Origin of the sequence: Mesorhizobium salmacidum (SeqCode), assembly GCF_037179605.1 — a bacterium.
Taxonomy (GTDB): Bacteria; Pseudomonadota; Alphaproteobacteria; order Rhizobiales; family Rhizobiaceae; genus Mesorhizobium; species Mesorhizobium salmacidum.
The window spans coordinates 1-40584 of sequence record NZ_JAPYKS010000036.1; the positions used below are offsets into that span (position 1 = coordinate 1).

Genomic DNA, 40584 nt, shown 5'->3' on the forward strand with positions numbered 1-40584 from the left:
CAGCCGATGTAGCAGATCTTGTCGAAAGGGGCGTCCGGATTGACCTTGGCGACCGCGATCTCGGGCAGCACCGTGAAGTTGGAGAAGGTCGAGCAGCCCATATAATGGAAGAGCTTGTCCTTGCCGATCGAGAAGCGCGAGGTGCCATCAGGCATCAAGCCCTGTCCCTGGGTGGCACGGATAGCGGTGCACAGATTGGTCTTGCGCGACAGGCAGGACGGACACTGCCGGCATTCCGGCGTGTAGAGCGGGATGACGTGGTCGCCCTTCTTGACCGAGGTGACGCCCTTGCCGACATCGACCACGACGCCGGCGCCTTCATGGCCGAGAATGGCCGGGAAGATGCCTTCGGGGTCGGCGCCTGACAGCGTGAACTCGTCGGTGTGGCAGATGCCGGTCGCCTTGATTTCGACCAGCACCTCGCCATCGCGCGGTCCCTCGAGGTCGACCTCCATGATCTCAAGCGGCTTTCCGGCGGCGACAGCGACTGCGGCGCGGGTTTTCATTCTTTCTTCTCCCCGAAATTCGTTTGCAAGGCGTGGCCTCGCTTGTGATTGGAAATGACTAGGCGGCGACCTTGGCCGGTCCGGCCGGGAACACGCCCGACATGACGGTGAAGCCCTTGATGCGCTTGACCCGATCGCACCAGCGCCGGATGGCCGGATAGTCCTGGCGGGGTATTCCGCCCTCCTCCGACAGGATGATGTAGGGAAAGCAGGCGATGTCGGCGATGGTCGGGTGGCTGGAAGAACAGATCCAGTTGCGGCCTTGCTGTTCGCCGAACCACAGATGCTCGTCGAGAATGCGAAACAGCCGATGCGCGCCCGCACGAGCGGCATCGACATCGAAATCGTAGAACAGCGCATCGTGCAGGCGGGCCGCCGATGAGGTTGCGGTGATGCCGTCGGCAAACGCCAGCCACTGGCTAACTTCACCCAGTTGGGCTGGGCTGTCCCGGGGATACCAGGTACCCGATGGATCGTATTTCGAAGCGAGGTAGACCAGGATCGCCTGAGCATCGCGCAGGATCAGCCCGTCATCATCGATGACCGGCAACTGCCCGAGCGGATTGAGCTTCAGGAACCATTCCGTTTTGTGTTCGCGGCCGGGATAGAAGTCGATCGGCACGGTTTTATAGTCGACGCCGAGGAAGCTCATCAGCAAGCGCAACTTGTAGCAATTGCCAGACAGTTCGTAGTCGTAAAGCGTGATCATCGGCAGCTCCTATATGTCCAGCACGAGGCGTGCCGATTTGGCGCGCGAGACACAGGTCAGGATCCTGGTCCCGGCCTTTCTCTCGGCATCGTTAAGGTAGACGTCCTGGTGGTCCGGCTCCCCTTCGATCACCGTCGCCATGCAAGTGCCGCAGGCGCCTTGCTCGCATGACGACGGCACATCGATGCCGTTCTCGCGCATCACCTGCATGATGGTCTTGCCGGCGGGCACCTTGAGCGTGACGCAGGAGCGCGCCAGGGCCACCTCGAAGCTGGAACTGTCGTCGATCTTGTTGGTGTTCTTGAAATATTCGAAATGCACCGCGGTGTCCGGCCAGCCCTGCTCGGCCGCTGTCCTTCGGGTAACTTCCAGCATCGGGCCGGGACCACAGACGTAAAGATGCATGCCGTTCTGGTACGGGGACAGCAGCTCACGCAGTTTGGCGCCTGTTTGCTCCGGGGAGAGCCCGAGGTGCGGCACGAGCGAACCACCGAGGTGCTGCAGGCGATCGGAGAAGGCGAGATGCTCTTTTCCTTGCGCGAAATAGTGAAGTTCGTGCGTCAATTCCTGGTTTTTCAAGGCCTGCGCCATGGCCAACAATGGTGTGATGCCGATACCGCCGGCAATGAACAGCGTCTTGATGGCATCGCGGCGCAGCGGGAAATTGTTGCGCGGCTCCGAAATCGCCAGCACGTCGCCTTCGCGAACGGTCTCGTGCATGCATTTCGAACCGCCCTTCGAATCCTTTTCCAGCTTGACGCCGATGACGAAGCTGTCGGTTTCGCCAGGTCCGTTGGTGATCGAATATTGCCGGATCTCGCCGTTCGGCATGTGGATATCGATATGAGCGCCTGGCTGGAAAGTCGGCAGAAGGCCCTTGATCGGGCGAAGCTCAAATCCGGCTATGCCGTCGGCCGCCTGCCATTTCCTCGCCACCGTGACACGCAGTGCGGCCTTGCGGCCATGCGTCACCAATTCCGGCATCTCCGCGAGTTCGGCTGACACCTTTTCGTAGATCGGCTCGATCGGCGCCGGTGCCGATTCGCTCGCAGCCTCCCCCTCCGCCTCATCGCGCAGCTTGGACAGAAGCTCATTGTGATGGCGCAGGATGGCGATCCGCCCAGCCCCATCGGCGTCCTGATCCAGCACGCCACGAATGACCGAACGGTTGGAATCGACCGGCTGGACGAAGAAGACGCCCTGTGTCCGCGCGCTGCCGTCCACTGAGCTCAGCGCCACGGCAAAATCCTGCACGGCTTCAGCCTGGATCTCGGCGCTGTCACCGTCGATCCTGGCGCTGGGCTGGAAACGATAGGCCTTCAGTCTCTCGATGACCTTGCCGGCCGGCGCGTTGACGGGGATTCCACGCAACACGAGCAACTTGCCTTCCGGCAAGCCGGAGACGTCCGGAACCTCGCCTCGCGGCTCTTCGGACGACCAGACGAGGCCATAGCGTTCCACGGCTGGAAAGGTGCGGTTGGTGATGGTGCGGGCCGGCGCGTCGGCCGGATGTGCCGGAATATAGGTGCAGCCGGCGGTACGGTTGGAATAGCGCCAGCCATGGTACTGGCACTTCAGCTCGCGACCGTCATTGATGCCGATCGACAGCCTGACGCCACGATGCAGGCAACGGTTTTCCCAGATGTTGACGTAACCGTCATCGGCGCGCCAGACGGCAAACTCCCGGCCGAGCAACTGGCCATGGAAGACGTGACGGTACGGCAAATCATAGGCAGCGGCGATCGGATGCCACTTGTTCCTGGCTTCTTCTAACATTCATCGTCTCCAAAAATCTTGTCAGGCCGCTACTGGAATGACGCCATAGGTCACGCCCTTCTGGCTGAGCCAGCGCCGGTAGGCGATGGCCGACTTGTCGGCCCGTATCGGTGTTTCCGCGCGAGGATCGAGCGGGAGACGCTTCGGCACCTGGTTCTCAAGGATCGGCTTGTCCTGTCCGAAGATGGTCTGCTGAAATCGCTTGATCACCTTGTCTTCATTGTCCTCGTCGAGAACACACAGCAGCATGTGGGCCCGCACGTGCTCCTGGTCGACCGGTTGCAGAAAGACGGCGATGACATCGCGCCGCCTTTCATCGAGCGGGCTCGATTTATAGAGCACAGAGCAATAGGGATGCGGCACGCGATAGACATAGTCCACATCCGCGCCGCCGTCCGAGGTGGTCGAAGCCATCGGCTGGAAGAAACGGCAGCGCGTCGCCAGGATCTCGTCGCGGTCGGCGGAAATCTCGACATCGTATTCCTTGACCTCGGTGTGCGGTTCGACGCCGAGAATGTCGGTATGGACGTATGGGAAATGGCCCATGTCGAGAAAGTTCTCGATGGCGCGCGGCGCTGAAACATTCACGCCGAAAGTCGCGGCGTTGAGCTTGCGTCGATCCGCTTCCGCGTATTCCGGGATCGGAAACAGATCCTCGGGCGGCGACCCGAGCGAGGTCCAGACATAGCCATAAGCGCTCTTTGCCGGCAGCCTTTCATCGATGTCGACGACCGGCGCGCGGTCTCCCGGCCGCAAATCCGGCCGCGACCGCCACACGACAGGTTCGCCCTTCTCGCCGACGGCAAAACTGACACGCTCCTCAAGCAACACCGTCTCCTCGACGGCCAACGGAGACGTCTCGGCAATCGCGCCGATCGGATGCCAGAGATTCAGGATTACCGTATCCGTGCATTTTGCCATCGTTCTATCCTTCAGTGCGTCGGGACCGTCGTTGCCGAATCAGGATTGCGCCGGTATGGCGCCGTAGGTGACAGCCCGGTCGCGCAGCCAACGCCGGTAGTAGACCGAGACGGCGTCGGCCCGGATCGGCGTTTCAGCGCGCGGATCGAGCGGCAGGCGCTTGGGCATCTGGTTCTCCAGGATCGGTTTGTCCTGGCCGAAGATCAGCTGCATGAAGCTGCGCACGGTCGCCGCCTCCATGCCCTCCTTGAGATAACAAAGATAAGGATGGGCGATGCAATTTTCCTCGTCGACCGGCTGCACGAACAAGGTGATCACGTCGAGCCGCTCCTTCTGGATCGGGTTGCTCTTGTAGAGCGCCACCGTATAGGGCCGCATGACCTTGTAGATGTAATCGACGACAAACCCGTGCCTGGCGGTCGGCGAAGCCACCGGCTGATAGAATTTGCATTCCGTTGCCAGAACCTCGCCCTTGGCGGTGATTTCCACCTTGTAGGGCGCCACCTCGGTATGCGGCTCCTCGCCAAGCCAGCCAGTGTGGATGAAGGGGAAGTGCCCCATATCCAGAAAATTCTCGACGGCGCGCAGACCGGACACCTTGACCGCTATGGAGCCGCCACTGACCAGATGACGATCCGCCTCGTTGGCCTCCGGAATATAGATGATGTCGCGCCAGGGTGTATCGAGGCACGCCCAGACGAAGCCGTATCGCTCGGCGCACTTGAGCGGCGCTCCGGTATCCGTTCGCACAACCTCTATCTTGCGAATATCCCTGCAATCGATGGCAAGGTCGATCCCGAGCAAGCGGGTCGGGAACGGTGTATCGCCAGCCAGTGCCGCGCGATCGGCAACGATATGCCAGTCGTTCAGAAGCTCGCGGTCATTGCAACGGGTTGCCATCGGCATCCCCTCTCACTCGGCTAGCCCTTCATCATGAACCTAGCTCAGCGTTTCGAAATCAAAAAACCATAAGATTGGATATCAATCAATAAGTTTTTGTGTGGCAAAACACGATTTTTTGTTGACAGATTGCGACGATTGCACTCCGATATATGGAATTCTGAATTCGAGATATGTTGCACCTCGAGGGGCATGTGTTCGATATGGACGATATCCCAATCATGTCTTGCAAACGGCGGAGAGCCATGTCGTGAGCGGTCGCTCCCAAACGATCGCGGAAACGCTGACGCGTGCGATCATCGATCATCGACTGGTGCCGGGCTGCAAACTTGGCGAGCGCGAACTCGCCGAGATATTCGACGTCAGCCGCATCGTCGTGCGACAGGCGCTGATCCGCCTCGCCGATGACGGCTTGGCCCAGATCGAGCGCAACCGCGGCGCCTTCGTCGCCCGGCCCAGCATGCAGGAAGCGCTCGAGATCTACGACGCGCTGACCTTGGTGGAACAGGGCGTCGCCGCGCAGCTGAGCGACCGCCTCGGCCCTGCCGGCTGGGCCGAACTGCGCCACCATGTCGAACGCCAGCGCCAGGCTGTCGCTGCTGGCAACGATGCGCTGGCCGACGTGCTCGGTCAGGAATTCCATACCGTCTTCGTGCGCCTCAGCCGCAACAAGGTGATGCAGGAAATCCATGCGCAGCTTGTGCGCCGCACGACGCTGCTTCGGTCGCTCATTACCGCCGATTTCGACTATTGCAACCTGCTCGACGACCACTCGCGGGTGGTCGACCTCCTGGAGAAAGGCCGCCTGAAGCAGGCGATGGACCTCATCGACACCCACCATCGGACCGTGGTGCGCGGCTACATCATGGACCGAGAGGTGTTTCCCGAGCTGACGCCCGCCGAGGCTCTCGCACCCTATCTCGACGGCAAGGCCGATGGGGCAACAACGGCGGTTCCGCTCGCAAGGCCAGCGAAAGCACCAGGCGACGCGGCGACGCATCTACACATCCATCTTCCAAAAAAAGATCCGGCACCCGCAAGCCGGGCATCAACGAAAAAAACCAACAGAGGGTTACAATCATGAACGACGTAACAAGACGGGATTTCCTGAAATACAGCGGTGCGCTTGGCGCAGCACTTGGCGCCGGGGGATTGAGCACCGTCGCGCAAGCGCAGGAGGTGCTGAAAATCGGCGCCGTCTATGTCTCCCCGGTCGCTGAAATCGGCTGGACCAAGCAGCACAGCCTTGGCGTCGAGGCCATCAAGGCCGAGTTCGGCGACAAGGTCGAACTTACCGTCATCGACAACATCTTCATGCCGCAGGACGCCGAGCGCATTTTTCGCGAATTGGCCAGCGCCGGCAACAAGCTGATCTTCGGCACCAGCTTCTCGCACGGAACGCCGATGCAGAAAGTGGCGCCGCGATTCCCCAAGGTGGCCTTCGAACATTGCTCCGGCATTGTCCATCTCGCCAATCTCGGCACCTTCGAAGCCAAATATTACGAGGGTACTTTCGTCGCAGGGGCTGCCGGCGGCTACATGTCGAAAGCGGGCAAGATCGGCTTCATCGGGGGCTTCCCGATCCCCGACATCGTCGGCCCGGCCAATGCGCTGCTGCTTGGCGCGCAAAGCGTCAATCCGAATGCCACCTGTAACGCGATCTTCCTCAACTCCTGGTTCGATCCGGGCAAGGAAAAGGAGGCCGCCAAGACGCTGATTTCGCAAGGCTGCGACGTCATCTGCTCGATGACGGACACGGCGACCGGCGTTCAGGTCGCAGGCGAAGGCGGCGCCTGGTCGATCGGCTACGCCAGCGACATGGCGAAGTTCGGTTCGGGCAAGCAGCTGACGTCGTTCGTCCTCGACTGGACCAGCGACTATGTCGGCGCTGCCAAGGCCGTCGCTGCCGGCACCTGGAAGCCGGAGGTGCGTTGGGACGGGCTGGCGGCCGGCGTGGTCAAGATGGCGCCCTACAATGAAGGCATTCCCGCCGATTCCCGGGCCAAGCTGAAACAGCTTGAGGCCGACATCGGTAGCGGCAAGGTTCACCCCTATGCCGGCGAATTGAAGGATCAGGCCGGCAACGTCAAGGTCGCCGCCGGTTCCGTTCTGGCCGATGACGACATTCGCGGTATGAACTGGTTCGTGAAGGGGATGATCGGCAAGCTGAGCTGACCGTCCATCAAAGAGCCTTGGCGCCGAAGCTGAGAGCTTCGGCGCCAGCCGGCTTGCGCCTCGTCCAACCTCGCTTCACGCCACGGCAGGACCCGCCATGCACCCGCGTCTAAAACTATGCAACATCTGCAAACGCTATCCGGGCGTCGTCGCCAATGACGACGTTTCACTGTCGATCCAGCCCGGCGAGATCCACGCTGTGCTCGGCGAGAATGGCGCCGGCAAATCCACGCTGATGAAGATTATCTATGGTGCGGCGCAGGCCGATTCCGGCGAGATCTACAGCGATGGCAATGCGATCGTCGCCCACAACCCGGCGGTGTCGCGGGCGCTCGGTATCGAGATGGTCTACCAGCACTTCGCATTGTTTGAATCGGTCTCTGTGGTCGAGAACATTGCGCTTTCCGCAAGCAGCGGATTTCATCTTCCCTCGCTTGCCGAAAAGATCCGCGACCTCTCGCTCCGCTACGGCATGCCCATCGATCCGCATCGCCAGGTGCACGACCTGTCGGTCGGCGAGCGCCAGCGGGTCGAGATCGTTCGCTGCCTGCTGCAGGCGCCGAAACTCTTGATCCTCGACGAACCGACTTCCGTGTTGACGCCGCAGGCTGTGGTCAAGCTGTTCGAGACGCTCCGGCAATTGGCCGCCGAAGGCTGCAGCATCGTCTATATCAGCCACAAGCTCGACGAGGTGCAGGAGCTCTGCGACACCGCAACTGTGCTGCGCAACGGCAAGGTCACCGGCACCGCCCGCCCCAAGGAGACGACATCGCTGGAGCTCGCCCGCATGATGGTCGGTTCCAGGCTGCCTGAAATGCATGTCAGCCCGCCGGTCCCAAGCGACAGACCCGTGCTTGAGGTCAAGGGCCTCTCGGTCAAGGCCCGGGACCATTTCGGCGTCGACCTGAAGGACGTTTCGTTCAATGTGCATGGCGGGGAGATCGTCGGCCTCGCCGGCGTTTCCGGAAATGGCCAGGCCGAGCTGATCGCCCTGCTCAGCGGCGAACGCACCCATGAGCGCGCTGATGCGATCAGGATTCGCGGAACCGACGCCGCGCGCCTGCGCCCCCAGGAACGCCGCAAACTCGGCGTCGCCTTCGTTCCGGAAGAACGGCTCGGACGCGGTGCGGTGCCATCGCACACGCTGTGGGAGAATGCCGTGCTGACGGCGCATCGCTTCGGTACGGTGCGCAAGGGGTTGGTCGACCGACGCAAGGCGAAGGCTTTCGCCACCGGCATCATTGACAGGTTCAAGGTCAAGGCCAGCGGAGCGCAAGCGACCGCGCAAAGCCTGTCGGGTGGCAATCTGCAGAAATTCATCGTCGGACGCGAGATCGCGCTCACGCCGAAGCTGTTCCTGGTTTCGCAGCCGACCTGGGGTGTCGATGTCGGCGCATCCGCCTTCATCCGCCAGACCATCATCGATCTCAGCCGCGCCGGAGCGGCCGTGTTTGTCGTCTCCGAGGAACTCGACGAGCTGTTCGAGATCTGCGACCGCCTGCTCGTCATCTGCCAGGGGAAGGTGTCTCCGCCACTTGTCCGCACGACCGCCGACCGCGAGGAAATCGGGCTTCTGATGACCGGCCAAGGCGTGGGCGAAGGCGTATCGGCGAACAGAGGTGGCAGCGTTGCATTTCAGGATTGAACAAAGACCGGAGCCTTCCGCGCCGATGCGCGTCGCCGCGCCGGTTTTGGCGACGGCACTGACGGTCATCGTTGGCTCGATTTTCTTCGCTTCGCTCGGGCATGATCCGCTGGCCACGCTCTATGCGTTCTTCGTCGAGCCGCTCAGTTCGATGAACGGGCTGTCGGAGTGGCTGCTCAAGGCCTCGCCGCTGATCCTCATCGCTTGCGGCCTGGCGGTCGGCTTCCGCGCCAATGTCTGGAACATCGGCGCCGAGGGCCAGTTCACGATGGGTGCGATCGCCGCCAGCGGCGTCGGCCTATTCTGGCCAGATCCCGAGAGTGTGCTGCTGTTGCCTCTGATGTTCCTGGCCGGCACGGGCGCCGGCATGGCATGGGCCGCGATCCCTGCCTTCCTGCGCGCCCGCATGAACACCAACGAAATCCTCGTCACGCTGATGATGACGTACATCGCCACGCTGTTCCTGTCCTATCTCGTGCATGGACCGTGGCGCGATCCGGCCGGGTTCAATTATCCGCAGACGGCTCTTCTGCCCGCCGCGGCACTGCTGCAATCCTTTGATCCGGCCTACCGGCTCAATTCCTCGATCTTCATCACCGTCGTCGCCGTCATCGCGATGTGGCTGTTCACCGACCGCAGCTTCCTCGGTTACAAGATGTCGGTGAGCGGCGCGGCTCCCCTCGCCGCGCGCTATGCGGGATTTCGCGAGTCGGCCGCGGTCTGGATCGGCCTGCTGGCCGGCGGTGCGGCAGCCGGGATCGCGGGCATGGCGGAAGCCGCCGGACCACTCGGCCAGCTCTCGCCGCAAATATCGCCGGGCTATGGTTTTGCGGCCATCATCGTCGCCTTCATCGGACGGCTGAACGCGTTCGGCATCGTGCTCGGCGGGCTGTTGATGTCGCTGCTGTTTCTCGGCGGCGAAGGCGTGCAGATGACGTTGGGCCTGCCCTCCGCGCTGACGCGGATTTTCCAGGGCATCCTGCTGTTCTTCCTGCTCGCCGCCGACTTCTTCATTTTCTATCGCATTCGCCTGGTTCGGGAGAGAGCCTGATGGATCTGTTCATTGCCATCTTCACGGGCACCATCATTGCCGCGACCCCCTTGATCTTCGCGGCGCTCGGCGAACTCGTGGTGGAGAAATCCGGGGTTCTCAATCTCGGCATCGAAGGCATGATGCTGATGGGGGCGGCCCTTGCATTCTGGGCGGTCACGGCAGGCTTCTCCATGCCTGTCGCGATCATGGCCGGCGCGCTGGCGGGGGCCGCCGCATCCCTGCTGTTCGGCGTTCTGGCGCTGACCTTCCTGACCAACCAGTATGCCGCTGGCCTGGCGCTGGCGATCTTCGGCTCAGGGGTTTCGGCCTTCCTCGGGCGCGGTTTCGGCAGCGATCCGATCGAGGCATTGCATCGCGTCAACATACCTGTCTTGTCCGATGTGCCCGTGATCGGCCCGCTGCTGTTCCGCTTCGACCCGATGGTCTACCTCGGCTTGCTGATGTTCGTCGCCATCAGCTGGTTTCTCTACCGGACCAAAGCCGGCTTGGTTCTGCGCACGATCGGCGAGTCGCCGCAGACGTCACATGCGATCGGCTATCCGGTGATCAGGATCCGCTACATGGCCGTGCTGTTTGGCGGGCTGATGGCGGGACTGGCGGGCGCCTATCTGTCGGTCGCCTACACGCCGCTGTGGGTCGAGAACATGACCGCCGGCAAGGGCTGGATCGCGCTGGCGCTGGTGGTCTTCGCCACATGGCGGCCGCTGCGCATCCTGCTTGGCGCCTGGCTGTTCGGCGGCATGACAATCCTGCAGCTGCAGGGCCAGGCTTTGGGATTGGAAGTGCCGTCGGAGTTGCTGTCGGCCCTGCCCTACCTGGCGACCATCATCGTGTTGGTGCTCATCTCACGGAACCGCCAGATGCTGGCGCTGCACTTCCCGGCATCTCTTGCAAAGCCCTTCCGCCCGGCGAGTTGAGCCAGGTATGCTGGGTTCAAAATCTGTCTTTGCACGTCGTTGCCAACCTTTTCCGCACGCGCCAGCCAAGGTGGGGCGCGCGGGTGACAGGTCACTCGCGTCGGGCCGCACGAGACCTTCCATCGCTATCTGACACCCAAATGGGCCTTCCTGCCCACCAGCGGTGCAGGCGCGGCGATTGGCGGCGGTCGTTTCAGCCGGTCAGGCGTCGAATCCCAAGCTGAACAGGCAGGGATGGAAATCCCAATTTGTCCGGTACGTGCGAAGCTGCCGGTAGGGAGCGGCACCTGCTTCAATCCGGGCCCAGGTGTACAATGTCTTTGCGCGAATCCGCTCGTTCTCACCCCGAACGACGCTTCAAGCGAAACCGCACCTTCAGAGCAGTCGCGGGCAATCTGCGCTTCAAAGACAGTGGTCCACAGCCAGGTTCAACGACCGACATAGGGCACATTGCTGAACCGCGTGATGGGGGCCGAAAGCGAAATGGCGGCTTCCCGGCAACCGCGATATCCTTGCCAATCCCCGCATCGTGGCGAACCGTCACCGCGTGAACTTTTCCGCCCTGTCGAAGCCAGTCCGCTCTTTAGATATGGGGTGCAGGGTAATCCCGCATGCTTCGACCATCCGTCTCGATGGAATATTGGTTGCGGCGACGTGTTCGTAAAAGACGGTCGCCGCGACGGCGCGGCTGAGGCTTGATCATGCGAGCTCGTTAAATAGTGGCACGGTCGGTGCGTGGACGTCGACCGCCTTCGCGACGGTGGTAGCCAGAGGAAGATGCGTTTTCTCGCGCTCCCAGACTTGCCGAAATCGTTGGACGGTTTCGGCGGCGGTGTCGACGACAAGCTTTTCCGGCAGAAGTGCCTTGGCAGCCAGATGCCGAAGCTCATCGGTATCGAGCTCTGCCATCTTCTTCGTCCGAGAGTAATTAAGCGCAGCCGTATCCTCGCCCTTCATATAGGGAATGGTCGAGACCAGGTCGTAGGCCGGCGAGAGCGCGGCCGAGCGACGGTCCGGATAGATCAGCGACCAGTTTTTGAGGTGCATGTCGCCATTGCCGATCAGCGCGCTGAACACGAGGCGGCGAATGAACTCGGCCGCGCCACCATCGCCCGCCTCGGTGCCGATCACGCGCGCGATGTTGGCGTAACTTGCACGCTTGTACTTGTCGTCCGGGAAGACCCCGAACACCTGCGCGAAATCTTCGGTGTGGACAGGACCGTCACCGGTTCGGTCGAAGCGGCTAACAGCAAGCGCCTGCCCTCTTAATTCACCCACTCCTTCGGGAATGCCGGCGATTGCATCGAGATCGACCAGGTTGATGATGGGCACCTGCATGCCGATCATCCCGGCGATCGTCATCATCGAAAACTCGTTTTCCGGAACGCCGGCGAACTGCTGGGACGGGAGCTTCACGATCCACGATCCGCCGACGCCCTCGGCGGGAATGGTCAGGCCCCCACCCTTCCCTGCGTTCTGAAACGCGGAGAACTTGAGCTGCACACCGGCGAGCGAAAAGCGCAGCGCATTGGATTTGGCGTTCTTCGGAAGATCCTCGTCATCACCAGGAGGAAGGCCATCACCGGCCGCCGGATGGATCGAGAGTCCTCCGGGCAGGTCGAGACCCAGCACCCAGAGCAGGAAGAATTCGCGCTGCTGATTGACCCCGGCCCGCTCGGCGAGATAGCGACGCAAGCCGCCCTCCGGCAACAGGTTCGAGAAGAATGGCGGCACGACCCTTTGCGTCGGGCGGATCTTGGTGATGAGGCCGCCCAGGTCGTCCTTGAACGACAGGCTGAGCGTCGGCCGATCCAGATTATCGACGTAGTCTTCGTTGAACGCAAATATCGTGCGATCGCCCTGCAGGTGGGTTAGCGTGCCAATAGGCTCGTCGTAGAGCCGTACATCCAGAACCGAGACATCAGCCATCCGCATCTCCATCGTCCAGCGAATAGGCGGGTCGCGGCTCCGACGGAACGGGATGGGCGACCGAGTTGCGAAGGCGCTGCAGGTTCTGTGCGACGTCGTGCGAAATGGGTCCTGCTTGGGCGCTCGCCTGATAGCGCTCGAGGCGGGCGATCAACTCGCGCACGAGCTGCATCTCTTGATCGCCGAGATTCACCCGCCGCAGAAACCGAAGCGTATCCTCGATGCGATCTAGGTCGGCTGAGCTGCCGTAAAGGTGCTTCATTTTCTTGACCAGGCGCTCGGCACGGGCAAAACGCTTGTCGTTTGGCTGACCGGCATGGATATGCATGTCCGGCGCCGCTTGGGCCTTGACCAGGCCGAGCACCGCCGACACGAGCTTCTTCGGCACGAGCATGACCTCGAGATCGAGCGCCCGTGTCAGGTCTATGAAGCTGGAAAGTCCCGGCTCTATCTTACCGCTCTCGATCTGCGAGATATGGCTCTGCGTCAGCCCGGCCCGCTCGCTGAGTGCGCGTTGACTAACACCGGAGGCCTCGCGGACCTCGCGTGCTTGCGCGATCAGGTTTTCGCTCTGGTAAGCCACGATATAGAATCCGGATCAAAAGTGCCGAAGTGATCAGAATATTATATCTAGTGCGCGGCGCGTTTTCTGTCAAGCGAGCGATACAGCAAAATGATCATATCCCTATCATGATATATGGTGCTATATGGGTTTTCCGAGCTATTTTGGCCCGGCAAACTGATTCCGGCCGCCTTCAGCGACTTTCGAGACGTCAGCGCTGTCCCTTTCCTCCCGGGGAAAGTCTCCATTCCGGGGTCAGCCACGCCGCGCAGCGGCCCAAGCAAATGAGGGCGCACAAAGCGCAGGCGATGAAATGTCCGCCGGACGGACATTTCAATTTATCGTCGAGCCGGTTCGTGACGCCGAGACCGGTTCAACAGGGCGGCCTAAGGAGCGTCAGCATAGCGCCGCCGCAGGCGGGACGCGGGGCAGACCGCCCCCGGCGAGACGTGCCACATGGCCTGATGATATCTACGGGCAGTTGGTCACGTCTGGCTGCTGGGAGTCGAGCATCTAGAGACCCGATGTGAGGCCAGCGGCAGGCAGGCTTCCACGAGCGACATGCGGCGCGTTGCGACCGATACCATCAATTCGACAATGGGAAGGGCGTTGAACGCCCTACAAGGTGTTAGCGCTGTCCACTTGCTATGCACTGAAATATGGATATGTCGTGCTTTGGAGAACATTCGGAGATTTGTCGTGATCCACTTACGGCTCGCGCATCGAAAGAGCTCCCAGGATTCATCTGTAGCTTGCAGGACCCTCGCACGCTCCATATCTCCCCGAAGCGCCTATGGCAGGCACTGGAGGTAAAATTGACGAACCTGGCGCGATTGACAGGTGTTCACCGCAACACACTCGGTAACCCGTCATCGGAGCGACTGCAGGGTCGGATGCGCGAGGTGATGAAGGTGATTTCGGCCGCAACGGAATGCACCGGCGCCGCAGATAAGGCGATCTACTGGTACCGCAACGGACTTATCGCCGACTATGGCCATCGCACGGCGGCGGAGCTTGTTCCCGACGGCCAGGTCGAAGCAGCTCTGGCCTTCGTCGGGGACCTGGAGAACGGGGCGCGGATGAAAGTCGCCCAGGCCGGGAAGGACTGGATCGCGTATTGCAAAGAATTTGTGCGTTGCAATGCTCTTCACATAGGCGCAACAAATCATCACTATACAAGAATGACATTTGCGTTGCTTCGCCTGACGCCACGGATCATTATGGGGATTCGTAGCTTTTTCCCGGCTATGCACGTGTAGTGGGCGGTCGACCTTTGTTTATGAAATCCAGCATCGAGCATCTCCCACCGCCTAAGCAGCGTGAGCTGACCAGGACTGTCGAGGTTCTTCTTGAGGAGCTCGAAGACGCGCTAAAAGGTGGAACAGCCGATTTCAAGAAGCGCGGCCGCATCCTGAAGATCATCCTCTTCGGGTCGTATGCCCGCGGTGACTGGGTCGACGAGCCGCATACGAAAAAGGGCTACCGCTCCGATTTCGATCTCCTGATTGTCGTCAACAACCGCAAACTGACAGATTTCGCCGGCTACTGGCAGGCAGCGGCCGACCGGTTGATGCGTGAGATTGACACCCCGGTGAGTTTCATCGTGCACTCACGCCGCGAGGTGAACACTGCGCTGCGCGAAGGGCAGTATTTCTTTGCGGACATCCGGCGAGAAGGCATCGCGCTGTACGAACTCGATGACGAACCTCTGGCGACGCCGAAGCTACAAAGTCAAACGGAAATTTACGATGCCGCCCGGGGGCATTTCTCTGTGCTTATGTCAGCAACCAATAGGTTGTTAGAGACAGCCCAATTCCATATCCAGCGCTCTGGGGAGAACCCCGAATGGGGGAAGGATGCCGCTTTTAGCCTCCATCAGGCCATTGAGCGCGCCTACAGCACTTTTTTGCTAACCATGACCAACTACAGCCCTCCGTCACACAATATCAAATTCCTTCGGAGTCTCGCTGAGGATCAAGCCCAGGAACTCGCCGAAGCGTGGCCTCGCGACCAGCAGCGGTACGTTGCGTGGTTCAACATTATCAATGAGGCTTATGTCAAAGCCCGCTATTCGCAGCATTTCGAGATCACGCGCGAGGCACTTCAGTGGCTTGCAGAGCGAGTGTTCGAACTGGCCGGTCACATCGACGCGATCTGCCGATCGCGGCTTGAGAAGTTGAGGGCAGCGGCGAATTCGGCTGCTTAGATGGTGCCAATTCCAGACTGCCTTTTTATGCGACTTTCGAAGCACGAAAGGCGAACATGAAGACGTGCTCTGTGTGTTCTTCGAGGTCATAAGGCCCGGCGCGTCCACGGCCCGGCAGACAAGTGGCCAACTCACACGTCCCTGGTGACCAATTGGCCCATAGCCTGTCTCAATGACGCCTCTGAAGCTCGGCGTCACTGGGCTGCGGTACGCGACCTGCACGCGTCATGATCGATGATGGTATGACTGCGCGCGGGCTGAAGCAGGGGGCGACTAACCGCTGATCAGCGAAGGAGATCAAGACTTTGGCCGAAACAGCAGCGACATCGTCCTCTTCCAGACTTGCTGTATACCTCCATGCATGAGAATCGAACTTTCAGAACAGTCTATCGGCGCTCGCCGAGATCATCTCCGGTAGGAGCGCCAACGACTTGGCGCCATCGATCGGCCTGTATCGACGGGCCTGGCAGCTCGAAGCGTGGTTCAAAGGGTTTGGTGTCCCCTTCGACGCTTCGGTCGAGAGCCGGCTTCCGGCAACGAAGACGTCGATCCGCGGAGCGATCTTCCTCGATCCCGGCGATGGCACGTTGCTTGAGCGGGTCATCGAAAGCGCTGCAGATCCTCGCGACTTCATAGCGCAGCCGGAGCGCCACTTGGCCGTGGTCGAGCATCTGAACAAGTATTTGCTCTATGATCGACTTCGGCTCGAACGGGCCGGTCGCGCAATGCGACTGGTTGAAATCGCTGACACCGCGCCGGTCACCAGCGAACTGTCGGCAATGGCTGCCGGCATCGACTTCGACACCGTAAGCCGGGATCTCGATCGCGCCCTTCGTGCCGCCGCAGACGATCCTGAGATCGCCGTTACCGCAGCCTGTGCCGTCATTGAAAGCGTGTGCCGGTCGATCTTAGTCGAGCTGAAGATCGACTTTCCCGCCAAGCAGGACGTGACAGGGCTCTATCGAGCCATCCGGGATTCGCTGGGCCTCGATCCGATGAAGGAAGGTCTGGCACCAGAAATCGTCAACGACGTGAAGGCGGTCCTTTCCGGGCTGACAACAACGGTCCAGAGCATCGGCGCGCTTCGCACCCATGCAGGCAGCGCGCACGGCAAGGAAAGGGGCTATCGGCGGATTGACGCCCGTGGCCTGGTCGTCACGGGCCCTCTCGAAAGCGAGCGGCCGAACAACTATCTTCCGTGCGATGAAAAGAACGGCCACCCACGACCGCCATGGATCCCACGCCGGCCGGGGCTTTCGCTACGAAGACGCCGTCGCTGTTATGCTTGCGCTCCGGGTCTGGGCTGGCCTCGACCCGGCTGCGATCATTATCCCCGAAGGCAATGACGATGTTGAGCGGCAATCCGCCGCCGGCAATACACTCGTCCAGATCAAGAGTCGGCGGGAGGATCTCAATGGCCTGCCGCTCGGAAGTGCCAGGAACTACATCGCTGAACTTTGGGACCGACACGACAAATTTTCTCCGCCCGCAGCCCGGCTCGAGCTGATCCTCGAACAGGGCATTGTCGACCATGCGGCGACGGCGGGTGGCAGCATCCCGCCAAACGCCAAGCTGATCTCGCAGCTTCCTCAAGATATCCGCGGCAAGGCGCTTCTGGCCAAAACCGACATCCGACACGTGCCAAATCCAAATGCGGACTCGATCGCTATCATCATAGAGCGAATGGGCTGCTCTCCGATCGCTGCCGCGCTCTGCGTCGCTCAGCTTCTCTATGAGGTGGGTACGCTCGCAAACGAAAACGGGCGTCTGAAGGCGGGCACCTATCGCGGACTAGCGATGAGCGACACTGACCGGATCGTTACAGAGACGCTGGCGGCCACCGACGTCCAGGCGATAGAGGCTGCACTCCGCAACGGCGCCTGCGAGCCGGTGGATTTCTTGACCCCACTCGCAGATCCAGAATTCTATCTCGGCGTCGACGTGCAGCCCGGACATATCGCCGCCGGGCTGGTCATCCCCCGGTTACAGCCATGCGAGGCACTAGCCCAAGGCCTAGAGTCACGAGGTGCGGCCCTCATCGTGGGGCCTTCGGGCGCCGGCAAGTCCGCAATCATGTGGGACACCGCCCACGCGTTGCGCCACACCATCCGCTGGTATCGTCTTCGGCGCGTCGACCAGAACGACCTGCCTGCTCTTCGGCAGCTTGTGCGTACGCTGCGTGCCAATCCCGACAGCCCCGTGGGTTTCGTGGTGGACGACGTCGGGCGGCGCGGCGCCGAGGCCTGGGACGCCTTGACCCTGGAATTTGCAGGAGTACCCGGAGTCGTTCTGCTAGGCTCGATCCGCGAAGAGGACCTGTTTCTTGTGCATGGTCGCTCACGCGTGGCCGAGGTGCGCGCCGAGCCTGACGATGATTTCGCCCGACGCATTTTTGAGGAGTTGAAGCGCGCCGGTCTGACGGATTGGGTTGGCTGGCAGGAGCCTTGGGCGCGCAGCCAAGGCCTGGTCCTCGAATACGTCCACATTCTGACCGCCGGGCAGCGTTTCGAGGAAACCCTTGCCGGACAGGTGGACGCCAGGCAGAGCGATCCGGCGAGGGCTGCCGAGCTGTCCATCCTTCGGGTTGCAGCCTTGGTCGGTGCCGCCGGCGCGAGCGCCAGGGCCGATCAGCTCTCCGCTGTTTTGTCCTGGCCCGAGGAGGACGTCAGCCGCAGCCTGCGCCGCCTCGTCGACGAGCACCTCCTGCGCATGGACGCGAACGGTGCGCTGACCGGCCTCCACCAACTGCGTTCTGCTGAGCTGGTCCGCCTCATGCACGCGTTCCCGACGCCAACGATAGCCATGACGTTCGCCAGGGCGGCTGGCGCAGTTTTCCCGCGCGATCTTGAGCCGCTGGTCGCTGACGCCATGCGCACCCGTGGGCTCGCCCAAGATTCCGCTATCGAGGCCCTGAGCACAAGAATACAAGCCGAGCCGAGCCTGGAGGCACTGTCGGCCAGCCTTCGGGGTCTCGGGATGGCCCGGATCGCAAATACTGTGGACGCGTGGCTGAGAACGGAACACGTAAAGGTCCTCCCACGCACGCAGGTGGGCACGGCCGCGATGTTCGGGTTGGCCGACAGCACATTTCCGCCGGTCAATGAAACACTGCGAATGGTCATGGCAGCAGCGGCAGACCTTGCCGCGATGCGCGCCGACGCTGCCGGCGATCCGAGGCATGCTCTGCTGGAGGCGCTGCCTGCCCAGCTGCTTGCGGAGCTTGTTTCAGGCTCAACCGATCCCGCCGTGCTTGACCGATTCCTTTCGTCGCTGAACGGCCTACCGTTACACCCGACCGTCCGCTCCGCCTTGGCCACGCGGCCGGTCGATCTTCTCAAGGCGCCCATTGACGGCTCGTCCGCTTGCTCGGCACGCTCGCCCTATTGGACCGAACCGAGGCGATTCAGTGGGTCGATGCGGTCGGGGAACAGCAGCTTGTGGGCCGATTGTCTCGGGAGTTCGCATGGACGACCGCACCCCGCTTCGAGGACACCAGTGGCGGTCGTGTGATCCAGTGCGACTACAACGCAATCGGCATTTCCGGCGAGGACGATGCCCATGACAGGGTCATGCGCATCTGCGAGGCGGCGATGGCGCTGTCACCGCGATCAGACATTGCGGCATCCGCCGCCCGGGCGCCGAATGGCGGGATCGTGGGATTTGGTGGTCTGCCCCTGGCTGAGAAGCGGATTCCGCGGGAAGGCTTGCCCGGAGGAGCTTTACCGGAATGGAATCGCCGTTGGCGTGACGCGATCGCAATCGGCGTCGCTTCGCCGACCTACAGCGGCTATCTTGCCCGGGCCGCGCAACTGTTGGACCGGCTCGCGCCTGCGCTCGAGCGCGTCCTTAACCTCATCATCCGTGGTAAAAGCGTCACCGATGAGCAGCTGGCCGTCATCAACAGCGTGCATGAAGCCTCCCGCGACCTGACACCGCCTTCGATCGCGTCCGGCAAGGAGCCGGGCGCAATCAACCCCACCGCCGTCACAAAGCTACAGAATCTTCTCTTCGCCGGCAGTGCCGACGTCTGTAGGCGTTTTCACCAGCTTCCGGAGGGCGCCGGTGGGTTCATTGCCTGGACCGCCGATCTGATCAAAGACATCAGCGAAATCGCGACGCAGGAAACGTGGGAACTTATTGGCGGCGCTCCGGCCAGCCTTGCCAAGATGCGAGAACTTCTCGTTGGCGTCCGGATCATTGCAGGTGATACCGCTGACGGCCACGCGCATCCGGGGATCACATTCGCCACGCTTGCCGCCAAGGCAAGGCCGGACAACGCGCTCCGCCTTGTCGCCTCCGTGGCTGAGACGAAGATGAAGACGGTGCTCACCGAAATGGCGGCGGTCATCCGCTCCACACTGGACAAGGACGGCATCAAGGCCGAGGTGCATGTCGCAGAGGATCTTGCCGGGATTCTCCCTTGGCCGCCCCGCAAGGTACTTGTCGTTGTACCGGTGAGCTCGCTGACCTCGCTGATAGACGTTGAGAGTCTTGTGATCGCCGTTGCGGCCTCCCGCAAGGCGGTTCCGGACGGAATAGACCTCGCCGTGGTTCCGAAAATCGATGGGAGGGTTGTGCCGGCACGCGGCGTCAGCGGTCACAAAACCCTTTTGCCGCTTGCGAACGGAACCAAAGCTTGGATTGCGGAACTCGGCCTCCCCTCGTTCGACGCCCAAATCTCGCCCGTCCTCAACCTAGCGATCGAAACAGCGTCGGCCCTTCACTCAATGGATCGGCTCAAGCTCGGCATTGCCGGGCGCCCCCTTGTGGAACTGGAGGCTCGAGACAAACTTGAGGATGACCTCCTCTCAGCGCGCGCCCTGGTCACGGCGATGGTCAATGATCTCGATCCGGAGGGCTCCGCCCTCGTCCTGCCCCTGCTTGACCGTGTGCGTTCGGGCGAGGCCAACTACGCCGGTGCGGTCCAGCAATTCACCGCAAGCCAGGTCTCTGACGAGGTCATGGCTGAGACGTCGGGCTTGCTGCTTGCGCTCGACGAGACAGAGCTCCGGCGCAACGGCGGTTGAGGCGCTGCCGTTTCCTTGTTTTGTTAATCTCTCTTGAAATCATTTGTCCGGGAATTACTCATATGAATGAGATATGCAAATCGACTATGAACACGCTGCGACGGATGAACGCTGATGCCAATCAAGCGCGAGTTCAGATGGCTTTACCCGGTCTACTGGCCACAGCTGTCCGCGCTGGTTCGGTTCGTACGCGCCGAGGGACGATGCCAGGCCTGCCGGCGTCCGCACGGCGCCGAAGTCAAGCATATGGGCGATGGCCGCTGGTGGGACGACGCCTTCGGCACTTTGGCGCAACGGGCGCGGCCACGGTATCACCCTCAAGACCCCTGCCCTGCTCGAAGCCGACGGCATCCGGCTGAAGTGCACCCGAATTTACCTCGCGACCGCGCACAGGGATCACGACCCGACCAACAACCGCGAGGGCAATTTGCGCGCCTTCTGTCAGCGGTGTCACTTGATACACGACCGCGACGAGCACCAGCGGCGGCGGCGCAGGACGCTGTTTCGGCGCAAGGCGCTTGGCGACCTTTTTCCCGGACCCTATCCGGTCCGCTAAGAATCGGAAAACCAACGGATAGTCAGATTGCGCAAGGCCTGTGTTTCCACCGTTTTCCGGATTGCGTCGCGGCCGATGTTTTTCCCCGACGAGCGAGCCAAGCCGATCTAGAAACACGTCCGGAACAATAATTTTGGGTTCGCCTGGGAGGCGCTGTGGTCTCCCCCAGAAGACCTCAATGTCTGGGTCCCCTAGGTAGCCAAGCCCCGGCCTTGGAAGGCGCCTGTGCCCTGCGAAGCAGGACTTGATTGTTCCATACTCCAGGAAGCCAGAAGCAGCTTGAACAACCAAGGACCTATAGGCCCCAGGCCCCTGCGCCTCCCGGGTCGATTTGCAAAGCCGGCGGTTCGAGGCCATCTATCGCTCACAGAAACAAGTGAGGCGAGCGGGCATGGCGAAGAACGAAGCAGCAGACGTCAAAAGCATCAAGGCCAACGAACGGAAATGGGGCAAGGATCTGATGGATGCCGGCTGGACCGTCATCCCAAACGTGATCCTGGAAAGGCAGAAGGCGTTTGGGCTTGATGCGGTCGACATCAACATCCTTCTCCACCTGGCCTCCTACTGGTGGCATCCAGACAACAAGCCGCATCCATCGAAACAGACGATTGCGGTTGCGATGGGCATCGACCCGCGTACCGTCCAGCGCCGCATTGCCGCGATGGAAAAGGATGGCCTGCTTCAGCGTGAGGAGCGCCGCGTGTCGCAGGTCGGCAGCAAATCTAACATCTACCACCTGGACGGGCTGATCAAAGCCGCGAAGCCCTTTGCCAAGGAAATGGTGCAGATCAAGAAGGCGAAAATCGCGGTCAAGGACGCGATGCGCGCCAGAAAGGGCAAGCCGCAGCTGCACCTCGTCAAAGGTGCAGACTGACGGCTTCCAGGAACACGGCGTAGCTCAACGGATAGAGCCCCCGCTGACTAGCGAAAATCCGGCTTCAACAATCGGAGAAGTAGCGGTGGGGAGATGCGGGTTCAAGTCCCGTCGCCGGACCAATCTCGCAAGAGCCTCTGGGTAGCGACGCGCCGGCGAAACCTCCGACCTGACCGGTTGCATATGCCTCCCTGATGGGCGGCTGTGGACGGTCGCTGGCGGCGACGTGCCCACCCATATCGCTTTCGCGATCATAACCGAAAAGGAGAACGTATGACCGAAGCCGAATGAGAGGAAGCCAAGCACCGTGTAGCCGACGCGATGCGGGACCACACACAGCCCTATGTAACGCCTCTCTCGAAGGAAACGGACGAGACCGTGCGGCTCGAGGGCACAGGTACTTACCTGCAGGCATGCGAACACCAGGCTGCTGCGCTGCCAATCGACCGATTTGCCCGCTCACATCGAATTGTCGAGCAGGCCGAGCTCCTGTTCTTCCGAGGCTACTCCGGTGAGAATTCTCGCTATGGCTTTGGCACGCACGAAACCAACGGCAGCGGATATTGCTCGCAGGAAAAGCACGGCTCAAGTGATGACCAAACCTTTGAGATGCTGTGGGAACCGAGCAAAACGGAATTCACCAACGGGACTTCGGCCGAAGCAAAGAAGGTGATGAAATACGACGACCCCGGTGGGTTCAGCGGCTCCCTGGTGTGTGGGTAATGGGGACAAATGAGCGCCAGCGAACCTTCCCCGGATAGTTCACATCGCATGCGCGCAATTTAGGCGACCGCTGGGAACGATACAAAAAAGGAAAGCGCCCGGATGCCTCCGGACGCCCCCTGTTAAAAGAAGATCGAGAGAATGGCCGCGATACCGAAAAGGCAGAGCGCGACGTTCACCTTGATCTCGCATGTCACCGATATTTGCTTCCGCATTTTGCGGGCTCCTATCGGGCAGTCCGGACTACCCTTCAAGAGGATAGCTGGCGGAGTATTTGTATCGCGCCCTTGCTGGCGCTAGACCGCCCCGCTCGCGAAACGGCTTGGTCGTTTCGGCACCATGCACCTCGTCCGAGGGCGAACACCGTTCGCACGCATGATGCCATTTAGCCCCGCCTACCTCGGCGAAACACAGGGCCGGGTACGGTCCTTTCCAGCGAGAGCCTTGGCGGAGCCGCGTTACGGGCCGCTGATTCTCGTGTGGACGGTGTGAAGCATACCACTTCCGCAGCGGAAGCCAAAAAGAACACTACAAGAACGAGCCTGCACGTATGGTGCACGCTTTTTTGTTCAGTTGCTCGTACGTTCTGTGCAACTGGGTGCAGCTTTGTGCGGGGCCATGTAGGCCACACATCGCGTAAAGCATTGATTTTATTATGTAAAAATGGTGCTGCGAGAGAGGATTGAACTCTATGCTATCTCAACAGAATCAATGACTTATAAGGTAGTTTGTAACATCGTGACGGACGACAAAATGGCTGACCGATCCGAGGCAGAAGGCGCCCTGACCCACGAGTTTTCGGTCACAAATAGCGTTGTGTCTTGCCAGCGTGGGTCCTTTCCAAGCACCAGCACGGTAGCATCCGCTTCCCGCAAAACCACAGCAGTGACTCTTTTTCACCCCCCAAATCTCGGTTCCGGTGTTCCAGTCACGCCGAGACCAGTAATGGCGAAGAGACTGCCACGCATCACGCCATCACCGGGAAACCGAGGCAGCGGCGGCTTGGCCATCGATGTCACGTAAAGGACATCGAGCTTCGGTCCGCCAAACATAACGCTGGTGACCTTCTTGACGGGCATGTCGATGATGCGGTCGATGCTGCCGTCCGGCGCATAGCGAACCAGCCTGCCATCGTAGACGAGGGCATTCCAGAGGAAGCCTTCGGCATCGACGGTCGAGCCATCGGCAGCGCCGCCCCGCCTGGTATCGACACGAACGAAGGTGCGCCGGTTGGTGGCGGTGCCGGTGGCAATATCATAGTCATAGGCCCAGATCTCGCCAGTCCAGGTGTCGGCGAAGTAGAAGATCCGGTCGTCGGGACTCCAGCATGGACCGTTCGAGCAGATGATGCCGGAGTCGACCTTGGTGACGGTAAAGTCCGGATCGAGCCTATAGAGACTACCGGAGGGACCCTCTTCCATCGTATCCATAGAGCCGGCGAAGAAACGGCCGCGTCGGTCGACCTTGCCGTCGTTGAGCCGGTTCATCGGCTTGTCCGGCTCCGGATCGTGGATAAGTGTCACATCGCCGGTGGCGAAATCGAGTAGGTGAAAGCCGCGCTGAAGCGACACCACCGCACCGCTGCCATCCTTGCGCAGCGCCATTGAGCCTATCTTCATCGGCACGTCCCACGATCTGATCTCGTGCCCTTCGGCAGTGGCACGAAATACGCGCCCGTCGAAACTGTCGATCCAGTAGACGCGCTCTTGCTCGACGTCCCACAATGGTCCTTCACCCAACGTGGTTTTTACGTCCACCACGACTTCGATCTTCATACCGTCCTCCTCTGTTTTGGCGCCGTGATGCGACTGCGTCAGAATGCGACCTTGTCGCCGCCCTTCAATGACAGGATCTCGCGCGCCTCGTCGGGCGTCGCCACCTCCAGGCCAAGCCCCTCGATGATCTTGCGGGCGAGGGCGACCTGTTCGGCATTCGATTTGGCAAGCCTGCCCCTTCCGGCCCACAGACTGTCCTCCAGCCCCACCCTGATGTTGCCGCCAAACGCTGCCGACTGGGCGGCGATACGCAACTGGCTAGCGCCGGCGCCGAGCACCGACCAGCGGAACTGGTCGCCGAACAACCGGTCGGCGGTGCGCTTCATATGCGAGACGTCTTCCGGATGCGTGCCGATGCCGCCAAGCAGGCCGAACACCGACTGCACGAAGAAGGGCGGCTTCACCAGTCCGCGGTCGGCGAAGTGGGAGAGATTGTAGAGATGCGCGATGTCATAGCACTCGAACTCGAACCGCGTGCCGTTGTCGTAGCAAGTCGCCAGGATGTATTCGATGTCCTTGAACGAGTTGCGGAAGACGAGGTCGTTCGTCGCTTCCAGATGCGGCTTTTCCCAGTCGAACTTGAAGGTCTCATATTTGTCGACGAGGTGATAAAGCCCGAAATTGATCGAGCCCATGTTGAGCGAGGCGACTTCGGGTTTGAACAGGGCAGCAGGCCGCACCCGCTCCTCGACCTTCATGTAGGGGCTGCCGCCGGTGGTGATATTGATCGCGGCGTTAGTGCCCTGCTTGATGCGCGGCAGGAAGCGGGCGAACGCCTCAGGCGTCTGGTCGGGCTTGCCGGTCTGCGGGTCGCGAGCGTGGAGGTGCAGGATAGCAGCACCAGCTTCAGCCGCCGCAATCGCTTCCGAGGCGATCTGGTCCGGCGTGATCGGCAGATAGGGCGACATGGTCGGCGTGTGGATCGCCCCTGTCACCGCGCAGGTGATGATGACCTTGCCCTTGGTCGGCTGAGCGCTGGCCTTGCGGCTTGTTTCCTTCATCGTCCGAACTCCTGATCCGATTCTCTCTTATGCGCCGCCAGCGCCATCAGCCGCCGGTCGCGCCACACCTGCCGCTCGCCGAGATCTTCCTGCGGCAGGCGCTTGCGGCGATCGGCCTCGACAGTCGCCATGACCTCGCCTGCCCAGTCGACGCGGCGCAGCATCTGCGGGAAGATGTTCGAATAGATCGACTGATAACGCTCGACATAGTCGCGGACGCCGCCAGGCGCATTCAGATCGATCGTCTCGAATGGCCCCATGAACGACCAGCGCAACGCCAGCCCGTCGCGGAGGCCGATATCGACATCCTCGACGCTGGCGTAGCCGTCGGCGACAAGCCTGAAAGCCTCCTCGAGCAATGCGCCTTGCAGACGGTTCATGATGAAGCCGTCGAGCTCGCGCTTCATCACCAGCGGCGCATGACCGGCGTCGATGAGGAAGGCACGGGTCTTCTTGACTGTTTCGGAAGAGGTCCACGGCGCCGGCACGACCTCGGCTGCCGGAATAAGATAGGGCGGATTGATTGGATGCACGACTAGGCAGCGGTGCCGCCCTCGCAGACGATCGGTAAATTTCGACGGCAAAATCGCAGAGGTGGAACTGGCGATGATTGTTTCAGGCGCGGCAAGTGTGTCGATCAAGGTGAACACTTCCCGCTTTACGTCGAGGTTTTCAGTCGTGTTCTCCTGGGCATGTGCCGCATCGGCCAGCGCCTCTGCCAGGTCCGCGACAACAGCGATACGATCAAGCACGGTATCGACCGTTTGTCCCCGCAGCAGGTTGTTCGCGACGAGGTCGCCCAGCACGCCGGCTATGTAGTCGCGGGCACCGCCGGTCGCGGCGGGCGACTGGTCCCACATGCGCACATCATGGCCGGCGCGCGCGAAGCTGATCGCCCAGGCCCGCCCGATGAACCCACTTCCGACAATAGCGACATTGGCCATGGATCTGTTCCTCAGAGTGTCTCGACGTTGCCGTCGACGCCGAGCGACTGGCCGGAAATGTTGATCCCCGCATCTGAGAGTAGGAAGGCGACCATCGCTGCGACATCATAGGGGCTGGTCATGCGGCGCAGCGAAATGTTCTGCAGGTAGCGCCCGGTCATCTCCTCGTGACTGATGCCGATCTGCTTGGCACGTGCCGAGATGACGCCTTCGATGCGTGGCCCTTCAATAATCCCGGGCAGGATCGCGTTGACTCTTATGCCATGCGGTCCGAGTTCCTTGGCGAGGCTCTGTGTCAGGCCGATGACGCCGAACTTGGCCGCTGAATAGGGCGTGCGGAAAGCGTAGCCATGGCGGCCGGCGGCCGACGACATCGAAACGATCGAGCCACCACCTGCTGCCTTGATCAGCGGCACGGCGCGCCGGGCACACAGGAACTGGCCGGTAAGACAGATGTCGATGCAGCGCCGCCAGTCGGCCGGATCGATCTCGTCGACACCAGCGGTCGGCCCGGCAATGCCGGCATTGTTGATCAGCGCGTCGAGCCCGCCTAGTTCCTTGCCGACCGTCTCGAACAGCTGGTCGACGTCATCGTCCCGGGAGACATCGGCCCTGACCGCCGCCACAAGAGCGATCTTTTGCGGAGCAACAGCGAGCGCCTCGTCGGACACATCGCAAACGATGATGCGCGCCCCTAGCCGCGACAGCGTGTCGGCAATAGCGAACCCTATGCCGCCGGCGCCCGCCGTCACCAGCACCCGCTGTCCTTTGAGCCCCGCCAGGAAGTCGTCCGGCGACGCCGGTGCGCTCGTGCTCATTGTTCCATTCCCTTCATTGAATGCGTCCCTCGCGCAGCGCCATGACTGCGCCTAACACCACCAGCCCGAACAGGATCGCCCGCGTCGCATAAGGCAGCGTCGTGCCGGCAAGCAGCATCTGCAAAGCGGTCAGAAGCAGCACGCCGCCCAGCATGCCAAGGTAATGCCCGCGTCCGCCTGTGATTAGCGCGCCGCCAACGACGACAACAGCGATGGATGGCAGCAAATAATCGTCGCCCATGCCAAGGCTGGCCTGGCCGGAGAAGCCGGTCAGCATTATGCCGACGATCGCCGCGCAGACGGCCGACAATACATAGACCAGGATTAGAGTGCGCCCGACGGCGATGCCGGAAAGCTGGGCAGCTCGCAGGCCGTTGCCGATGCCGTAGAGGCGGCGGCCGAAGGCAGTGCGGCCGAGCAGCAGCACGGCAAATGGGACAAAAGCGACCATGAACAGCACCACCGGCGTAACGACCGATATCTTTCCGGTCATGAACCAGCGCAGCATCGGCGAGGAGAAGCCGGCCGGAGTTCCCTGCGAATAGAGAAGTGCGAAGCCCTGCAGGATCCCGTTTGTGGCCAGCGTAGTGACGATCGGCGAAATGCCGAGGACGACAATGCCGATGCCGTTCGCCAACCCGATCAGGCAAGCGACGACCAGGACAGCAGGCAACGCATAGGTGAGTGCCGCGTCCGAGCCGTTGACCATGCCGGCGAGAAGAATACCGGAAATGCCGATCGTCCACGGCACCGAAAGATCAAGTCCGCCGGTGAGGATGACGCTGCCCTGTCCAAGCGCGAGGATGGCGAGAAAGCTCGACAGCACGAACAAGGAGTTCCAGTAGGTGATGTTGAAGATGGCGCGTCCGAGCCAGATCTGGGTGACGATCACAACGACGAAGAGGCAGACATAGGCCGGCAATGCGTAGCGCAATGTCTCGGCATTGCGGACATGGAAGGCGGGCGATGGCGTGCGTTCGCTGCCAGCGCTGTCGCGGGCGATCGTAAGCCGCCGGTCAGTGCGATCGAGCTGCGACGGCAGCATGCCCGCGCGCCAGGCGGCTAGCCGTGCCCGCCCGGCACGGAACTGGCGGGCGAGCACCGAGCCATGCGACAGCGCGCCGGCAAGCACGGCGAGGATCAGGATCGTTCCCTCGGCGATGGTCGAATAATAGGCCGAGACGTTGAGCACGAGCAGAATGTTGACGACCATCATCAGGATGTAGGAGCCGAATACAGTGCCGACAGGTCCTCCCTGTCCGCCGCCCAGGCGTGTTCCGCCGACGACGACCGCGGCGAAGGTCGACAAAAGCAGCGGATTGCCGACGAGCGGATCGCCGCTGCCGGTCTGGGCGCTGATGAAGACGCCGGCGAGCCCGTAGCAGCCGCCTGCGATCACGTAGACGAGGAAGCGCACAAGAACGACGTGCACGCCGACTGCGGCGGCGGCGTCCGGGTCGCTGCCGACCGCATAAAGAGCCGTTCCAAACCGCGTCCCCTTCAGCCAGAACCAGCCGAGCAGAACGACACCGATAACGACCAGCGGCATCGGCAGCCAGCCTGCAACCGCGTCGCCGAGATAAAAGCCGCCAAGATCTGGTGAGACGAAACCGCCCGGCTTATCCATCAGGAGCAGCGTCACCCCCTGGACGATGAACATAGTCGAAAGCGTCACGACGATGGGCTGCATGCGAAGGACGGCAATGAAGAAGCCATTGAAGGCGCCGACGACCATGCCGACGCCGACCCCGGCCAATGTCCACAGCATAATGCTTTGACCCGTGACCATCGGATCCATGCCTGTCGCCAGAACAACGTTGACGAGCGAGATCACCGCGCCGGCGGACAGGTCGAAACCGCCGGAGAGGATGACCACAGTCTGGCCGATGGCCGCCAGCGCCGAAGTGGCACCACCGCTCGACAGGAAAGAAATGTCGAAGTAGGTCAGCCGTCCGGCGCTGACCAGATCGACGATGAGCAGAAGGATCGCGAAGACGACCGCAGCGATGATGGGGCCACGGTGCCGCGCAAAGAGCCGCGACAGGGTTCCGGCCGGGGAGCTAGTTGAGGAGCTCACCGCGGTCATTCCGCTGCCTCCCGGACCCGATCGCTATGGCCAAGCGCCGGCCGCATGATCGCGCCTTCGCTGATCTCGTCGCCCGCGAGCTCCGCGGCCAGCCGCCCGCCGTAGAGGACGAGCACCCGGTCGCACTGATGGACGAGTTCGGGGATTTCGGTCGAGTGCAGCAGGATCGAACCTCCTGAAGCCACATAGTCGCGCATCATCACATAGAGCTCGTGCTTGGTGCCGACATCGATGCCGCGGGTCGGATCGAAGAGAAGTAGGATCCGGCTCTCAGCAACCAGCCATTTGGCGATGGCAATCTTCTGCTGATTGCCGCCGGAAAAGGCCCCTGCCCTCGTCCACATGGCGCGCCGGTCGACCTCGACGGTCGAGAAGGCCAAGTGGACCGCATGCGCTTCCTCGTCCTCACGGATCAAGCCGAATCGCGTAAAGCGCTGAACAACCGGCAAAGACGCGTTTTGCCTGCCCGAAAGTTTGAGGAACAGGCCTTCGGACTTGCGATCCTCCGGCACAAGCCCGATCGCAATATTGGGCTTGAGCGCATCGGCAGGCGAACCAAGCCATACGTTTCGGCCGTCGACAACGACGTGGCCGCGCTCGATTTCAGCCATGCCGAAACAGGCGAGGAATAGGTCGAGCTGGCCCATACCCTGGAGCCCGGCGATGCCGAGAATCTCGCCCTTGCGCAGGTCGAAGCTCACGCCGTCAAGCTTTCCACCCGCTTTGAGGTCGCGCACGCCGAGCACTGGCGGGCCGAAGACGGCTTCGTTTTCGGGTTTCGGCGGGAAGGTCTGGGCGATGCTGCGGCCGATGATCTGCTCGATCACGTCGCCGTCCGAGACTTCGGCAGTCGGCGCGGTGAGGATGTGGCGTCCGTTTCTGAGAATGGTCAGCGTGTCGCAGAAGATCCGCACCTCGCGCATGCGATGGGTGATGAACACCACTGTCGTCCCGGCGGCCTTGAGACGTGCTACGATCGCGCCAAGCCATTCGACATCGCCGCCGGTCAAAGTCGAAGTCGGCTCGTCAAGCAGCAGGATACGCGGCTTGCGGTAGACGGCACGAGCAATCTCAATTTTTTGGCGCACAGCAAGATCGAGCGTCGCAACTTCGGCGTCGAGATCGACCGAGAAACCTAGGTCCGAGATATGACTTCGGATCGCCTTGCGCGCCGCCGCCCGCCTTATCAGCCCAGTCGGGCCGGCCGGCGCATAGGGCAGCAACATGTTGTCGAGCACACTGAGATCGCGGACCAGCGTCATCTCCTGGAACGCCGTCTGCACGCCCTTGGCATGCGCGGTGCGTGGCGTGCCGAGCCGTGCCTGTTTGCCGAGAATGCTGATTCTGCCTTCGTCCGGCTGCACCAGCCCAGACAAGATCTTGACGATCGTCGACTTGCCGGCGCCGTTTTCGCCGAGCAAGGCGTGGACGCTGCCGGGTGCGATCCGAAACGATACGCCATCCAGCGCGACGGTCGGCCCGAAGGCCTTGCTGATGGCGTCGATATCAACGGCGGGAAGCTCAGTGTCTGCTGTCATTGTCCTTGATCACGAAGCTGCGCGCCGTCGAAGATGCACGGACATGATGTCCGTGCATCTCCACGATTGCCTTGGGAGGCTCAGTTTTCGGGCTGTCCGACAAGGGCGGCGCTCAGCCCGATCTCTGGTGTCTGATCCGAAAAGATCGAAGCGAACCAGCCTGGATTGGAGACTAGCGACGGCTTGAAGGCGTTGCAGCCGGCCTCCATTTCCGCCCAGGTGCCTTCGTCACACAGCTTGATCGACTCGTTGGTGACGACCGGCAGTGGCAGGATGGTTTTCTTTGGCACGTCCTTGCCTTCAATCGCTTCAACGGCCAGCTTCAAGGCGAGCGCCCCCGAATAGGGTGGCGAAGCGTAGGAAATACGCGACGCGCCAAGCGGCGCATAGGGAGACGCCGAACCCTCGACCTCGGTGCCCTCGGGCAGCATTTGGATGCGACCGCCGTTGGAACCTTCGCCAGCGCAAGGCAGGAGTTCACTGGTCTTCTTGCCGGCTTCAAGTTGCATGGAGTTGGCGGTGAAGCAGCCAACCTGCATCCATAGCCCGTTGATGTCGCTCCAACTGCGTGTCGCAAGGATCTTCGAAAGCTCGGTGCGGGCTACGGCCTGGCTCCACATGCCGACAGCCTCACCTACGATCTTGATGTCGGGATATTTGGCGAAAACCTCTTTCGCGGCCTTGGTGCGCAAATCGTCGACCGATGTGCCGGGAACGCCGGTCACGGCGATGATGTTCCCCTTGCCGTTGAGCTTCTTGACCAGCCACTCGGCCGTGACGCGTCCCGCCTCTTCCTGGTCGATGTGCACGTTGTAGGCGCAAGGCTCGGTGATTTCGGCGTCGTAGGCGAAGACCTTCACACCCTTGTCGCAGGCATTCTTGACCACCTGGTTGAGGGCGGTCGGCGAGATCGGGAAGATCACAATCGCCTCGGCGCCTGCCTGCACCATCGCGTTGATCTGCTGGATCTGGCGCTGTGCATTCGGCCCGGCGACCTGAACCCGCAAGTCGACCTTGTCGGCCAAACTCTTGTGGGCGGCCATCGCCTTGACCATGTTGGCGGCCTCGGCCTGCCAGTCGTTGCCGATGAAACTCATGCTCAGAAAGATCTTGTGCTTTTCGGCTGCTTCCGCTGCCGACAGTCCAAGGGCGCAGGCAGCTATGCCGACCAACAGCGTGAGCCGCCGGACTTTCAATCCGATACCCATGTGTGAAACTCCTCCCAATCCGAACGACCGAATGCCTCCCAAGGGCACGAACGTAACCCTTGTCATTCGATACAGGTGACCGTATCATGATTTGATCAAAGATCAATGATGAGACGATTCGGGATGCTTGACGCCGCAATCGGAACGCTGCATTCGGGACACATGGCTACGGCGCGGCCTTTTGCGGGAAGGTTAGTGGGGAGATGGCTGGAGCGGCGTTCAGGAAACCCGGTGTCGAGATCGTTCCGCTGTCCAAGGAAACCCTACAGGACAGGGTTTATAGTCACCTCACCGAACTGATTCTGGACGGCAGCATTGTGCCCGGAGAGATGGTCACGGTTCAGAGCCTTGCCGACGCCTTCGGAGTCAGTCCGATGCCAGTCAGGGAGGCGTTGCACCGCCTGACAGCGGCAAATGCGCTGACTGTGGTTTCAGGGCGTTCCATCGGCATTCCGGCTCTTAGCCGCGGGCGGCTTGCCGATTTGCGCAATGTTCGCTTTGAGGTAGAGGCCATTGCTGCCGGCTGGGCCGCACAGAAGCGCAGTGACGCGGACCTTACGATCCTTTCGCGCGATCTGGACTCCCTTGAGCGGGCAAATGGCGCAGATGACAGAAAGGCTTATCTGCGGGCGAACTACACCTTCCACTTCGCAATTTACCGGGCGGCGGGATCCGAGACGTTGCTCAAGATCATTAAGGATTTGTGGCTGCAGATCAGCCCCTATTTCAACATGCTGCACGATTCTGGAAACTATTCGACCGCCAACAAGCACCACCGGCAGATGTTCGCGGCATTGTGCGACCGGGACGAAGAATCGGTTCGGGCCGCCGTCCGCGGTGATATCGACGCTGCATATGCGGTCCTGGTCGGCCTCCTGAAGTAGCGTTCGGACCTTCGACGGGCCTTGGAGGGACGGCCCCTATCGGCTATTGCGGTGTTGCGGCCAGCGAACTGGCCAGTCCTGAGATCTATCTGACAAAGCGCGGGATTGAACTTTTGAGACCGCTTCGGGGAGCGTGGCGGAAACAGTTTGTCCAGGTTCCAGATAACCCCTTCGGGTGTCGGCCCACGGCTCCAGGGTCTAAATTGAGAGATGACCACTTGCAAATCGGCCGCCGCTGTCTTTTGCTCGCGCGACAGTTGTCCCTTGACTGTTGAATGGTTGGCGAACGGATGAACAAAATCGATCGGCGACGGCCAGAGTCCGAAATGGACGCCACCGTAAATGCCGCACGGCTTGGAACGCGGTTGCGCCTCGCCCGCCAGATACGTGGCATGACGCTAAAGATGCTAGCCACTGCCGCGAACTGCTCTGAAAGCCTTTTGTCCAAAATCGAGAACGGCAAGGCTTCGCCATCCCTGCCTATGCTTCACCGCCTGGTCGAAGTTTTGGGCACGAACATCGGCTGGATGTTCGAGGAGGTCGACGACGACGAGGCAATCGTGTTCCGCGCAGGCGCGCGGCCATTGATCACGCTCGACGCGTTAAGGCGCGGCGAAGGCATCTCGCTTGAGCGCATTATTCCGTATTCGTCCGGCCACCTCCTGCAGTGCAATATCCATCACATCGAGACAGACGGCGAGAGCGAAGCTCCCATCCAACATGTCGGCGAGGAAGTCGGCTATGTGCTCGCTGGCCGGATCGAGTTGATCGTTGATGGCAAGAGCCACAATCTAGCGACCGGCGATGCATTCGTGTTCAGGTCGGAACTGCCACATCATTACCGCAACATCGGCAAGGAGCGAGCCAGCATTTTCTGGGTCAATACGCCGGCGACTTTCTGATTACGCCCACCAGTTCAAACTCATTGACAAACATTCAAGTCTCTTGAATTCTTGCCTCGTGCCTTTAGTAGCGCCAATGGGACCGGCCGAATGAGGTTTGGCCCGCAAGAAAGGGGAACCATAAAATGCGTCTGTTAAAACTGCTCGTCGGCTGCGCCGCCGCCATCACCATATGCTCGATAGCCACCGGAGCAGCGCTCGCCGACACGTTCGCTCTCGTCAACATCAACCAGCAGGCCCTCTTCTTCAACCAGATCAACGAGGGTGCGCAGAAGGCGGCTGATGCCGCCGGCGCCAAGCTGGTCATCTTCAATGCCAATAACGTGCCCAGCGCGCAAAATGACGCGATCGAGAACTACATCACGCAGAAGGTCGACGGCATCATTTTGGTCGCGATCGACGTGAATGGTGTCAAGCCTGCAATCACCGCCGCCAAGGCGGCCGGCATTCCCGTCGTTGCCATTGACGCGCAGATCCCCAACGGCGACAATGTTTCGTTCATAGGTGTCGACAACACCAAGGCCGGTGCCGATATCGGCAAATTCTACGCCGACTATGTGAAGTCGGAGATGAGCGGCACTGCCAAGATCGGTATCGTCGGCGCGCTCAATTCGTTCATCCAGAACCAGCGGCTTGACGGCTTCAAGAAGGCGGTCACCGACAGTGGCCAGAAGATCACCTTCCTCGACACGGTCGACGGTCAGAACGTTCAGGAGACCGCGCTGAGTGCGTCGGAAAATTTGATGACCGCCAATCCGGACATGACGACGTTGTATGCGACCGGTGAGCCGGCGCTGCTCGGTGCTGTTTCGGCCGTAACCAGCCAAGGCCGCACCGGTGACGTCAAGGTGTTCGGCTGGGATCTCACCAAGCAGGCGGTCCAGGGTATCGACGATGGTTGGGTGGTAGCCGTCGTCCAGCAGGATCCCGCCGGCGAAGGCAAGGCCGCGGTCGAAGCCTTGGCCAAGCTCAAGAAGGGCGAAAAGGTCGATCCGATCATCAACATTCCGGTGACGATCGTGACCAAGAAGAACGTCGACCAATATCGCGCGATGTTCAAATAGACTGAATCAAGCTACCGAGCCGCGGCGCGGCCTGTGCCCTCGCCGCGGTTGCTTTGCAAATCGCATGGATCCAGCATGAGCAGTGACGAGACCTATCGTGTGCGGATGAGCGGCATCTCAAAGCGCTACAACGCCATCCAGACGCTCGATGACGTGTCGCTGACGCTGATGCCGGGCGAAGTCCTGGGGCTGGTCGGCGACAATGGCGCAGGCAAGTCGACCTTGAGCAAAGTGCTGTCGGGGGCGGTGCTTCCTGACGCAGGCACGATCGAGATCGATGGCGTTCCCGTGACCTTCAACTCGCCGGCGGACGCGCGGGCAGCGCACGTGGAGATGGTCTACCAGGACCTGTCGCTCTGCGACACGGTCGATGTCGCCGGCAATCTCTTTCTCGGCCGCGAGCCGCGCCGGCGCATTGCAGGCATTTCCTTTCTCAACAAGAAGCGCATGCATGAGCAGACACGCCAGATGCTCGACCGTCTCGGCATCGTTATCGCCGACACGCGGCTCAAGGTGGAAAATCTGTCCGGCGGGCAGCGGCAGTCGATCGCGATCGGCCGCGCCGCCTCGTTCGAGCCGTCCGTGCTGATCATGGATGAGCCGACAGCCGCGCTTGCCGTCGCCGAGGTCGAGGCTGTGCTGGACCTAATCCGCACTGTGAGCGCGCGCGGCGTCAGCGTCATACTGATCACCCATCGCCTCCAGGATCTGTTCCTCGTATGCCACCGCATTCAGGTCATGTATGAAGGACGCAGTGTCGCCGAGCGGTTGATCGGCGACACCAGCATCGAGGACGTGGTCAATCTGATTGTGGGCCGCAAGTTCAATGCCCGGTCCGCCGCTGGCCGAAATCGCGATGGAGCGTCGGCATGAGCGAAGCGACCTCGACCCACTCCGCTCAGTCCCGAAGGCCGCGGGAAGGCACATGGCGAGATGCGATGCTCGCCAATGGCAGCGTCGTGTCGATTGCGCTGTTCTTTCTTGTCGTTTGCATCATCTTTTCTGTGGCGACGAGCGCCTTTCTTACATCGCCCAATCTGTTGAACATCCTGCGACAATCCGCGCCGCTGCTGATCGTTGGCGCGGCGATGACCTTCGTCATCACCACGGGCGGCATCGATCTTTCTGTCGGGTCCGTTCTGGCACTGGTGGCAACGCTGTCGGCCACACTTCTGCAGCTCGGCGTGCCGTGGCCGGCAGTCATCCTCTCCATGCTGGCGCTCGGTGCTCTGCTTGGCGCGGTGCAGGGCTATTTTGTGGCCTACGAGGGCATCCCGGCATTCATCGTCACCCTTGCAGGGCTTTCGGTGATCCGCGGTGTGGCGCTGCTGATCACCGGCGGCTACTCCATACCCATCGAGCCGGGAAGCCTTTTCACGGTCATAGGCCGCGCCTGGTTCCTTGGGGTGCCGGTGCCAGCGCTGATCGCGCTGGCTATACTCGCGGTCGCCTATCTGACATTCAACGAGACGCCGTTTGGCCGTTATGTGACCGGCGTCGGCGCCAACGCCGAAGCGGTAAGACGCGCCGGCGTCAACACGCGGCTGGTGACCCTTTTCGTTTACGTGATTTCCGCCGCCGCGGCCGCCCTTGCGGGGATCATCATTGCTGCCCGGCTCGGATCAGGATCCTCAAACGCGGGGCAGGGTTTCGAGCTCGAAGTGATCGCTGCCGTCGTGCTTGGCGGAACCAGCCTCTTCGGCGGCCGCGGAACGATCACCGGCACAGTGCTCGGCGCGCTGACCGTGGCTGTCATAGGCAACGGGCTGATTCTGGCGCACCTGTCGCCTTTCCTCACGCCGATCGTGACCGGATCAATCATCCTGATTGCCATCTGGCTGAACTTCCGCCTATTCCGCGGCGCCGTGCGGAGCCGTTGAGCCCATGAGCAATCTCTTCGATGACGCGCCTCGAAGGCAGCGGCTGGAAATCGGGGTCGAAACCGGGCATGTAATGACCGTGCTTGGGCCCGTCCCGGTCGATGAGATGGGAATTACCCTGATGCACGAGCACATCTTGCTCGACGGCGCGCGCACCTGGAAATGTCCTTGTCATCCGGACGACATGGCGCTCGCCGAGCAGCCGGTGAACATCGAGATCATCGGCGAACTGCGCATGAACCCTTACGTGAATCGCGACAACGTTTCACTCGACGACAGTGACCTGGCGCTGTCGGAGCTCCAACGGTATCGCGCGCTCGGCGGCCACACCGTCGTCGACGCGACCAATATCGGTATCGGCCGCGATCCAGATAAGCTCGCCCGCATCAGTCGCATGTCGGGCCTGAAGATAGTCATGGGCACCGGCTTCTATCTCGAGCACACGCATCCCGACTGGTTGAAGGCGATGGATGTCGACGCGGTGACCGAGTTTATCGTCAACGATGTGGGTGGCGGCGCGACGCAGCCGCAGATCCTGGCCGGCCTGATCGGCGAGATCGGCGTCAGCAAGGACTTCACCTCCGAGGAACGAAAGTCGCTGAGAGCTGCCGCCCGAGCCTCGCGGATCACGGGTGTGCCGCTTTCAATCCATCTGCCGGGCTGGGAGCGATTGGCGCACGAGGTGCTCGATGTCGTCGAGGCGGAGGGCGCCGATCTTCGCCACACCGTGCTCTGCCACATGAATCCCAGCCACGACGATCCCGAGTATCAGACAAGTCTCGCCCGGCGCGGAGCTTTTTTGGAATACGACATGATCGGCATGGACTACTACTATGCTGACCAGGACGCGCAGTCGCCGTCCGATGAAGAGAATGCGCGAGCAATCGCGGCGCTTGTCAAAGCGGGCTTCGGCGACCGCCTGCTGCTCTCGCAGGATGTGTTCCTCAAGATCATGCTGACCCGCTTCGGCGGCTTCGGCTACGGCTATATCCTGAAGCATTTCATACCGCGCCTGAAACGGCATGGCGTCGAGCAGCCAGCCATCGATCGCATGCTGATCGCCAATCCAAAAGCTGTGTTTGCGTGCCAGACGTAAGTGGCCTGAGTGACGACGGAGTTCAAATGTCGAAGAAAAAGATCCTGCTTGCCGGCGAATCCTGGGTGTCGACCGCGACCCATATCAAGGGTTTCGACCAGTTTCCGACGGTCACTTACCACACCGGCGCGGACGAATTGCTGACGGCGCTGACGACGACTGATTTCGATGTGACCTTCATGCCGGCGCATGAGGCACAGCGCAGTTTTCCTCAAGCGATGGATGCCCTCTCGGCATATGATGCGGTGGTGCTTTCCGACATTGGCGCCAACACGCTGCTTCTGCATCCCGACACCTGGGTCCACTCGAAGCCGACGCCGAACCGGCTGCGTCTGCTGCGCGACTATGTGCGTGGAGGCGGCGGGCTTTTGATGTTCGGCGGCTACTATAGCTTCCAGGGCATCAATGGCGGCGCGCGCTATCGCAAGACGCCGGTCGAGGAGGTGCTGCCGGTGAACTGCCTCGCGTTCGACGACCGTGTCGAGGTGCCGGAAGGCTTTGCACCTGTCCTGGAAGGCTCCTCGAGCCATCCGATCTTGAAGGGTCTCGGTTCGGATTGGCCAATCCTGCTCGGCTTCAACGAGGTGACGCTGAAAGACGGGTCAGAAGTTCTGGCTACCGTGTCGTCGGAATACGGATCACTGCCGCTGCTTGTAACCGGCCGCTATGGCAAGGGCCGCACCGTAGCTTGGACATCCGATGTCGGGCCGCATTGGCTACCACCGGAGTTCATCGCCTGGAAAGGCTACAAGACCCTGTTCGAACAGATGCTTCTCTGGGCGACCAGTGAGAACTGAGCCATGCAAGTCCACGTCGTGGGCAATGCCTGTGTCGACACAACGTTTCGTCTCTGCCGGTTCCCTGCCCCGGGCGAGACCTTGAACGCGATTGCCTATGCTGACGGCCTCGGTGGCAAAGGCGCGAACCAGGCAGTCGCGGCCGCGCGCACGGGCGCGTCGGTGACCCTTTGGACGGCGCTCGGCAAGGACTCCGCCGGCGCATGGATCAGGAGCCGCCTCGACAGGGAGCTGCCCGACATCCAGGCGAACGAATTCGACCTGCCAAGCGACCGTTCGACTATCGTCATTGATGCCGGCGGCGAGAACTTCATCGTCAGCGGTGTCGCCTGCTGCGAAGCATTCGATCCGACTTCGCAAACCGCACTTGCGCACCGGCTTGCGCCTGGTGATATCCTTGTCATGCAAGGAAACCTGCGAGGCGCCGCGACAAATGCCTGCCTGCGGGCAGCACGGGAAAACGGCGCGCGCACCGTTCTGAATGCCAGCCCTATCGATGCAGCAGCTTTGCCCGATTTCGGTCTTGCGGAAGTATTGGTGGTGAACCAAAACGAGGCGACGGCGCTGAGCTGCCGAGGCGATATGGCCGCTGCCGCCGACTCGCTAGCGGCAAAAGGCGCAGGCACCGTCGTGATCACGCTCGGCGCCGAGGGATGTCTCGTGGTTGGCTCGGGCCAGACAGGATCATTTCGTTTGCCGGCGCCACATGTCGAGGTGGTCGACACCAGCGGCGCCGGCGATGTGTTCTGCGGGTGTCTGGCCGGCGGGCTTGCCAGGAAAATGTCGGTTAGATCGGCACTGAAGCTTGCGCTCGCGGCCGCCGCGATCGCAGTGACACGTCAGGGCACGCTATCATCCTGTCCTTCCGCGTCTGAAATGGCGGCGCTCATCGATCAAACGGAGCTCTCATGACCCAGCCCTCACATCCGATCGGTCAATCAGGCGTCGACGCACTCGTTCAGCTTTTCGGCCGCACCAAGGTGGTGATCGGCGTCGTTCACCTTGCGCCGCTTCCTGGCGCGCCGCGCTATGATGGCGAGGCGGTCGAGGCGATCTATCAGCGGGGGCTCGATGATGCGAAATCCTATCTCGATGGCGGGTGCGACGGCGTGATCATCGAGAATCATGGCGACATCCCCTTTGCCAAACCTGACGATATAGGGCCGGAGACAGCGGCCCATATGGCGGTCGTCTCCGACCGTATTCGCCGCGAACTCGGCAAGCCGATTGGCATAAATGTGCTCGCAAACGCCGCGATCCCGGCGCTCGCGATCGCCAGCGCCGCAGGTGCGGGCTTCGTCCGAGTGAATCAGTGGGCGAATGCCTACGTCGCCAACGAGGGCTTTGTCGAAGGGGAAGCAGGCCGCGCAACACGCTACCGCGCCAGGCTGCGCGCCAACGGCATTCGCATTTTCGCCGATGCCCACGTCAAGCATGGCGCGCACGCGATCGTTGCCGACCGCCCGGTGGAGGAACTCGTCAAGGATCTGGTCTTCTTCGACGCCGACGCCATCATCGCGACGGGTCAGCGCACGGGACACGCTGCGGATCTGAGCTACATCCGAATGATCAAGGGAGCTGCCCGCTTGCCGACGCTTGTCGGCAGCGGCGTGACGCCCGATAATGCCAACGACATCCTTGGCATCGTCGATGGCGTCATCATTGCCAGCGCGCTGAAGCATGACGGCGTCTGGTGGAACCAGGTCGACCCCGATCGAGTAAGAGCTTTCATAGCCGGGCTGAGGCGATGACCAAGCAGAACTCCGAACGCCTGACGTGAGGATCAAGGCGAACGATCGCCCTCTCTAACGGAGGATTGAACTCTAAGTTAGATTAATGAAATCAACCAGTTACGTGATATCTTGTAACATTGTGACGACCGCCAAAATGACCTCACCGTCGTCGGTAGAAAGGATCGCTGTGTCGCTGTAAGGCCTGCAGCGAGAACCGGCAACGGCCCTAAACCAGTATCCGCCTCTATTCGGTTATTCGTTGCCCGCGAGCCAGCGCACCATATTCCCCATCAGTCGGCCGTAGAGCGGCCACCCGAGAAAGTCCTGCGACAGCCAATGCGGCCCGATGTCAGTCGTCCAGGCGACCGTGCGCCCGCG

General features: G+C 61.3%; 35 protein-coding genes, 1 tRNA gene and 2 pseudogenes. 23 read left to right on the forward strand and 15 right to left on the reverse strand.

Features of this window, described 5'->3' with window-relative positions; all coding sequences use genetic code 11:
• The 5 genes from O7A60_RS28745 to O7A60_RS28765 form a co-directional block, all read right to left on the reverse strand.
• A partial coding sequence (locus O7A60_RS28745) for an alcohol dehydrogenase catalytic domain-containing protein (protein ID WP_337109089.1) occupies nt 1-506 on the reverse strand: 506 nt, incomplete at its 3' end.
• Between the two features lie 58 nt (nt 507-564).
• Complete coding sequence (locus O7A60_RS28750; RefSeq protein ID WP_337109090.1) at nt 565-1215, reverse strand: glutathione S-transferase family protein; 651 nt, start codon at nt 1213-1215, stop codon at nt 565-567.
• A gap of 9 nt (nt 1216-1224) precedes the next feature.
• Nucleotides 1225-2991, reverse strand: a complete 1767-nt coding sequence (locus O7A60_RS28755) for a 2Fe-2S iron-sulfur cluster-binding protein (protein WP_337109091.1) — start codon at nt 2989-2991, stop codon at nt 1225-1227.
• Between the two features lie 21 nt (nt 2992-3012).
• Entirely contained in the window at nt 3013-3912 is a 900-nt protein-coding gene (locus O7A60_RS28760) for an aromatic ring-hydroxylating dioxygenase subunit alpha (protein ID WP_337109092.1), read from the reverse strand.
• Between the two features lie 39 nt (nt 3913-3951).
• Complete coding sequence (locus tag O7A60_RS28765) at nt 3952-4812, reverse strand: aromatic ring-hydroxylating dioxygenase subunit alpha (RefSeq protein WP_337109093.1); 861 nt, start codon at nt 4810-4812, stop codon at nt 3952-3954.
• A gap of 250 nt (nt 4813-5062) precedes the next feature.
• Between O7A60_RS28765 and O7A60_RS28770 the strand changes: the two genes are divergently transcribed.
• The 5 genes from O7A60_RS28770 (at nt 5063) to O7A60_RS28790 (ending at nt 10603) form a co-directional block, all read left to right on the forward strand.
• Nucleotides 5063-5896: a GntR family transcriptional regulator gene (locus tag O7A60_RS28770; protein ID WP_224597584.1), complete on the forward strand. Its 834-nt coding sequence runs from the start codon at nt 5063-5065 to the stop codon at nt 5894-5896.
• On the forward strand, nt 5893-6987 hold the full coding sequence (locus O7A60_RS28775) for a BMP family ABC transporter substrate-binding protein (RefSeq protein ID WP_337109094.1): 1095 nt from the start codon (nt 5893-5895) through the stop codon (nt 6985-6987). The genes O7A60_RS28770 and O7A60_RS28775 overlap by 4 nt, the downstream gene beginning before the upstream one ends.
• Before the next feature lie 97 nt (nt 6988-7084).
• On the forward strand, nt 7085-8632 hold the full coding sequence (locus O7A60_RS28780; RefSeq protein ID WP_337109096.1) for an ABC transporter ATP-binding protein: 1548 nt from the start codon (nt 7085-7087) through the stop codon (nt 8630-8632).
• The gene (locus tag O7A60_RS28785; protein ID WP_337109097.1) at nt 8616-9683 is read left to right on the forward strand and encodes an ABC transporter permease; all 1068 of its coding nucleotides are present in this window, start codon (nt 8616-8618) and stop codon (nt 9681-9683) included. The genes O7A60_RS28780 and O7A60_RS28785 overlap by 17 nt, the downstream gene beginning before the upstream one ends.
• The gene (locus O7A60_RS28790) at nt 9683-10603 is read left to right on the forward strand and encodes an ABC transporter permease (protein ID WP_337109098.1); all 921 of its coding nucleotides are present in this window, start codon (nt 9683-9685) and stop codon (nt 10601-10603) included. Before O7A60_RS28785 ends, O7A60_RS28790 begins: the two co-directional genes overlap by 1 nt.
• A gap of 699 nt (nt 10604-11302) precedes the next feature.
• Here O7A60_RS28790 and O7A60_RS28795 read toward each other — a convergent pair.
• The gene (locus O7A60_RS28795; protein WP_337109099.1) at nt 11303-12532 is read right to left on the reverse strand and encodes a type II toxin-antitoxin system HipA family toxin; all 1230 of its coding nucleotides are present in this window, start codon (nt 12530-12532) and stop codon (nt 11303-11305) included.
• Nucleotides 12525-13115, reverse strand: coding sequence for a helix-turn-helix domain-containing protein (locus tag O7A60_RS28800; RefSeq protein WP_337109100.1), 591 nt, complete (start codon nt 13113-13115; stop codon nt 12525-12527). Before O7A60_RS28800 ends, O7A60_RS28795 begins: the two co-directional genes overlap by 8 nt.
• A 678-nt stretch (nt 13116-13793) precedes the next feature.
• Between O7A60_RS28800 and O7A60_RS28805 the strand changes: the two are divergent.
• The 9 genes and pseudogenes from O7A60_RS28805 to O7A60_RS28845 form a co-directional block, all read left to right on the forward strand.
• Nucleotides 13794-14173: pseudogene (locus O7A60_RS28805) on the forward strand (hypothetical protein); the annotation flags it as partial.
• Between the two features lie 200 nt (nt 14174-14373).
• A complete protein-coding gene (locus tag O7A60_RS28810; RefSeq protein WP_337109101.1) occupies nt 14374-15300 on the forward strand; it encodes a nucleotidyltransferase and HEPN domain-containing protein in 927 nt (308 codons plus the stop codon).
• Nucleotides 15301-15731: 431 nt separating this feature from the next.
• On the forward strand, nt 15732-16646 hold the full coding sequence (locus tag O7A60_RS28815) for an abortive infection family protein (RefSeq protein ID WP_337109102.1): 915 nt from the start codon (nt 15732-15734) through the stop codon (nt 16644-16646).
• Entirely contained in the window at nt 16582-18810 is a 2229-nt protein-coding gene (locus tag O7A60_RS28820; RefSeq protein WP_337109103.1) for a hypothetical protein, read from the forward strand. Before O7A60_RS28815 ends, O7A60_RS28820 begins: the two co-directional genes overlap by 65 nt.
• The gene (locus O7A60_RS28825; protein ID WP_337109104.1) at nt 18807-20327 is read left to right on the forward strand and encodes a hypothetical protein; all 1521 of its coding nucleotides are present in this window, start codon (nt 18807-18809) and stop codon (nt 20325-20327) included. The genes O7A60_RS28820 and O7A60_RS28825 overlap by 4 nt, the downstream gene beginning before the upstream one ends.
• 114 nt (nt 20328-20441) lie before the next feature.
• Nucleotides 20442-20883 (forward strand): annotated as a pseudogene (locus tag O7A60_RS28830) (hypothetical protein).
• A 460-nt stretch (nt 20884-21343) separates the two neighbouring features.
• Nucleotides 21344-21757: a helix-turn-helix domain-containing protein gene (locus O7A60_RS28835; RefSeq protein ID WP_337109105.1), complete on the forward strand. Its 414-nt coding sequence runs from the start codon at nt 21344-21346 to the stop codon at nt 21755-21757.
• Nucleotides 21758-21770: 13 nt separating this feature from the next.
• Nucleotides 21771-21879, forward strand: a tRNA-OTHER gene (locus tag O7A60_RS28840).
• A gap of 256 nt (nt 21880-22135) precedes the next feature.
• Entirely contained in the window at nt 22136-22480 is a 345-nt protein-coding gene (locus tag O7A60_RS28845) for a hypothetical protein (RefSeq protein WP_337109106.1), read from the forward strand.
• An 896-nt stretch (nt 22481-23376) separates the two neighbouring features.
• Here O7A60_RS28845 and O7A60_RS28850 read toward each other — a convergent pair.
• From O7A60_RS28850 to O7A60_RS28880, 7 genes are all read right to left on the reverse strand, one after another.
• The gene (locus tag O7A60_RS28850; RefSeq protein ID WP_337109107.1) at nt 23377-24255 is read right to left on the reverse strand and encodes an SMP-30/gluconolactonase/LRE family protein; all 879 of its coding nucleotides are present in this window, start codon (nt 24253-24255) and stop codon (nt 23377-23379) included.
• Between the two features lie 38 nt (nt 24256-24293).
• Nucleotides 24294-25256 (reverse strand): 3,5-dioxohexanoate:acetyl-CoA acetone transferase, encoded by a 963-nt coding sequence (gene kce / locus O7A60_RS28855; protein WP_337109108.1) that lies wholly within the window; start codon nt 25254-25256, stop codon nt 24294-24296.
• Nucleotides 25253-26200, reverse strand: a complete 948-nt coding sequence (locus tag O7A60_RS28860) for a 3-hydroxyacyl-CoA dehydrogenase (RefSeq protein ID WP_337109109.1) — start codon at nt 26198-26200, stop codon at nt 25253-25255. The genes kce and O7A60_RS28860 overlap by 4 nt, the downstream gene beginning before the upstream one ends.
• Nucleotides 26201-26211: 11 nt before the next feature.
• Entirely contained in the window at nt 26212-27018 is an 807-nt protein-coding gene (locus O7A60_RS28865; RefSeq protein ID WP_337109110.1) for an SDR family oxidoreductase, read from the reverse strand.
• A gap of 13 nt (nt 27019-27031) precedes the next feature.
• Nucleotides 27032-29104 carry an ABC transporter permease gene (locus O7A60_RS28870; RefSeq protein ID WP_337109111.1) on the reverse strand — a complete coding sequence of 691 codons (2073 nt, stop codon included), beginning with the start codon at nt 29102-29104 and terminating at the stop codon, nt 27032-27034.
• Nucleotides 29101-30642 carry a sugar ABC transporter ATP-binding protein gene (locus tag O7A60_RS28875; protein WP_337109112.1) on the reverse strand — a complete coding sequence of 514 codons (1542 nt, stop codon included), beginning with the start codon at nt 30640-30642 and terminating at the stop codon, nt 29101-29103. Before O7A60_RS28875 ends, O7A60_RS28870 begins: the two co-directional genes overlap by 4 nt.
• Before the next feature lie 80 nt (nt 30643-30722).
• On the reverse strand, nt 30723-31850 hold the full coding sequence (locus O7A60_RS28880) for a sugar ABC transporter substrate-binding protein (RefSeq protein WP_337109113.1): 1128 nt from the start codon (nt 31848-31850) through the stop codon (nt 30723-30725).
• Between the two features lie 203 nt (nt 31851-32053).
• On the opposite strand from O7A60_RS28880, the gene O7A60_RS28885 reads away from it, so the two are divergent.
• The 9 genes from O7A60_RS28885 to O7A60_RS28925 all read left to right on the forward strand — a co-directional run bounded on the left by O7A60_RS28885 (nt 32054) and on the right by O7A60_RS28925 (nt 40224).
• Nucleotides 32054-32734, forward strand: a complete 681-nt coding sequence (locus tag O7A60_RS28885; RefSeq protein WP_337109114.1) for a GntR family transcriptional regulator — start codon at nt 32054-32056, stop codon at nt 32732-32734.
• A 290-nt stretch (nt 32735-33024) separates the two neighbouring features.
• Entirely contained in the window at nt 33025-33636 is a 612-nt protein-coding gene (locus tag O7A60_RS28890) for a cupin domain-containing protein (protein WP_337109115.1), read from the forward strand.
• A 125-nt stretch (nt 33637-33761) separates the two neighbouring features.
• Nucleotides 33762-34700: an ABC transporter substrate-binding protein gene (locus tag O7A60_RS28895; RefSeq protein WP_337109116.1), complete on the forward strand. Its 939-nt coding sequence runs from the start codon at nt 33762-33764 to the stop codon at nt 34698-34700.
• Nucleotides 34701-34775: 75 nt separating this feature from the next.
• A complete protein-coding gene (locus O7A60_RS28900; protein WP_337109117.1) occupies nt 34776-35573 on the forward strand; it encodes an ATP-binding cassette domain-containing protein in 798 nt (265 codons plus the stop codon).
• Nucleotides 35570-36580 carry an ABC transporter permease gene (locus O7A60_RS28905; RefSeq protein ID WP_415926869.1) on the forward strand — a complete coding sequence of 337 codons (1011 nt, stop codon included), beginning with the start codon at nt 35570-35572 and terminating at the stop codon, nt 36578-36580. Before O7A60_RS28900 ends, O7A60_RS28905 begins: the two co-directional genes overlap by 4 nt.
• Before the next feature lie 4 nt (nt 36581-36584).
• Nucleotides 36585-37676, forward strand: a complete 1092-nt coding sequence (locus O7A60_RS28910) for a phosphotriesterase family protein (RefSeq protein ID WP_337109119.1) — start codon at nt 36585-36587, stop codon at nt 37674-37676.
• A 26-nt stretch (nt 37677-37702) separates the two neighbouring features.
• Nucleotides 37703-38473 carry a glutamine amidotransferase gene (locus tag O7A60_RS28915; RefSeq protein WP_337109120.1) on the forward strand — a complete coding sequence of 257 codons (771 nt, stop codon included), beginning with the start codon at nt 37703-37705 and terminating at the stop codon, nt 38471-38473.
• Nucleotides 38474-38476: 3 nt separating this feature from the next.
• The gene (locus O7A60_RS28920; protein ID WP_337109121.1) at nt 38477-39385 is read left to right on the forward strand and encodes a ribokinase; all 909 of its coding nucleotides are present in this window, start codon (nt 38477-38479) and stop codon (nt 39383-39385) included.
• Nucleotides 39382-40224: a BtpA/SgcQ family protein gene (locus tag O7A60_RS28925; protein ID WP_337109123.1), complete on the forward strand. Its 843-nt coding sequence runs from the start codon at nt 39382-39384 to the stop codon at nt 40222-40224. The genes O7A60_RS28920 and O7A60_RS28925 overlap by 4 nt, the downstream gene beginning before the upstream one ends.
• Before the next feature lie 234 nt (nt 40225-40458).
• On the opposite strand, the gene O7A60_RS28930 is transcribed toward O7A60_RS28925, so the two are convergent.
• On the reverse strand, nt 40459-40584 hold a 126-nt coding region (locus tag O7A60_RS28930; protein ID WP_337109124.1), incomplete at its 5' end, for a glutamine amidotransferase.

Excerpts from the sequence above, each read along its gene's own strand:
- O7A60_RS28750 (WP_337109090.1), bottom strand. The coding sequence starts at position 1,215 with ATGATCACGCTTTACGACTACGAACTGTCTGGCAATTGCTACAAGTTG.
- O7A60_RS28755 (WP_337109091.1), bottom strand. The coding sequence starts at position 2,991 with ATGTTAGAAGAAGCCAGGAACAAGTGGCATCCGATCGCCGCTGCCTAT.
- O7A60_RS28760 (WP_337109092.1), bottom strand. The coding sequence starts at position 3,912 with ATGGCAAAATGCACGGATACGGTAATCCTGAATCTCTGGCATCCGATC.
- O7A60_RS28765 (WP_337109093.1), bottom strand. The coding sequence starts at position 4,812 with ATGGCAACCCGTTGCAATGACCGCGAGCTTCTGAACGACTGGCATATC.
- O7A60_RS28775 (WP_337109094.1), top strand. The coding sequence starts at position 5,893 with ATGAACGACGTAACAAGACGGGATTTCCTGAAATACAGCGGTGCGCTT.
- O7A60_RS28780 (WP_337109096.1), top strand. The coding sequence starts at position 7,085 with ATGCACCCGCGTCTAAAACTATGCAACATCTGCAAACGCTATCCGGGC.
- O7A60_RS28790 (WP_337109098.1), top strand. The coding sequence starts at position 9,683 with ATGGATCTGTTCATTGCCATCTTCACGGGCACCATCATTGCCGCGACC.
- O7A60_RS28795 (WP_337109099.1), bottom strand. The coding sequence starts at position 12,532 with ATGGCTGATGTCTCGGTTCTGGATGTACGGCTCTACGACGAGCCTATT.
- O7A60_RS28810 (WP_337109101.1), top strand. The coding sequence starts at position 14,374 with ATGAAATCCAGCATCGAGCATCTCCCACCGCCTAAGCAGCGTGAGCTG.
- O7A60_RS28820 (WP_337109103.1), top strand. The coding sequence starts at position 16,582 with ATGCTTGCGCTCCGGGTCTGGGCTGGCCTCGACCCGGCTGCGATCATT.
- O7A60_RS28835 (WP_337109105.1), top strand. The coding sequence starts at position 21,344 with ATGGATGCCGGCTGGACCGTCATCCCAAACGTGATCCTGGAAAGGCAG.
- O7A60_RS28850 (WP_337109107.1), bottom strand. The coding sequence starts at position 24,255 with ATGAAGATCGAAGTCGTGGTGGACGTAAAAACCACGTTGGGTGAAGGA.
- kce (WP_337109108.1), bottom strand. The coding sequence starts at position 25,256 with ATGAAGGAAACAAGCCGCAAGGCCAGCGCTCAGCCGACCAAGGGCAAG.
- O7A60_RS28860 (WP_337109109.1), bottom strand. The coding sequence starts at position 26,200 with ATGGCCAATGTCGCTATTGTCGGAAGTGGGTTCATCGGGCGGGCCTGG.
- O7A60_RS28865 (WP_337109110.1), bottom strand. The coding sequence starts at position 27,018 with ATGAGCACGAGCGCACCGGCGTCGCCGGACGACTTCCTGGCGGGGCTC.
- O7A60_RS28870 (WP_337109111.1), bottom strand. The coding sequence starts at position 29,104 with ATGACCGCGGTGAGCTCCTCAACTAGCTCCCCGGCCGGAACCCTGTCG.
- O7A60_RS28875 (WP_337109112.1), bottom strand. The coding sequence starts at position 30,642 with ATGACAGCAGACACTGAGCTTCCCGCCGTTGATATCGACGCCATCAGC.
- O7A60_RS28880 (WP_337109113.1), bottom strand. The coding sequence starts at position 31,850 with ATGGGTATCGGATTGAAAGTCCGGCGGCTCACGCTGTTGGTCGGCATA.
- O7A60_RS28885 (WP_337109114.1), top strand. The coding sequence starts at position 32,054 with ATGGCTGGAGCGGCGTTCAGGAAACCCGGTGTCGAGATCGTTCCGCTG.
- O7A60_RS28890 (WP_337109115.1), top strand. The coding sequence starts at position 33,025 with ATGAACAAAATCGATCGGCGACGGCCAGAGTCCGAAATGGACGCCACC.
- O7A60_RS28895 (WP_337109116.1), top strand. The coding sequence starts at position 33,762 with ATGCGTCTGTTAAAACTGCTCGTCGGCTGCGCCGCCGCCATCACCATA.
- O7A60_RS28900 (WP_337109117.1), top strand. The coding sequence starts at position 34,776 with ATGAGCAGTGACGAGACCTATCGTGTGCGGATGAGCGGCATCTCAAAG.
- O7A60_RS28905 (WP_415926869.1), top strand. The coding sequence starts at position 35,570 with ATGAGCGAAGCGACCTCGACCCACTCCGCTCAGTCCCGAAGGCCGCGG.
- O7A60_RS28910 (WP_337109119.1), top strand. The coding sequence starts at position 36,585 with ATGAGCAATCTCTTCGATGACGCGCCTCGAAGGCAGCGGCTGGAAATC.
- O7A60_RS28915 (WP_337109120.1), top strand. The coding sequence starts at position 37,703 with ATGTCGAAGAAAAAGATCCTGCTTGCCGGCGAATCCTGGGTGTCGACC.
- O7A60_RS28920 (WP_337109121.1), top strand. The coding sequence starts at position 38,477 with ATGCAAGTCCACGTCGTGGGCAATGCCTGTGTCGACACAACGTTTCGT.
- O7A60_RS28925 (WP_337109123.1), top strand. The coding sequence starts at position 39,382 with ATGACCCAGCCCTCACATCCGATCGGTCAATCAGGCGTCGACGCACTC.